Genomic DNA, 40,756 nt, shown 5'->3' with positions numbered 1-40,756 from the left:
GCCCGGGTGTCCAGGGCGCGCGCCATGGCCGCCGAGGCGCGCCGCGACCAGGCCGAGCGGCAGGCCCGCATGGCCGCCTCGCTCCACGACTCGGTGGGCCAGCGGCTCACCGCCATCGTGACGCTCTGCGAGGGGCTGGGCGGGGGCACCGGAGACGAGCGGGTCGACGCGGCGGTCGCCGTCATCAACGCGGAGGCGCGCGCGGGGCTCGCGCAGACCCGCGAGACGGTGCGCGAGCTCGCCGGCCTCGTCGCCGACGCGGAGGAAAGGACGGGCGGCGGGCCGATCGACGCGGGCTGGGACCCGCGGGGGCAAGCCCCCGGAGACGGCGGAGGGAGCCCGAGATGATACGCGTGATGCTCGTCGACGACCAGGCATCGGCGAGGATGGGCCTCTCCATGATGGTGGGGCGCGACCCGGGGCTCTCCGTGGTCGCCACCGCTGACGACGGAGGGGCGGCGCTCGCGGAGCTCGCGCGCCGGAAGGGTACCGGCGAGCCCCTGCCCGACGTCGTCGTCTCGGACGTGCGCATGCCCGGGACGGGCGGCGTGGCGCTCGCCCGCGAGGTTGCCTCGCGCTTCCCCTCCGTGCGGACGCTTTTGCTCACGACCTACGACAGGGACGACTACGCGCTGGGCGGGCTCGCCGCCGGCGCGGCCGGGTTCCTGCTCAAGGACGCCACCGCCCGCGAACTGTGCCGGGCCGTCCGCGCGCTCGCCGCCGGCGACGCCGTGCTCACACCCCGCGTGACGCGGGAGGTCGTGGCCCGCGCCGTCCCAGGCGCCGCCGAGGACCCCGAGCGGGTCCGCCTCCTGGAGGCGCTCTCCTCGCTATCGCCCCGCGAGCTCGAGACGGCGTCCCTCGTGGGCGAGGGGCTCTCGAACGAGGAGGTCGCCGCACGCATGGTGATGGAGCCCGCGAGCGTCCGAAGGAACGTGAGCCGCGTGCTCGCCAAGCTCGGGCTGCGCGACCGCACCCAGCTCGCCGTGGCGTGGTGGAGGAGCGGGATGGGGTCACGGGGGTCGCGCGAGGGGTAGGCGACGGTGACTCACTCGTGAAACCGCATATCAGGTGCCCGAGGACCAGCTCCAGGGCGGCGGTGAGGTGACGCTCTCGAACTAGGAGCGACGGCTCGAACCCCGCTAAAGAGAGTCGTCCATGACGAGGGGCGCCCGCGGCGATTGCCGCGGGCGTTCTTTCACGCCTGCACCGCCTTTCGCTTTCAAGCGCCACCTAACAGCCCGGCCTGGTACCACTTGACGGCTATCTGGGTGCGGTCGCGCAGGCCCAGTTTGGCGAGGATACGCGTGACGGCGCGCTTGGCGCTCGCGGGCTGGACGGTAAGGCGCTCGGCGATCTCGGCGTTGGAGAGGCCGTCGGCGACGAGGGCGCAGACCTCGCGCTCGCGGTCGGTCAGCCGGCGGAACGCGCTGCGCAGCTCGGCCGCGCGCTTATCCTGACCGGAGGCGCGCACGCTCCGGGCGAGGACCTCGCGCGTGACGCGGGGCGTGAGCACGGCGTCGCCGTCGGCCACCGAGCGGACGGCGCGGCAGAGCTCGCCCGCGCGGACGTCCTTGAGGAGGAAGCCGGAGGCGCCCGCCTCGAGCCCGCCGAAGGCGTAGTCGTCCTCGTCGTAGGTGGTGAGCATGAGCACATAGACGTTCGGCCAGCGGCGGGTGATGGCGGCGGTGGCGTCGATGCCGTCGAGGACGGGCATGCGCACGTCCATGAGGACGACGCGAGGCAGGTCGCGCCCGAGCTCCTCGGCCCGCTCGATGCGGTCGATGGCCTGACGGCCGTCCTCCGCCTCGAGCACGATGGCGAGGCCCGGGTCGCGCCGCACCATGAGCGCGAGGCCCAGGCGGGTCTCGGGCTGGTCGTCGACGATCATGACGGGGATGCGCACGGACGCGGCCGCTCCCGCGATGCCGCTATTCGTCGCCATCGGGCTCCCCCTCCCCTTCGCCGGCCCCCACCAATGACGGCAGATGCGCCTTGAGGCACCAGCCGCCCTCGCCGACCGGACCGGCGGAGAGGGTTCCGCCCGATTCCCCGACCTCTCTGCGCAGGCGGGAGAGGCCCATGCCGGTGCCCGGACCCCCGGCCCCCTCGCCAGGGGTTCCATCGTCGCGGATTGCGACGTCGGCAGAGCCATCCCCGCCGTGGTCCACCGAGACCGTGAGCCGCGAGAGCCCCGCGGCGTGGCGCAGCGCGTTCGTGACGCCCTCGCGGCAGACGCGGAAGGCGAGGCCGGCCTGGGAGGGGTCGTCCGGGCGCACGCCCGTCTCCGTGAGGGCGGCCGTGACGCCGGCGGCGCGGACGGACCCAAGAAGAGCGGCGATCTCGTCCCAGCGATGCCGCTCGGCCGGCTTCTCGGTGGGCGCGGAACCCGGCAGAGCGGATGGCGCCGCCGTGCTCCTCGCCTCGCCCGCCAGCGCCCGCACGGCGCGGCGCGTGTCGGCGAGCCCCGAGCGCGCCAGCTCGTTGATGCTCGCGATGGCCCGGTCGAGCTGCTCGTCCCCGGTCGAGCTGCTCGTCCCCGGTCGCGCCGGCGAGCCCCTCCGAGAGCGCGACGATGGCCGTGAGGTCGTGTCCCACGGAGTCGTGCAGCTCGGCGGCGATGCGGCTCTTGGCGAGCGCGCGGTCGCGCTCCGCCTCGGCGCGGGCGGCCGCCTCCGCCTCCCGGAGGCGCTGCAAGCGGAAGCGCGAGAGCAGCGCCGCCCCGAGCACCAGCATGAGCGGGTACCCGATGCCGGCGAGCGACATCGCAAGCGAGGGGGAGGGCGATGCGGAGGCACCCGCGAACCCGTCGACCACGGCGGAGAGCGCGACGGTCGCAACGGCGGCGACGCCGCCCGCGGCCGCCTCGCGCCGGGGCGCGCGGGCCACGCAGGCGTAGAGCGCGACGAGCGGGAGGAAGTACACGTACGCGAGCGCGCCCATCACCGAGGCCAGCAGGCCAACGACCGACTCGAAGAGCACGGAGACGACCGGAAGGCGGTAGCGCAGGAACAGCGCCGCGCAGCCGACGGCCATGAGGACGAACAGGGCGGCCTGGGACGAGGGCGCCGACAGCGAGGGGTCCGCCCCCGCGAACACCACGCGGGCGAACATCGCCGCCTCCCACGCCACGCAGAGCACGGGCGCGGCGAGCCGCAGAAGGGGCGCGTCGTCCCACGCGTCCAACGGCGCGGCGGCGCCGGAAAGGCCCGGCCCGCATGGCCTCACGTCCAATCCCATCACCTCACATCCCGACACCACATTGTACGAGCACGCCGGGCGCTACTTCGCCGCGACGACGTCGCGCGTGCGGAGCCAGGCCGAAGCGAAGGCGACCGAGCAGGCCACGTAGACGACGCTCAACACGGCGATCTGGGCGATGTGCGGCGCGTCGAGCACCACGAGGGCGTTGCTGTTCATCCCGGACTGCATGAGCGCGTACGGGAAGACGTAGCCAAGGCCGCCCATCGCCGCCATGATCCCCAAGATCCCGCCACCCAGCCCGACGCCCACCGGCACGGCGAAGTTGCGCACGAGCATGGAAACGACGAGCTGTATGCCGCAGATGGCGAGGCTCCCAATCCAGCCCAGCACCACCTGCTCGGCGAACGACGCCACCGGGAAGGCGCCGGGCACGTGCAGGACGATGCCGCTCGCGACGAAGAACGCCGTCATGGCCGCGAACGCGACGAGGTCCAGGAGGGCGAGGACCGCGAGCTTGGCGACGAACACGTCGCGCGCGGGCACCGGGGCGACCATGAGCTCGTTCCAGTTGGAGCCCATGTGCTCGAGCCGCCACAGGTAGCTCGCGCCCGCGCCGATGAGCGCCGGGAGGAAGAAGTAGCAGATGAACAGGGTGTGCTGGGTCCAGAGGTTCTCCCAGCCGGGCGTGAGGAGGTCGAGGTTGGCCACGTAGTTGGCGCTCCCGATGAGCGCGGAGACGGCGGGCAGCGCGGCGAAGGCGGCCCAGACGGGCGCCCGGCGCATCTTGATGAACTCGGCGGATATGCAGGATGCAAGCATGATCAAACCTCCCTACAGCTCGCGGGCGGCGAAGGCGCGCCTGGAGGCGATGAACGCGGCGACGGTCACGGCGACGCAGACGGCGAGCCCCGCGGCCGGGAACGGCGCCGCCCAGAACCTCATGTGCTGCGAGGCGTCGTAGGCGCCGTCGACGAGGCGACACACGAAGAAGTACGCGCTCGGCACGAACCAGCTGAACACCGGAGGCAGGTAGGCGATGAAGAGCCCGAGGAAGCACAGGCCCACGCCCACGATCATCGGCGCGAACTGGTTGGCGGTGGCGAGGCAGACCGCCTGCACGATGGTGATGAGCATGGCGCACACGACGAACGTGCTGAGCGCGTAGCGGGCGAGCAGGGCCGGCCCCGGCAGGTTCTGTTGGAACCCGATCCCGTACGCGACCGCCGCCACGCCCGCCGTCTGGACGCCCACGACCACGGCGAGGATCAGGAGGCACGCCGCCCACTTGGCCGCGACCACGCGCCGGGCGTCCTCCATGGTGAGCAGCAGCTTCCACATGTTCGCCCGGTTCTCCACGTCGGTGACGGTGGAGGCCACGATGGCGCAGAGCAGCGGCAGGACGATGGCGTTCAGCTGCGGCAGCATGTAGAGGATGCCGTCGAAGTCAGGGTTGTGGCGCACGGTGTTGGAGGCGCCCGCGACGAGCCAGGCGAACTGGAACGCGAGCAGGCCCAGGCTCGCCAGCCACAGGTGCTTGCGGCGCGCCTTGGCAAACTCGAGCGCGACGGATTGGACGAGGCCGGGCTGGCCGGTGTCCGATGCAACAACTTGAGATGGCATATGTCTTCCTCCAGTCGAAGAATGTGAACTGCGATGTTCCATGCGAAGGGTTTTCCTGGTGCCGCAGATTGCCCCGAAAGAGGAGCGACGCGTACTTTGGTACGCGAGCAACGGTTTGATGGGCAAGGTGCGGTACCAGGGGAAGCCGCAGCGAAGCCGCTACAGCGTAGCCTCCATCTCCGTGAGCTTAAGGAATATGTCCTCCAGCGACTCGACGCGCTCCTCCAGCCGCACGACGCCGATGCCTCGCTTCGCGAGCCCGAGCGTCACCTGCCCGGCGGTCGCGTCGTCCACGGCCTTGATGCGCAGCCACTCCCCGTCGGCCACCGCGCCCGGCAGCGCCCCCGCCGCCGCGGCGTTGTCCGTGGTGCGCAGCGCCAGCCATCGGCGCGCGCGGGCGTGCAGGTCGGCCATGCTCCCCTGCCAGACCATGCGGCCCCTGTTGATGATGCCCACGTGGTCGGCCATCTGGTCGATCTCGGAGAGCAGGTGGCTGGAGACGATGACCGTGCAGCCGAAGCGCCTCGGCATCTCGCGCACGAGCTGGCGGATCTCGTGGATGCCGGAGGGGTCGAGGCCGTTCGTCGGCTCATCCAGGAGCAGCAGCCTTGGGTGCCCCATGAGCGCGGCGGCGATGCCCAGGCGCTGCCTCATGCCGAGGGAGAAGTGTCCGGCGAGCTTCCGCTGCGTCTTCGCGTCGTCCAGGCGCACGACCGAAAGGACCTCGTCGATGCAGCTCTCGGGCAGCCCGCGCAGGCGCCGCACGATCTCGAGGTTCTCGCGCGCCGTGAGGTGCGGGTAGCAGCTGGGGGCCTCGATGAGCGAGCCCACTTCGCGCAGCACCTCGAGGCGGTTGTCCGGGGTCATCTCCCGCCCGAGCACGACGGCCTCGCCGCCTGATGCGTGCACGAGCCCGAGCAGCATCTTCATCGTGGTGGACTTGCCCGCCCCGTTGGGCCCGAGGAAGCCGTAGACCGCGCCCTCGGGCACCTCGAGGTCCATGTCGTCGACGACCGTCGTGTCGCCGTAGCGCTTGGTGAGCCCGCGGGTGGATACGGCGAGGGACTCGCCCGCTGCCGCAGCGCGCCGTGCCATCGTTGTCGTCCATCCGGTCTCCCCCGCCGTGGCCATCGGACGTTCCAATGTCTGAGAAGCCATATCATGTTCCCTTCTCGTGAATCTCCGCAGCCGCGCCGTATCTCACGACGCGATGACATTCTTTCGCAGAAGGGACACGGAACCGGTGCCGCTGAGCCGGTTGACACCTTTGGGTGACAGCGGATATAAAAGGCAAGTCGCTTCACCCTGAAGCCAGCAAAACCCGCCCGAGAAGCGTGGAGGCCCTGGCGACCAGCAGCGTCGCCACAGACTGGCTCATCATGAGTCGAAGCGTAGAGGACCCGGGCGGGAGCTAGATGACGAACACTCAGCCCATGTGCGATGGCCTGGACTCCGGGCAAATGCCACCCGAGGACCAGCTCCTGGGCGGCAGGGAGATGACATCCTCAAGCTAGACGCAAGAAAAACCCGCCCGGCCTCCACACCAGAGCGGGATTCTCTTCATCGCTCAGGCTATATAGCGTCTCCGTAAAACCCCTCATGGCTATACTCACGCCACTTGAGGTACATCTCTCGATAGTTCTTCTTTATTAAACTTCTGGATGATGGCGATTTCACGGTCGGATAACTAACCACGATGCTGAAGCTCGGTATCCCCCATTCGCCCTGACAAAAAACTACGCGGAACCCGTCTCCGTCAGTCGACCATCACTGGCGTGGACGTGCATGCACTCAACGACGCAAAACGAGGTGAAATATAGGTAGTATCCAGCAACCATGAATTGGAAGTACTTAGGCATGATTCGTCCCAAGGAACTCCCTGTTGTTGGAAAAATAGCCCCGCACAATGCCAAGCTCCATGTCGTCCATGCTCGTCTCGAGAACGTTGCCTTCGCTGTCGAGAACAGCTGCCGTGGTGGGCGAGTTGAGATTGAGAACCCGGATTCGGTCATCATCCTCCTGGGAGAAGGCGTAGCCGTTCACAATCATGTCGGATGTACTCGCGACCGTCTCGATGTCAGGCATGAGCCACCTCCACATTTTTAATGGGAAAGAGGAACGCATCCGGGTCTATGTACAGGTCCTTAAGAATCGGCACGAGATCGATGTATTCTTCCTCGTCGCCCGCATTGTGCGCATACTTGGCGTCGGCAACGAGATAGCCCGCATCCCATCGCTTCACGCGGGTGTAGTGCTCAAGTGAATACGGAGCACGAAACCGAATGAGAGCGTCTCTAAATCGGAACTCCGTAAAGCCATTTGAATTGCCAAGGGTTGCCGTGTTCTGAACGTTCGTCTTCACCGCCATGGTCCCACCTCCAACTCAGCCTTTATCAATTCTACCCTTGCCATCGATAGGGCAGCCGATGCTCGGACAACATTGACAGGGCAGCGCCCGCTCGTGGGATGACAAATGCGCCAGGCAAATGTCAGGTTCGGTCCCGCTCGTCCTCCCGCCAGGCGGCGATGATGTCGATGAGGGCCGCGTCCAGGCGATGCGTGGCGTCGAGGATGGCGCGGGCCTCGTCGGCCTGCTCGCCCCGGAGCCGCCCTTCCTCGAGATCTGCGGCGAGGAGCTCGGCGTTGCCCTGGACGAGGGTGAGCGGGGTCTTGAGCTCGTGGGCGAGCTTCTCCATGCGCTTGCGCCGGGCCTCCTCAGCCGTCATCTGCTCCTCGAGCGAGGCCTTGAGCGAGACTCGCATGCGCTCCATCGCGGCGAGCACGTCGTCGACCTCGGCCACGTCGCTCGTGCCGGCGGGCTTGTCGAGGTCGTCGGCGGCAACGGCATTTGCCGCCGCCACGAGCGGCTCCATCTTGCGCGTGAGCACGCGGGCGGCGCGCAGGGCAACGAGGACGACCATGAGAACCGTGCCGATGATGGTCGAGGCGAGCCAGAGGTCCTGGGGGTTCGGCCAGGACGCGTCCCGTGCGCGGTCGGCCCAGTGGGGCATCATGTCCCAGGAGATTGCCGCCCAGGTACCATCGGCGAGCTTCACGGCCGCCACCTGCTCGTACGAGCCGGACGAGACGTCGGGGCCGGGGCGGGCGGACGTCTCACCGGCGGCAGCTGCGGAGGAGACCGACGTCTGGGCGCTGGCGAGTGCCTCCTCCCCCATGTCCGAGAAGAGGACGCTGCCCACGGCCGAAAGCTGCGCCCCGCGGTATGCGGTGGAGAGCGAGTCGGGATCAAGATGACCCGCCGAAGCGATGTCGCCGACAGTCTCGTCCGCATGGGTCGAGCCCCAGTCCGCCGGGAGTACCTCGCCGCGCGCCATCGCGCCGAAGAACAGTGCCCAGGGCCCGCCCACGGTCAGCAGCGCCCCGAACAGGACGAGGGCGAAGTAGCGACCGACTACGAGGGCAAGCGGGACGCGAATGCGGCCGTCCAAACCGCGAAGACGGCTCATCTCCCCGCCTCCCACTTATATCCGACACCCCACACGGTGGCGATGGGGTCGACGCCCGCAGCCCGGAGCTTGGCACGCGCCTTGCCCACGTGGACCGAGACGGCCGCGTCATCCGTCTCGCTCTCCCAGCCCCGCACCGCCTCGCGAATCTGCGCCCGGCTATAGGCACGGCCGGGGTGCTTGGCGAGAAACTCGCAGATGCCATATTCGGTAGGCGTGAGGGGGACGGGCGCGCCGGTCGAGCCGTCGGGAGCTGTCACGTTGAGCTCGCGCGCCCCGAGGTCGAAGCGTGCACGTCCGAGGTCGAGCACGCTCCGGCGCACCCGGCGCTCGCGGCGGAGCGACGCAGCCACCTTCGCGCGCAGCTCCGCCACGCCGAAGGGCTTGCGCACGTAGTCGTCGGCGCCGAGGCCGAGGCCCAGCACCGCGTCGTCCTCGGTGACCTTGGCCGTGAGGAACATGATGGGCCCGTCGAAGCGCTCCCGGACGAGGCGGACCAGTTCGAAGCCATCGAGACCGGGCATCATCACGTCCGTGAGGATGAGGTCGTAACGAGAGAGATCCATCGCAGGGACCGTCGTTGGGTCGTCGGCGCACTCGACCTTGTGACCGTCGCGGGAGAGAGCCCGCTCGAGCAGCTGAAGTATGGAACGGTCATCGTCGACCGCAAGGATGCGGGCCATCACACTCCCCCTCAATAGCGGATTTGCTCGTTCCATCCTAGTTCATGTTACCCGTGCGAGATCGAACGATGGCAGGCGCGTGGCGAGCGGAACGGCAGGCACCCCCGCGAGCTCACTCGCCCTTCCTCCCCTCTTCGAAGAAGCCAATCCAGACGAGAAGGACGACAAGGCAAATCGCCGTGACCACCAAGGCAAGGACAGAAGTCACCTCAAGCTGCCATATCACCGCGCGCAAACCCGTATCCGTGGCCAGTCCAAGCTCCACGAGCAGCGATCCCAGCCGCTCCGCCCAGGCGAACGGCACGTAGCCGAGCGCGCCTGAAGAGGCCGCGGTGAGCTCGCCGGTGACAAGCCCGTGCGCGAGGCCGCCCACGGCGAAGAGGGCGCAGGCGAGGCCCGCCGCGCCGACCCCGATGGCGGCGTTTCTGCCGAGGGCGAGCGCGAGCCAGACCGACGCGACGTAGAGCACGAGCGAGCCCGCCGCCATGCCCGCGGCGGCGCGAGCGTAAACCCCCGCCGAGAACGCGTCGCGCCCAAAGGCACCGATCACGCCGGCGAACGACCCGAGCGCCACCGCCATCGCAATGATGCCGAGCAGCCACAGCACGAGCACGCGCGCGGCGAGGGCGATGCGCCTCGACGGCACCGCGAGCAGGTTGGCAAGGCCGGACGCCTCGCGCTCACCGTCGACATCCAGGCCGCACACGATCGCGACCATGAGGGGCATGAGCGCACCGATAAGCTGGACGAACGCGTCCGTGCCGAGTCGCGGATCCCACGGCGCCACGCCGAAGTAGGCCCCGCAGGCAACGCCGGCGATAAGGCCGCACGCCAGGTGCAGTGCGATCAACGGGGAGCGCTTGAGCCGCACGCACTCCGAGAGCACGGCGCGCCATAGGGTCATCCGGGACGTCTGGCCAACGCTCGAGCCAACATGCCTTCCGCTTCCCATCACAGTTCCTCCGATCCCCTGAACCAGACCGCGCCGACGACCGTGAGCAGCACGAACGCCGCCGCGCAAACCGCGAGCGCCGCCGCCTGAACAGGCCCGAAGGACCCGATCGCAGCCGCGAGCCCGGGCGACGCCGAGAGCGGCTCAGCCGTGGGCAGCACAGGCAAGAAGGCGCTCGGCATGATGACAGAGGCCGCCGGCGGAAGCGCCCACCACAGGCCTCCCACCGCGGACCACGCGAAGCCCCCGCCGATCTGCACCGCAAGCGGGCCCAGCACGCCAGCGAGCATGCCGACCCGGCAGACAAGGAAGAGCGTCACCGGAATCATCCACGACGTCGCGATGACGCTCGTCACCGCAGCGGCCGCCATCGCGGGAACCGATGGCCCACCCGGGTTCACGACGGCACCCACGAGGTACACGGCGAGTACGCAAGCGTTCGAGAGCGCCGAGAGCGCGAGGCACCAGAGCGCCTTCGCCCACCAGGCCTGTCCGAGCGGAGCCGGGCTGGAGAGCGGCACGTGGCCGCGCAGCCGCGCATCGTAGTTGGCCACGCACGCGGAGATGAGCGTGAGCGCCACGGGCAAGAGCAGCACGTAGTAGTAGTTCCATGCCGAGAACGAGAGCCCGGCACTCATGCCGAAGCGCCCCGAGAGCGGGCCGAAGAGCAACGGGAACGGCAACGCAAGCGCGATGGCGACCTTGACCGGTGCGCCATGGGCGCTCTTCAGCGCCTCGGAGCGCAGAGCGCGGAAGAGGCCGGGACGGCGCGCGGATCCCGCCTGCGGCACCGGCTTCTCGACGCGCTCGGACACAGCAGCAGACCGGCTCATGCGGCCACCCCCGTCCGTCGGCACACGTCCATGAACAGGGCCTCGAGGTCCTGGCCCCTCTGAAGCGGCGCCTGGTAGGCGAGCCGGCCGCCCGTAATGATGCCGATGTCATCGGCCGTCTGCTCCACCTCACCCAGGATATGGCTCGATACGATGACCGTGATGCCGCGCTTGGGGAAGCTGCGGATGAGCCCACGCAGTTCCTCGATGCCGATGGGGTCGAGCCCGTTGGTGGGCTCGTCCAGGATGAGAAGCCGCGGGCTCGCGAGCAGCGCGATCGCGATGCCGAGCCGCTGCTTCATCCCCAGGCTGAAGCGCCCGGCGCGCTTGGACCCGGTGTCTTTAAGGTCAACCGTCTCGAGCACCTCGGCGATGCGGCCCTCGGGGATGCCCAGCAGCGTGGTGCGCACGAGCAGGTTCTCGCGCGCCGTGAGGTTGGGGTAGAGCGGCGGCTGCTCGATGAGCGAGCCGATGGAGTATAGGTCGCCGCGGCTCCAAGGATGCCCGTCGACCAGGATCTGCCCCGAGGTGGGGCGCAGCATCCCCGTGACCATCTTGAGCGTGGTGGACTTGCCCGCGCCGTTGGGGCCGAGCAGGCCGTACACGCGCCCCTCCCCCACGTGCAGGCTCACGCCGTCGACCGCCATCTGCGCGCGGCTGCCGCGGCCGAACCGCTTCGTGAGCCCGCGCGTCTCCAATACGTATGCCATGAGAGCCTCCATCCCAAGGATTACTTACTTGCAATTCCTAGGGTGAAGGCCGTTTCTAAAGAAGCGTTAAAGGCCGGAAGATAAACTCACGATAGCTGCCCGGGACAAGGGTCAACTGCAATTGGGGCAGGCCGCACAGCGCCTGCGGGGGCCTGCCGCCGATGTCGCGCATCGTCGGCGTCAACAACGTCATGGCACACAACAACTAGTGCGGACGGCGATCGAAAGACGGTCGCCGTCCGTCTTTCGTCTTCTACCTTCTGCGTCGTAAACGACAATACTCAGCGGTATACGTGGGCAGCGCGGCTATCATAGTACTTTATCGATATCCGCACTGCCCACGTATACGCGCGGCAACCCATGCCAGACAAAGGAACGCCATGGATACTACCGATAGCGCCTATGGCGACAAACTCATCCGTCTCGACACGTTCGATACCGCCGTGGCGGTCAACCCCAGCGCCGAGGACGACGCCAAGCGTCGGTTTATGACGCTTATTCTTCAAACGACCCGTCGCAACAACGGCAACATCGGGCACGTACTGCGCGCGACCAACACGAGCGGCGAGGTCTTTGCCGTCAAGCTACTCAAGGACAACGCCCTCCTTTCCGGCCAAGCCCCCGACCGCTCCGCCGAGCAATCGGCCGCGCACCTGGCCAACACCGCCGCTCTGTTCGAGGAGTACCGTCATCTGTGTACCGTCTCGCACCTGCGCGGATTTCCGCGCGTCTATGGCTACGGATCGTGCGAGGATGACCCGCTCATCCTCATGGAGTGGGTCGAGGGCACCTCGCTCAAGCAGGCGCTGCCCCTGCTTCCGCGCGACGCCTCGGGCGGGCTGACCACCCAGATGGTCGCCGCTGTCGGAAACGCCGTGCTTCGCGCGCTCTTGATGACCCAGGGGCTCGTGAATCCGGTCGTCCATCGCGACCTGTCGCCTGCCAATATCATGTTCCGCACCACCAGCCGAACGCTTGAGCAGCAGATTGACGATTGCTCCTTTGACCCCTGCCTCATCGACATGGGCTCCGCGACCATGGCCCTCGGCGACGACACGATCACCCGGCTCGCCGACATCTGGCGCTTTGCCACGCCCGCATACGCCGCGCCCGAGATGCTCACGCAGGATATCGAAGGCATCGCGGCCCTTCGCCGCTCGCCCGCGATCGACGTCTATGCGCTTTCGAGCATTCTGTACCAGCTCTACAGCGGTCGCAAACCGTTCGATGTTAAGTCGACGGGTGCCGCGGCAACCGGCTCGTTCTACCTCATAAAGACCAAGACCAAGCCGGCACCGCTCGAGCCGCGATGCGAGGGCGACAAAGCGCTTGTCCAGATCATCATGAAAGGCATCTCGGTCGAACAGGGCGATCGCCCTACCGAGCAGCAGATGCTCGAGGTGCTCTCGACATACCTCCCCGCTGCAGAATCTGAGGACCGCGAGGGCGCGGGCAATGACGCCGTAATCGGCATCGACTCCGGTACGCACCTTAAGGTCGACGTCGCCGGCGAGCGCGCACGAGAGATCCTGGAGCAGGCCTGTCACGATGCCATGACCCGCCGTCGCTTTATTATCGGCGGCGTCGTTGCAGTCGTTGCGGGGCTCGGCGTCATTGGCGCGGCGACCCGTGGCTTTGGCATCCCCGACTACCTGGACGGCATCCGCAGCTCTCTTGACGACTACACCTGGGCTCAGCTGCAGGAGATTTCGCTTAAGATTAAGGCCGCCGGGACCCGTAGCGAGGCACGCGAGATTGCCAAGCGCTATCATCTGCTCGATGCCGATGGGCATATCCCCTATCCGTGCACCAAGCGCGTGAGGCTCACCAACGGTCTGCACGTCGGCGCGCAGCTTGTGGGCATCCGTCACGACGAGCTTCTGGACGGGACGGGCAAGGCCGGACTGACGTTTATGTTCGATGCCGGCATTGCCGAGCGCGATGCTGCGGCTGAACCGCCGAGCGCCGGCTGGGCAGATTGTGAGCTGCGGGAATGGCTCGACAGCGACGGCCTTAAGCTGCTGCCCAACGAATTGCGCGCGCTCATCAAGTCTGTCAAAAAGATCTCGAATAACGTTGGCGCCGCCAGAAGCGCATCGTGCCTGAGCGAGTTGTCCGCAACCCTTTGGCTGCCCGCCATGGTCGAGCTGTGTGGTACGCAACCGCCCGATTCGTTTGCCGAGGGCTATCACTTTTTGGCCGACATCTACAACGGCGAGGGCAAGGAGTACCAACTGTTCCGCGAGCTTAAAGTGAGTCCGTATTCCACGAACGAGACGATGGTTCGCCAGTGGAAGGGCAAAGACACCTGTTGGTGGGAGCGCACGGTGAGTCCCGACACATCGGAGAGCGAAGGCACGCTCTACATGAACCGTGTGGGCCACGACGGCGACGTCTTTACGTGCGCAACGCCTGCGGAAAAGCCAAACAAGCGAACCTGCGTGATCCCCGGGTTCTGCATCTAGGCGGCGGGTGTCTTGCCGTAACGGAACCCCTCCCCGGCAAATGTCTTGATCTGTAACACTAGCTCGGCAGATACAGGTCTAGATGTTACAGAACGAGACAAACCCCAACCCCGCGAGACAACATCTCAATCTGTAACAGTAAGGGGTTAAAAACCGGCCCAGATGTTACAGATCAAGACATTTGAGTTGACCGCGGACGGTTTGTCTCGATTTGTAACAGTTAGAGGTCATATTTGCTGCTACATGTTACAGATTGAGACATTGAGTTTCCCGCCAACTGTTTGTCTTGATCTGTAACAAATACTCGGTAAAACGGGGTCTAGTTGTTACAGATCGAGACGTTAGTTTTCGGCTGAAATGTTTGTCTAAATCTGTAACAGCTATGGTTCAAAAACCGGTCCAGACGTTACAGATTGAGATGTTTGGCAGAGGCGACCATTGATCGAGCCGCCACCCTCATCTGTAATGAAAAGTCATACATTCCAACTATTACTGGACACCCCCAGGGGGTATGGGTGTATAGTATCTGCGGGTTAACAATTCCAACACCGAACTACAGAAAGGAGAAGCCATGGCTCAAGATAAGTTTGACGTGGGCGGCATGACGTGCGCCGCCTGCCAGGCGCATGTGGACCGCGCCGTGAGCAAGCTCGACGGCGTCCAAAGCGTCGCGGTCAACCTGCTCGCCGGTTCCATGATGGTCGACTATGACCCCGCGCAGGTCTCCCCCGACGATATCTGCACCGCCGTCGACCGCGCGGGCTATTCGGCCTCGCCCGTCAGTACGGGCACCGATGCCGCCAACTCAAACGGCAGCGCGCAAGCCAGGTCCGGCGCCGCCCATATGGAGTCGCCCACCAAAAAGCTGGAGGCTGTCGCCTCCGCCATGCGCACCCGCCTCATCATCTCGATCATCTTCCTCATCCCGCTGTTCTACATCGGCATGGGGCACATGCTCGGCTGGCCGCTGCCCAGCGTCTTCACCGACCACACCCACAGCATGACGTTGGCGCTCACCGAGCTCGTCCTGCTCATCCCCATCGTCTACGTCAACGACGCGTACTTTATCAACGGCTTCAAGTCGCTCGTGCACGGCGCACCCACCATGGACGCGCTCATCGCCGTCGGTGCCACCGCTTCCATTGCCTGGTCGCTCTACGCCATGTTTATCATGGCCGACCAGCTGGCCGCCGGGCAGGTGCACGAGGCCATGATGACGGGCATGAGCAACCTGTACTTTGAGAGCGCCGGCACGATCCTGTCGCTCGTCACCGTGGGCAAATACCTCGAGACGCGCAGCAAATCCAAGACCGGCGGCGCCATCGAGGCGCTCATTGACCTGGCGCCCAAGACCGCGACCGTCGTGGCCGAGGACGGTACCGAGGCCACCGTCGACGTCGACAGTATCCTTCCCGGCCAGGTGCTGCGTGTGCGCCCCGGCGAGTCTATCCCCGTCGACGGCGTGGTACTCGAGGGTAGCTCGGCCGTGGACGAGAGCGCGCTCACCGGCGAGTCCATACCCGTGGAAAAGACCGCCGGCGACACTGTCAACGCGGCCACCGTCAACCGCACGGGCTCGTTTACCTTCCGCGCCACGCGCGTGGGCGCCGACACGTCGCTCGCCAAAATCATCCAGCTCGTCGAGGACGCCAATGCCACCAAGGCGCCCATCGCCCGCATGGCCGATAAGGTCGCCGGCGTGTTTGTGCCCGTGGTGTTTGCGATCTCGGCCGTGACCTTTGTTGCGTGGATGGCGCTGACCGGTAGCGTAAACGAGGCGCTCACCTCCGCCGTGGCCGTGCTGGTGATCAGCTGCCCGTGCGCGCTTGGCCTGGCCACGCCTGTCGCCATTATGGTTGGCACCGGCAAGGGCGCCGAGATGGGCATTCTGTTTAAGAGCGCCGAGGCGCTGGAGAATCTGCGCAACGTGGGCACCGTGGTGCTCGATAAGACCGGCACCGTCACCCGCGGCAAACCGGCTGTGACCGATATCGTGGTGGCCACGCGCACTGACGGCTCGCCCGCCATGAGCGAAAAGGCGCTGCTCAAGCTGGCCGCCGCGCTGGAACGCCAGAGCGAACACCCACTGGCCGAGGCGATTATGGCCGAGTGCGAGACGCGCGGAATCGTCGCACGCATGGTCGAGGACTTTGCCGCCGTGCCCGGGCGAGGCATTACGGCACGCGAGGGGCAGAATGTCATCGCAGCCGGCAACGTGCGCCTGATGAGCGAGCTGGGTATCACCGTGCCCGCAGGACTTGCGGGGCGATTTGCCGCCGATGGCAAGACGCCGCTGTTCTTTGCCAAAAACGGTGAGCTTGCCGGTATCGTCGCCGTGGCCGACGAGGTTAAGGAGACAAGTGCCGAGGCCGTTACCGCGCTGCGCTCGCTCGGCGTCGATGTGCGCATGCTCACCGGCGACAACCGCGTGACGGCCGAGGCCATCGCCCGCCGCGTGGGACTCACCAGTGAGCAGGTTATCGCCGACGTCCTGCCCGCCGACAAGGAACGCCACGTGCGCGAACTGCAGGATGCGGGCAGCAAGGTCGCCATGGTGGGCGACGGCATCAACGACTCCCCCGCCCTGGCGCGCGCCGACGTTGGCCTCGCTATCGGCACCGGCGCCGACATCGCCAAGGAGGGCGCCGACGTGGTGCTCATGCGCAGCGACCTCATGGACGTCGCCCACGCCATCGAGCTGTCGCGCGCCACGATTCGCAACATCAAGCAGGATCTGTTCTGGGCGCTGTTCTACAACGGCATCGGCATTCCACTCGCCGCGGGTGTGTTCTTCCCCCTCACCGGCTGGCAGCTCTCGCCGATGTTTGGCGCCGCGGCCATGAGCCTGTCGAGTGTCTGCGTCGTAAGCAATGCTCTGCGCCTGAAATCCTTTAAGCCTAAGACGGCGCACTGATGCACCCGACCTTGCCCCTCAAACCGTCGCTCGCGTACCCAAGTACGCTTCGCTCCTCTTTCGGGGCAATCTCAGGCACCTCAGCGCACCTTTAAGATGACGCTGTTCACGACTAAACTGTCAGATAATCTCAATCGATAAGGAGTACACCCATGCATTACACAATTAAGACTTCCGGCCTCATGTGCGGCCACTGCGACGCTACTGTCGAGACCGCGCTGCTCAACGTGGCCGGCGTGACCGATGCCGACGCCGATCACGAGACCCAGACCGTCCAGGTAGAGTGCGCCGACACCGTGACCGCCGAGCAGCTCGCCGACGCCGTCGAGGGCGCGGGCGAGAAGTTCCACGCCCTGTCCGTAACCGCCGCGTAGCAGCTACCAGAGGCATTCGACCCCATCGACCAGAAACGAGGACCCGCCATGATGGCAGACCACAAATCGGTGACCCGCATGCTCAAGACGGCGCGCGGCCAGATTGACGGCATCTTGCGGATGGTCGAGGAGGATCGCTATTGCGTCGATATCTCCACGCAACTCATGGCCACGCAGGCACTCATCGCCCGCATCAACGCCGATGTGCTGAAGGCACACATCGAGGGATGCGTCGCGTCGGCCATCGAATCGGGCGACGAGGAGCTCAAGGCCGCCAAGCTCGCCGAGATAGAGCGCGTCGTCGACAAGCTCGCCAAGTAATTGGTGCAAGGGGGGGGCAGGTGCGTTTGCACCAAAAGGGGTATAAAGGCGTGCAGCATATCGAACGAAAGGCAATTCGCATGAATGACTTTATGAAGGGTCGCAACGGCGCCGACGAGCTCACCATCGTGCTGGGCTTCATAGGAATTATTTTCGCGATGGTCGGATCGATGGCCCGTATCCAGTGGCTCAGCTGGATCGCCATCGCCGTAATCGCACTCGGCGTGCTGCGCGGCTTGTCCAAAAACATCGACGCGCGCCGCAAGGAAAATGATGCCTTCGTTGCCGCGACTGCCAACGTCCCCTGCCTGGGCAAGTTCGTCGCCAGCCTGGGCGGTGGAACTGCAGCGGCCAGCACCTCGCGCGCAGCCGGAACGAGCAAGGAAGACTTCGAGCGTGCCAAACGCACGGCTAAGAAGATGTGGAAGGGCCGCAAGACCACGGCCTACCTCAAGTGCCCCAGCTGCGGTCAGATGCTGTCCGTCCCCAAGGGCAAGGGCAAGATCCGCGTCACCTGCCCCAAGTGCCACGCCAAGATGGAAACGCGCTCCTAGCAGCTACACCATAGGAATACTAAAAGCCGAGGCCTCGTGTTGAGCCCTCGGCTTTTTTGAACGCGGCATAGGAACCGTCCCTTTGTCACACCTACGCTACGCCATCGCGAGCGAGCTCCTCTGCCAGGGCTTCTGCCGGCATGGCCATAATCGTGTCGAGCTCGGCGTCCACCTCGGGAATGCGCTTCACCTTGAGCTTGCGCACCAGATCGCCACGGCACATCACATGCATCGGCTCACGCAGAGCGCGCAGGTCATCGAGCGGGTTCTCGCGCGTCACCAAAATGTCGGCCGCCTTGCCACACTCGATCGTACCGGTCTCGCCGCCCAGCCCCAGTAGCTCAGCATTGACCTGCGTAGCCGTATGCAGTGCGAAGGCATTGCTCGCGCCCACGTACTTGGCAAAATAGACCACCTCGCGCCACATGTCGTACTGCGTCACGAACGGGCAGCTCGAGTCCGTGCCCAGGCCCACCTTGATACCGGCTTCCAGTGCTGCACGAGCGCTCTCGATAATGCCCGAGCACACGATGTCGCCGTTCTTCTTTTGCGTGTCGGTCGAATGGGTCTTTTCCGGATCGAGCAACACAAACGGCAGCGCTGGACTAATCGTGCAGGTCACGCTCGGCGCGCGTCCCTCGAGCTGTGTTCCCGCGGCGCCGCGGTACAGCTCCAGAATCTCAGGCGTCAGCGGAGCGCCGTGCTCGATTGTGTCGACGCCGGCCTGAAGCGCGGCCTTCACACCTTCGGTACTCTCGACATGGGCCATGACCGGAAGGCCAACCTCGTGCGCCGCCTTGCACGCCGCCGCGGCGACATCGAGCGGCATGCGCAGCACGCCCGGCTCGCCCACTTCGGTCGCATCGAACACGCCGCCCGTCACGAACAGCTTGATGACGTCGGCACCGCGCGCATACAGATCGCGCACCTGTTCGGCCGCCTCGCCGGGGGTATTGGCGACCTGCGCGAACAGCCCCGCGCCGTGACCACCCGGCACCGTGACACCCGTTCCCGGCGCCACCAGACGCGGACCCTGATACTTGCCGGCGTCGATAGCGTTGCGCACGGCAAGATCGGCAAACAGCGGGTCGCCCGCACCGCGCACCGTAGTCACGCCGCTTGCCAACTGTTGCTGGGCGCTGCCCTTAAGAATGTGGCGCACGATGGCGCGCCCCACGGGATTATCGAGCTTTTTCATCAACGCACCCGCATCGCCCGCCGAAACCGGCTTGCCCGAGCCGCACAGATGCACATGCATATTGATAAGACCCGGCATGAGAAACGCCCCTGCCAGGTCGATGACCTCGGCACCTGCAGGCGCCTGCGCCACAGCACTCGGCCCCATCCAGGTGATGATGCCACGCTCGACGGCCACGGCCATATCGGGCTGCGGCTCCATATGCTCCGAACCATCCAGAACGGTCGCATTGATAAACAACGTGGGACGATCAGCAGACGCCATATCGAGCTCCTCCCCCTCAGAAAACTTCAACATTTGTCCATTATTACCTAGCGCGGCGGAATTGCTGCGGACATATCGGTTAACGGAGGGAAGAGAGGGACCTGGGAAGCGAAACGCGCTGCAGACCCAACGCGGCGACACCAGCAAAACGTCTCGATCTGTAACAGGAAGACAGTCTTTGAGCCTCTAGTTGTTACAGATCGAGATTTTCAGTCGTGCGTCCAACCTTTGTCTCAATCTGTAACAGTTGGGTCGAATTTTAGCCGTTAGATGTTACAGATCGAGATATTCTCCAGCCCCGTCGTCAAACGTCTAAATCTGTAACAGGTAGACAGGTTTTCGGCCTCTAGCTGTTACAGATTGAGATCTTTTAGCGGTAGCCAACCTTCTGTCTCGATCTGTAACAGTTACGAGGCCAAACGGCCCCTTGTTGTTACAGATCGAGACAAACTCGGCAGGAACAACCACATCCGCGTCGGTTGCACCCCTCAGCGTCCATACCACTGGCGTCTCCATTCCTCAGCCAAATCGGCCCACTGCGGAATGCCCGCCAGTCTCATCTTTTCAGCCAGCTTCCCCGGATTCTTGAGCTCATCAAACGTAAACCTCAGCACCTTATGTCCGAGCATCGTCAGATGAGACTCTCGCTGACGTTCTGCCACGAATGGGTCGACCGACTCCCGACCCTCGTCGTTCTGTAAGGCATACTTTCCCTTTCCATCGAGCTCGCCAATCACGCACGTCCCGTCCTCGAGCCTCCAGAAATAATCAACGCGAAACACTTGGCTCGAATCAAGCGGGTCACGAAACTCCACTTGCAACTCTGGCACCGGAAAACCGTATGCAATAAAGAACGCCCGAAAACGAGACTCGCCACCGTTTTCGGACAGCCCGTCCGCATGCGACGCAATCACCTGAGCTCTGCGATACCCGCGTCTGCCCTCGCAATCGGCCTGGAGCCGTTCGCAGAGGTCGTCGCGCGATATGCCCTTCGCCCGCAGCGCAGAATCGGCGATCGCCAGACCATACGAAAACGGCGCACGCAGCAGACAATCCTCTACCGTGCGCCAAAACGGCGTCACTCGCACGCCGTCGACGCGCTCAAGCGCACCCGCCGCCTGCGGACGCAACAGCCGGCATCCTGCACTCAGCGGCACCGAGCAACCTGTCTTAACAAGAAATCGCGGCCCGAGCAGATCATTCGGCACCTCCAGACCCCACAAAAGGGCCACGTCGTAACCCCAAAACGCCCAATCTGGATGAAACTCCGCAAGCCCTCTGACGGTACGCAGCGCTCGCTCCGCCGGCGTCAGTACATCCCAATCATGTTGAAAACAGAACAAATACGGCTCGGGCTCCGCAATGTCATCGGTCCCCACATGACGCCGCAGCCACATGAGCTCGGCATTGTCGTGCGTCACAAGCAGCACGCCTAGTTCAGCCGCCTCCGTGAGCCTGGCAAGCATCCTATTCCGCGCCAACGTGTTGCGAGCCGTATGCTTGTGTTTGAAAACGGTATTAGACACTTCCATCACCACCACATCGGACAAATGGACCATTGTCACCGTTACCTCCGCTGATAAACGTCTTGATCTGTAACAGTTAGACGTTCTCCGGGCCCCTAAACGTTACAGATTTAGACAAACCAGCGGCGCCCAAGTATTCGTCTCGATCTGTAACAGGTAGACCGGTTTTTTGTCCCTAAACGTTACAGATCGAGACATAAAGGCAGAAGGCAAGGCAGGCGACAACCGTCCATCCCCTACTCCCATTCCTGTTCGTAGATGTTGAGCGACTTCACATACCGCCCCTGGGCGCCCATGATGTCGCGGACCAGGCGCAAAAAGAAGCTGATGCACGAGGTGTCGAAACCGTCCTCCAGGTCCTCGGGATGCACCGCGCCCGGCCCGTCGACCGCCGTGTCGCTCAGGCGCGCGATATCATACAGGTAGAGCTGCCCCGCCGTCAGCCAGACATCGTCGACGCACGCGAGTCGCACCGCAATCGCACCATCGTTCCAATGCTCCTTTTGCACGATATGTGGGTCGTAGACGTCAAAGCGACGGTCGGTGCGCGTGTCCTTCAGCACGACCATGCCAGTCGCGGGATCCTTGTCCAAAATGCCAAAGCGCGAGAAATACTGCGTGTCACGCACCTGCTTAAGTCGCCCGAGCGAAGCAGGAGAAATTGACGCTGGCGGCTCGTCCACATACAGCTCCAACAGCGTGCTGCCGTGGTAATAGGGGCGCTCAAACAGCAGCCAATCGGTAAACGCCATGTTGTAGGCCATGATTTCGTTTTGAGAAGGTTCCTCGCAATAGCTCAGCCACGGATCGACGATAATCTCGAACTGCTCGCGCGCCGGCTCCAGAAATTGAAACTTCCGCAGCATCCAAAAGTGAGCCATGTCGGCAATATCGTTGCCGACGGCCTCGGCCAGCTGCGCTCGATCAAAAACTTGGTCAGTCATGGCATCCTCCTCAAACTGATGGACCTCAATTTGAGCTTACGAGGAGGGTGGGCAACCGAGGCAAGCGCGGGCAAAATAGGCCTTCGACTGCAAACCAGATGCTAACCAAACACTTGACGGGACACTTGACCGAATGAGTCCACCGCAACAAAACCGCAGGTAGACATAGACAGCCAACCCGCCCTTTTGAGCCAGATGCCCGCAGCCACCACAGAAACAACAGGTGACCACAGCCCAAGAAGTCGACAAATGAACACCCGTACGTCGACAAACGAGCAAATCGCTCGCAAAGAGTGTCCCCAACGACTAGACAAAAATGACTAGTCATTGGGGACGTTCTTAAATGACTACTTTACAGCTCCAACGCCTCGGCGACTTCGGCGGCGCAGGCCAGGGCATCGGCCATAGCACTCACCACGAGCGAGCTGCCGTTGCGGGCGTCACCGGCCACGTACACCGGTGCGGCATCCGCGGCGACACCCTCCGTGCGAGTCGCGAGGTGCGAGCCCTCGGCAGCCATCACCGGCAGCGGACGACCAGCGGTGGCAACAGGCACGCCCACCGCATCGAACACGCCGTGCTCGGGACCCGTAAAGCCGCAGGCGATGAGCACCAGCTGCGCCGGCACCTCGTGCTCGGAGCCCGCAATGCGCTCGGGCTTTCCCGCCGACCAGTCCAGATCGACCACGCGCAGACCCGCAGCCGCACCCTTCTTGTCCAGCAGCACCTCGAGCGTATCCACGCCCCAGGCACGCATCTCGCCACCCATCGCAGCGATAGCCTCCTGCTGGCCATAGTCGGTCTTCTTAACGTTGGGCCACTGCGGCCAGGGGTTGCTCGCCGCGCGCTTATCGGGCGCAGCCGGCAAGAACTCAAACTGGCGCACGCTGTGCGCGCCCTGACGCACCGCGGTACCCACGCAGTCGTTTCCAGTATCGCCACCGCCAATGACCACAACGTCCAGGCCGCGCGCGTTCACCGCGGGCTCGCTACCATCGAGCACCGAGACGGTCGAAGCCGTCAGGTAGTCCACCGCGCACACCACGCCCGGAGCATCCACGTTCGCAGCCGAAAGACCGCGGGGTGCACGAGCGCCGGCAGCCACCACGACAGCGTCAAAGTCATCGAGCTCGGCCGCCACCGCAGGGTTCGTAACGTCGACACCCAGCTCAAACACAATGCCCAGTTCGCGCATGAGCGCCACGCGACGCTCGACCACGGACTTCTCGAGCTTCATGTTGGGAATGCCGTACATGAGCAGGCCGCCCGGGCGGTCGTCGCGCTCAAACACCGTCACGCGGGCGCCACGACGCGCAAGCTCCCATGCTGCCACCAGACCAGCAGGACCGGAGCCCACCACGGCAACCGTGGGCGCGCCCTCCCCTGCCGGCTCAAAGCGACGCGGGCCGCCGTTTGCCCATTCGCGGTCGCTGATCGCACGCTCGTTGTCATGGATCGTCGTGGGCTGGCCATCGACCGAACCCAGGTTGCACGCGGCCTCGCACAGCGCCGGGCACACGCGACTCGTGAACTCGGGCATGGGCGAGGTGAGCGACAGACGCTCGGCAGCCTCGTCCCAGCGGCCGCGGTACACCAGCTCATTCCACTCGGGAATCAGGTTGTGCAGCGGGCAGCCACTCGGGCGCGCCTTGCCAAAACTCGCGCCCATCTGGCAAAACGCCACGCCGCACATCATGCAGCGGCTCGCCTGGGCGCGACGCGCATCGTCATCGAGCTCCACGTACAGCGGATCAAAATCATGGCTGCGCTCCTCCACGGGGCGAAGCTCGTGAGTCACGCGATCGATATCAAGAAAAGCACCGGGCTTACCCATGGCACTTACGCCTCCTTCTTGGTCGAAGCAACAGAGCTGGCGTCCACGGACGCAGCACCCGCAGCACTGCCCGCAATATCGAAGCGAGCGACATCCGCGGCGCTCGTGCGACCGGTCACAATGTCAAACGCCAGCTCCTCTGCCTGCGCATGTGTCTTGCCGGCAGCCTCGCTCGCGGCGACAATCGCCAGCACACGCTCGTACTCGGTCGGAATGACCTTCACAAAGTGTTTGCTCATCGTCTCAAAGCTGTAGAGCAGCTTGATGCCGCGCGGGCTCTGCGTCGCGTCCACGTGCTCCTGGATGAGCTCGCGAATCTGCGCCAGCTCGCCGGCCGTCGGGGCCTTGAGCTCAACGCTCTCGTGGTTCACGCGGGCATCGAGCGTGCCGTACTGGTCAAAGACGTAGGCCACGCCACCCGTCATACCGGCGGCGAAGTTCTGCCCGACCTCGCCCAGGATGAGCGCCAGACCGCCCGTCATGTACTCGCAGCCATGGTTGCCGCAGCCCTCGACCACCACGGTGGCACCGGAGTTGCGTACGCCAAAGCGCTGGCCGGCCAGGCCGTTGATGAAGCCACGGCCGCTCGTGGCGCCAAAGAACGCAACGTTGCCCACGATGATGTTCTCGTCGAACTTATAGGTCGCATGCGGGTTGGGGCGCACCGACACCTCGCCGCCCGAAAGGCCCTTGCCAAAGTAGTCGTTGGCGTCGCCGCACACGTTGAGCGTAATGCCGCGCGGCAGGAAGGCGCCAAAGCTCTGACCAGCCGATCCATCGCAATCGATGGTGATGGAGCCGGCGGGCAGGCCCTCGGGATGTGCCTTGGTCACCGCGTTACCCAGGATGGTGCCCACGCAGCGGTTGACGTTGGCAATATCGGCGCGGAAGCGAATCGGACGCAGATGTGCGCGGGCGTCGGCCGTGTAGGGCACGAACAGCGTGGAGTCGAGCGTCTTGTCGAGCTCGCTGTCCGCGGCCATCTGCGGCAGGAAGTGACGACCGTCGGCACCCGGGATATGGGCACCAAACTCGCAGGTCGCGCTCGCCAGCACGGGCGTCAGATCGAGCAGGTTAGCCTTGCGGTTGCCCGGGATCTCGATCTGGCGCAAGCACTCGGGATGGCCGACCATCTCGTCGACGGTGCGGAAGCCCAGGCTCGCCATGGCCTCGCGCAGTTGCTCGGCAACAAAGAGCATAAAGTGCTCGACGTGCTCGGGCTTGCCGCGGAAGCCGCGACGCAGGCGGCAGTTTTGCGTGGCGATGCCGGCGGGGCAGGTATCCTGCTGGCAGTCGCGCTGCATGAGGCAGCCCATGGAGATGAGCGGCATGGTCGCAAAGCCAAACTCCTCGGCGCCCAGCAGGCAGGCAACGGCGACATCGGTACCGTCCATGAGCTTGCCATCGGCCTCGAGCACCACGCGCGAGCGCAGGCCGTTTTGCAGCAGCGTCTGTTGAGCCTCGGCAAGGCCAAGCTCCAGCGGCAGACCGGCGTGCCAGATCGAATCGCGAGCAGCGGCACCCGAGCCGCCATTGTGACCGCTGATCAAGATCTTGTCGGCAGCGCCCTTGGCCACACCGGTGGCGATGGTGCCGACGCCGGCCTCGCTGACCAGCTTGACCGACACGCGCGCGCCAGGATTGGCGTTCTTAAGGTCAAAGATGAGCTCGGCCAGGTCTTCGATGGAGTAGATGTCGTGATGCGGCGGAGGCGAGATCAGGCCGATGCCGGGCGTGGACTGACGGACCTCGGCAATCCAGGGGTAGACCTTCTTGCCGGGCAGGTGGCCACCCTCGCCGGGCTTGGCGCCCTGGGCCATCTTGATCTGAATCTCGAAGGTACTGCACAGGTAGCGGCTCGTCACGCCAAAGCGCGCACTTGCCACCTGCTTGATCGCGGAGTTCTTGGAATCACCGTTAGCCAGCGGGGTCTCGCGACGCGGATCCTCACCGCCCTCGCCGGAGTTGGAACGGCCGTGCAGGCGGTTCATGGCGATGGCCATGCACTCGTGTGCTTCCTTGCTGATGGAGCCGTACGACATGGCGCCGGTGTTAAAGCGGCGGACGATGTTGAGCGCGGGCTCGACCTCGTCGAGCGAAACCGGCGTGCGGCCGCTGGCATCAAAGTCGAGCAAGTCGCGCAGACGCACGGCACGGCCGGTGCGGTGCAGGCGGGCGCTGTACTCCTTAAAGGTGTCGTAGCTGTCCTCACGGCAGGCGGTCTGCAGCAGGTAGACGGTCTGGGGGTCGATGAGGTGTTCCTCGCCGCCGAGCGGGCGCCACTTGGTCAGGCCCAGCGTGGGCAGCTGATCGGGAGCCGGGCTCTTAAGGATAGCGAGCGCGGCGTCGTAGCGCTCGTTTTGCTCGCGTTCAACGTCCTCGACACCCATACCGCCCACACGGCTCACCGTGCCGGCAAAGTACGCGTTGACGAACTCCGGCGTAAAGCCCACGGCTTCGAAGATCTGCGCCGAATGGTAGCTCTGCACCGTGGAGATGCCCATCTTGGACATGATGGAGACGATGCCCGCCGTCGCGGCCTTGTTGTAGTTGGCGATGCCCTGCTCGGCCGTCACGTCCAGGTCGCCGTGTGCCGCCAGATCGCGGATGCACGCATGTGCGTTGTACGGATAGATGCCGCTCGCGGAGTAGCCCACCAGTGCCGCAAAGTCGTGCGGAGACACGGCGTCGCCGCTCTCCACCACGATGTCGGCAAAGGTACGCACGCCGGCGCGGATCAGGTGGTTATGCACGCAGCCCACAGCGAGCAGCGACGGCACGGGCACCTCGCCCGCAGCGGCACGATCGCTCAACACCACGATGTTCACGCCATCGCGGACCGCAGCCTCAACGTCCTCAGCAAGCTGCTTGAGCGCAGCCTGCAGCGCGCCCTCGCCGGCATCGCGGCGGTAGACGGCACGGAAACGGCGGGTCTTAAAGCCCACGCGGTCGATGGCGCAGATGCGGTCAAACTCTTCCTCGCTCAGCAGCGGACGCTCCAAGCGCACCAGCTGGCAGGCTGTACGGGAGTCCTCGAGCAGGTTGCCGTGGTTGCCCAGGTAGAGCGTGGTCGAAGTGACCATATGCTCGCGAAGGGCGTCGATGGGCGGGTTCGTGACCTGAGCGAACAGCTGATAGAAGTAGTCAAAGAACGAACGCGTCTTCTTGGACAGGCAGGCCAGCGGTGCGTCGATGCCCATCGAGGCGAGCGGGGCCTTGCCCTGCTGGGCCATGGGACGCACGACCTCGTCGACGTCATCCCAGTGGTAGCCGAGCTTGGCCATACGCACGGCGGCGGGCACCTCGGCGTCCTCGGCGGACGCGGGCGCGGCGGGCTCATCGAGCGCGTCGACGGTCAGCGTCTCCTCGGCAATCCAATCACGGTAGGGCTTTTCCTTGGCGTAACGGGCGCGCAGCTCGTCATTGTAGATGACGCGCCCGCGGGCAAAGTCGACCTCGAGCATCTGGCCCGGTCCCAAGCAGCCGCTCGTCAGGATGTTCTCGGGGCTCACCTCGATGGTGCCCACCTCGCTTGCCAGCATAAAGCGACCGTCGCGCGTCACGTAGTAACGAGCGGGGCGCAGGCCGTTGCGATCGAGGGCGGCGCCCAGCGTGCGACCGTCGGTAAAGGCGATGGCCGCCGGGCCATCCCACGGCTCCATGAGCATGGACTGGTAGGCGTCGTAGGCACGGCGCTCCTCGCTCAGGCTGTCGTTGTGGTCCCACGGTTCGGGCAGCAGCATGGACGCGGCACGCGTGAGCGGACGGCCGTTCATGACCAGGAACTCAAGCACATTGTCCAGAATCGCGGAGTCGGAACCCTCGCGGTTGATGATGGGCATCACGCGCTCAAGATCGTGCTGCAGCACGGGGCTGTACAGGTTGGGTTCGCGGGCGCGAATCCAGTTGACGTTGCCCTTGAGGGTGTTGATCTCGCCGTTATGGATGATAAAGCGGTTGGGGTGCGCACGCTCCCAGCTGGGCGTGGTGTTGGTGGAGTAGCGCGAGTGGACGAGCGCCACGGCCGTTTTGACGGCGGCGTCGTTGAGGTCGATGAAGAAGCGGCGCATCTGCGTGGCGACCAGCATGCCCTTGTACACGATGGTGCGCGAACTCATGGAACACACGTAGAAGATCTTGTCTCGCAGGGCAAACTCGGCATCGGCCTTCTTTTCGATGGTGCGGCGGCACACGTACAGGCGACGCTCAAAGGCATCGCCGGCGGGCGTGTCGTCCGGACGGCCCAGGAAGGCCTGCAGGATAGTGGGCATGCAGGCGCGGGCCGTCTCGCCCAGGTCGTGCGGGTCGACGGGCACCTCGCGCCAAAAGAGCAGCGGCACGCCGGCCTCGGCACAGCCCTCCTCAAACACGCGGCGGGCATCCTCTACGCCCTTGTCGTCCTGCGGGAAGAACAGCATGGCCACGCCATAGTCGCCCTCTGCCGGCAGAATCTGACCGCACTTTTGAGCCTCTTTACGGAAAAAGTGATGCGGAACCTGGAACAGGATGCCAGCGCCATCGCCGGTATTCTTCTCGAGTCCCGTGCCGCCGCGGTGCTCCAAGTTGACCAGAATGGACAGCGCATCGTCCAGAATCTGGTGATGGCGCTCACCGTTGATATCGGCAAGCGCGCCGATGCCACATGCATCGTGGTCGAATTCGGGGCGATAAAGGCCCTGCTGCTGAGCGGAATCTGCCTGCATCGCGATCCTCCCCTAGATATTAGTCAGTCAGTTGAATAGGCATACTAGGAGCATCGCCGGCCCGCTGTGTTTCCCGCCCGTTTCGAAACAATCGCGTAACGCACGCCGGCCATCAACGTCTTGCTATCAAACGTGTACGTCAGCGCCCAAGTTCGACCTGTAAACTCACCGCTTCAAACATCTCAATCTGTAACAGGAGGAGCCGATTTTGGCGCCTAGATGTTACAGATTGAGATTATCTGCGGGACGGTTTTGGTTTGTCTCGATCTGTAACACGAAGGGCCGGTTTTGGCGGTCAGCTGTTACAAATCGAGATTTTCCATAGGACCATTTCTTCCTGTCTCGATCTGTAACAGCTAGGCCCAATTTCCATCCCCAGTTGTTACAGATCGAGACATTTCGGCAGTCCCCTTGCGCCATCCTATTCAAATACAACTATTTTGTTAGTCTTGGTTAACTTTTGAACCTAAAACGGGTATCCTTTGCGGCGTCAAGCAAACGGCACGCACACTGTGCCAGATCAAGGAGGCCCCTATGGCGCACCGAGCAGACCAACAGACGATGCAACTCGTCCTTATCCGTCACGGAGAATCCGAGTGGAACAAACTCAACCTGTTCACCGGCTGGACCGATGTTGAGCTCACGGACACGGGCCGCGAAGAAGCCGCCGCAGGCGGTCGAGCCCTCAAAGAAGCCGGTTTCGACTTTGACGTCTGCTACACTTCGCGCCTCAAGCGCGCGATCCACACCCTCAACATCGTGCTCGGCCAAATGGATCGCGAGTGGCTGCCCGTCATCAAATCCTGGAAGCTCAACGAGCGCCACTACGGAGCGTTGCAGGGTCTCAACAAGGCCGATGCCGCGGCAGAGCACGGCGACGAGCAGGTGCTCATCTGGCGCCGTTCCTTCGATGTCTGCCCGCCGGCGCTCGAGCCGGGCGACAGTCGCGACCCCCACACCCAGGAGCAATACCGCGACGTCGCGCCCGATCAACTGCCCTATACCGAGTGCCTCAAGGACACGATCGCCCGCGCCTGGCCCTATTTCGAAGACGAGATTCGCCCCCAGATGCTCGCCGGCAAGCGCGTACTCATCGCCGCGCACGGCAACTCCCTGCGCTCACTCGTCATGAAGCTCGAGCACCTCACGCCCGAGGAGATCCTCAAGGTCAACATCCCCACCGGCGTGCCGCTCGTCTACACCTTCGATACCGATTTCAATGTCCTCGACAAGCGCTACATCGGCGACCCGGCGACCATCGCCGCCAAGATCGACGCCGTGGCCAATCAGGGCAAGGCGCGCAAGTAGCCCAAACCTAAACCCAGAGCGTGGCGCCGCGCAACCCAAGTGCAGCGCCACGCCACCCCAACGTAGGAACCAGCCATGCTCAACCATCTCAAACAACACTTTGGCTCGCACCGCACCGGAGGCCACGGAGGTCTAGACATTGCGCGGCATATCGGCCCCGGGCTGCTCGTGACCGTCGGCTTTATCGACCCGGGCAACTGGGCCTCCAATATGGCCGCGGGCTCGCAGTTTGGCTACGCGCTGCTGTGGATCGTCACGCTGTCCACGATTATGCTCATTGCGCTGCAGCACAACGCGGCACACCTGGGTATCGCCACGGGCGCCTGTCTTGCCGAGGCCACGACCCGCTTTCTCCCCCGCATCGTGGGACGCGCGGTGCTCGGCAGCGCCTATCTCGCGACCATCGCCACCACCATGGCCGAAGTCCTGGGCGGCGCGATTGCCCTTCAAATGCTCTTTGGGCTACCCGTGCGCGCGGGCTGCGTCATCGTGGCGGCAGTATCGATGGCGATGCTCATGACCAACTCCTACAAGCGTGCCGAACGCTGGATCATCGCCTTCGTAGGCGTGGTAGGACTCTCGTTTTTGGCCGAGCTTGCGCTGGTCAAGGTCGACTGGCCGCAGGCCGCCGCAAGCTGGATCACACCCAGTATGCCCACTGGCTCTGCCGCGATTATCGTGAGTGTCCTGGGTGCGGTCGTTATGCCCCACAACCTCTTCCTGCACTCCGAGGTCATCCAATCCATGCACTTCGAAGGCCAAGGCGAGCGGGTTATCGAAGAACGCCTTCGCTACGAGCTCTTCGACACGCTCTTTTCGATGGGCGTGGGCTGGGCAATCAACTCGGCCATGGTCATCCTGGCCGCAACGACCTTCTTTGTGCACGGCATGGTCGTAGACGACCTCACCGTCGCAGCGGCCACGCTCTCCCCCATCTTGGGCCCGGCGAGCTCGGCCATCTTTGCGGTAGCGCTGCTGTTCGCGGGATTATCGAGCAGCGTGACAGCGGGCATGGCGGCGGAAACCATCACTGCAGGCATGTTCGACGAGGAATACGACATCCACGACCGACATTCCTCGGTCGGGGTGGCGGCCTGTTTCGCCGGCGCAGTGGCGGCGTGCCTGGTCGTCCCAAATCCTTTTGAAGGTCTCATCTGGAGCCAGGCACTGCTGTCGCTTCAGCTGCCGATTACGGTCTTTGTGCTCATACGACTCACCAGTTCACGCCGCGTCATGGGCAAATATGCCAATTCGCGCCCGCTCAACGCGCTGCTCGTAGGGATCGGTGCCATCGTGACGATTCTCGATGTCGTGTTGTTGACAGGGATGTAATGGGGCGGGGCACCTACTCAGGCAAACGTCTCGATCTGTAACATCTAGACCCGCTTTCGATGTCTAGATGTTACAGATTGAGATCTTCTGCCGGACGGTTTTGGTTTGTCTCGATATGTAACAAGTGGGCCCAATTTCCACCGTTAGATGTTACAGATTGAGACAAAAGGTCGGCCGGACTCACAACAGGCAGGATCGGCTAACAGCAGCCGTGATCCCTTAGGGACGGAAGAAAAGGGCCCCGGCCGAGAATTCGACCGGGGCCCTTGGACAGAGCTATGTGTTGCTGCAAGTCGTGTGCCTGCGAGCTACTCCTCGACGAGCTCAAACTGATCGGGACCGACGCCGCACACCGGGCACACATAATCCTCGGGCAGCTCGGGCGTATCGACCTCAACCTCGTAACCGCAAACGACGCACACGAACTTATACGTCTTCTTCTCCTCAGCCATGATGTTCTCCTCTCGAACGTGACTGGTGATGTACTTCATTTATCAGTATAGATTCTCAATAATATAATGCAAGTATTTTTAAAACATTTCTAGCCTTGATACGAGGACGCCTTCGGAGGCGTCTTGCCCTTCAGGACCTTATGGTAGTAATCGTAGGTGAGCGGCGCCTCGTTGCTCAAGCGCTCGGCATCCTCGACCTCGCCGATAAAGAGCAGGTGCGTGCCCACGTCAACAGTGTCGATCAGACGGCAGCTAAACAGGGCCGCCGCGTGCTCGGGAACATAGGGCATGCCCAGAGCCGTCTCGTGGGTCTCGTATTTGGCAAACTTGTCGTAATCGCTGCTGGTGCGGAACCCAAAGTTACCGATGTAGAGCATGTCGGCGGTCTGATCGATCACGGTCAGCGCGAACGCTTTGGCCGATACGATGACGCCCGAGGTGACGTTGTCCTTGTTCACGGCAACCGAAATGCGCGGCGGCATGGACGTCACCTGCACCGCAGTGTTGATGACGCAGCCGGCGCGCAGCCCGTCTGCCGCGGCGCTCACCACGTACAGACCGCTCGGCATGGTAAAGAACGCAGTTTTGTCCATAACAATCACTCCCCTAACCCGGGTTGGAACCTCATGGATGTATGTACCCACAAAAAAGGCAGCGCCCATAACGGACGCTGCCTTTGAAACATATGTGTCAGAACAGTAAGAAAGATGAGACACCCGCAGTTGCGGTGAAATAGGGACTGAATAGCCCCCTCAAACAGGCAAACCAGTCCGTATTCCACCGCAACTTATGAAGGACGGTCAGCGGTTGCGTTCCTTGAGGGCGCGGTCGATCTCGCGTTGGACATCACGCTTGGCCATGTCCTCGCGCTTGTCGTAGAGCTTCTTGCCGCGACCCAGGCCCAGCAGCAGTTTTACGCGACCGTCGGTATTAAAGTAGAGCTCCAACGGAACCAGCGCATAACCACGGTTGCGAAGTTTGCCGTCAAGAAAGTCGATCTCCTTGCGGTGCAGCAGCAGACGGCGCCGACGGTCGGGATCGCGATTCCACACGCCACCATGGCTATAAGGGTGGATATGCAGGCCGACGAGCCAGCACTCCCCACCACGAATCAGTGCGAAGGTATCGGTAATCTGGCACGCGCGCTCGCGAATCGACTTGACCTCGGTACCGCTCAGCTCAATACCACACTCAAACGTCTCATCGATAAAGTACTCGCGATGTGCCGAGCGATTCTTGGAAATGAGCTTGCGCTCGCGCTTACTGGGCATCGCCGGCCTCCTTGGCGCCATCGGCGTTTGAGCCCGCAGCCTCGCGCTTTGCCCTGCGCTCGGCATTAAGCTCGGCATCGCTCTCGCGCACCAGCTTGATAATCGCCGCGCATGCCTCCTCGCCCACCAGGTCGCGGGCACGGACCGTCAGACGCGTAGCCTCCTGCTTGTCGCCGTCGCTTGCAGCATCGGTCGCGCACATGATCAGGCAGATGGCGATCTCGGCCGAAGGCGAGGTCGGCACGCCCTGCAGGGCGAGCTCACCCATCACATGGTCGTCACTCTCGTCCGCGGCATCCGGATAGGTGGTATGGATCTTGTTGAGCAGGCGCGTCGTATGCGCATCATTGGGCGCCAGGCGCAGCGCCAGACGCGCGCAGCCCACGGCAGCCGAAATGTTCTCGGTCTCGGGCTCCAAGAAGTACTGACCCAAGTTGGTGTAGGCGCGTGCGGCGCACTTACCGTCGCTCGCGCGCTCCAGCACCGAGAACGAGAGCGATGCCCACTCCTGCTTGTCCTCAAGCGCGCGGAACAGCTCGGCCAAGTCCAAGCGATAGTTGCAGTTCATGGGATCCCAACGCACGGCCTGCATCAGGGCATTCCGAGCACTCACATAATCCTGCTGGCGAATGTAGGCAAACGCCATGTCGGAGTACAGGCGGTCAAAGGGAACCTCGACCTGCACCAGCTCGCGCGGATCCTTCTCCACACGGCGATAGGCCAGGCGCTCAAACTTGCTGTCGAAGCTAAAGTACTGGCGCTTCTCCTCCGTCTTGCACTCAGCGTCGATATACTCCTCGGCGAGCTCCACCAGACGCTCAAGCAGCGGCGTCGCCGTAGCCAGGTCGCCCTGCGCCAGATAGTTCTCGGCATACGTGATGTCTTCCAAGCTGATAGGCAGGTCCATGACAACTCCTCGGTCCGGGCGGCAGACTCAACGCGCGCCTTAAATATCGGTCAATACACAAAACCCGGGTCTCTTACGAGGCCCGGGCGTTCAATTTTGGTAGCCCGTACCAGATTCGAACTGGTGATCTCCGCCTTGAGAGGGCGGCGTCCTAAACCGCTAGACGAACGGGCCATATGTAGCAAATGCAATGGCTGGGATGGAGGGAGTCGAACCCCCATTGACGGAACCAGAATCCGCTGTCCTGCCATTAGACGACATCCCAATGACTGCATCGCTGCGCTCGGCTGTGCCTTTGCGCAAGAAAGAAATATACGGGAAGTCCGACCGTGACGCAAGCCCCAATTTTGACTTTTTTGAAATTCAGTCAAATACGGCCAACACGTGAAGGACCTGTGAAGCGCCAGCGACACGTACGGCGCCAAAGCCCGTAAAACATCCCGCATCTACCGCTGGTAGATTACAACAATGCAGCACTCACGGCTGATGGCACAATCGAACCGTCATCATTGCACGGATATCGAGGCGCCATGGACGAAGAGCTTGATTACCTATGGGAGACCCTGGGCCTCGAGATCACTGCTGACCTTTGGCCCGAACGGGACAAAATCCATCCCACTCTGCGCCCCGCCATCACGGTGATGCAGGCAAAATACCGCCGTGCATCCTTTTTGATCATGCGGATGTCATGGCACGCGGGACTCCCCGACCTTAAGCGAATCCAGGCAAGCCTCGTCGAGCTGTCCGGTATGCCGACCGTCATATCCGAGGCGCACCTGGAGCAGCGCCAGCGCGAGCGACTGCAACAGCAGCGGATCCCCTTTATCTGCCCCGGCGTTCAGGCATATCTGCCCTTTATGGACGAGGAGTACTGGAGCGGCAAGCCCAACAAGCACGTAAAGGTCTACGATCCGCACGAATGGGCGCAGTTGGAGGACTGACTGGGGCAAGCCTGCCGGCGGAAAGTGCGTCCCAGATTTCAAGCTCAAACTGGTCCCCACTTTCCCATCGAGCCCTCAACCGGAAACCGTATCCCGTAATCGAAGCTCAAAACGGGTCGCACTTTCCGCAGCCGCTACAGCAACGCCTCGGCCCAGGCCGCTTCCCTAAAGCCGGGGATCGCAAAGTCGTCGCCCACCAGCAGCGGGCGCTTAACCAGCATGCCGTCAGTCGCCAGCAGCTCATAGCATTCCTGGTCCGTCATACCCGCATCCAGGCGCGCCTTCAGGCCCAGCTCTCGATATTTCATGCCCGACGAGTTAAAGAAGCGTCGCACCGGCAGCCCCGAACGAGCAATCCAAGTCGCAAGTTCATCGGCCGCGGGATTGTCCGTAACGATATCGCGGTCGATATACTCAACCCCATGTTCATCCAGCCATGCCTTGGCCTTTTTACAGGTCGAGCACTTGGGATATTCAACAAACAGTACGGTCATGGGAATCCTCCGAATATAGATCGGCCAACGCAGGTACACACCATACGAGGCGCCTTCGCATGATGGGGCAATTGTAGCCCACGGGCCACACGCTAAACGAACCGTACCCCAAATCCGCGTTTGATGAACGGCAGCAGCTCCATTGCCTCGGACGTGATATGGCCCGCAACGTTCATGCGCTCGTCGCCGGGAAGATCGACCCGCGAAATCTCAAGCTCGCCTTCGTAGCGCCCATAGCCGCTATTGCTCACAGCGATCGACCCCGCCTTTCGCGGCCGGCCGGCACCGGTATCCGCCGGCACGGAATCTGGCTTAAGCGTCGTGCGCGACTCCTGAGACCTAAAGATGAGGGTGCTCGAATCGGGCCGGTCATGATGAATCTGCCCACGTACATAGGCATAGCCGGACTCAAGCTCGCATTGCAAATCCACGTATCCGGCAGAAACTTGAGCAAACTGTGCCCAACCCGCATCGGAAAGATCGGGGTCGCCGACCAAAACAATGTCGCAATCGGCGCCATGTGCGAGCTCAAGCATGTTGAGGGCAACCTTTGACGCGCGACCGCGCTGCGCCTCAACCGTCGGCAGTCCCTCGAACACCGGCCCGCGAACGTTGGCATCGCCCGGCACAAAAGCCATGATTTCGAAGCCGAGCGCCGCAAGACGAAGATTCGTCCGAGCAACATCTTCAAGAGCTAAACCGGTATAAGGCTTGGGATAAAAATTGTGGCAGGCGGCAAAACGAGTCACATCGGCACCGGCTTCTCGCCACGATGCGATTTCATCAGAACTCACTGTCGATGCATTGACCACAATGCGAAATACACCGGACAGCTCCGCGACCCGCTGGGCACTAAAGCCATAGTCCAAACGAAGGTATTCCAGTCCCAAATCGCGCAAGTCCTCGATGCGCTCAAGCCCGAGCAAATCGCACGTTCGCGGCCCCACATCGGCAATGAGCGCAATACCGCGAGCGGAAAGCAGCGACAGCGCCTGGCGAACCTTATCGGCATACGCCGCTCCCCCATCCTCGGGAATATGCAGCGAGGTAAACGCATAGCGCGCACCCGCCGCGGCACCACGCTCAATTGTCCGCTCAATATCCTGCAGAGGGCTGGAAAGATAAATCGAAATACCCGTTTTCACGCTTCAACGCTCCTTTAAAAAAGGCCGGCGGAGCAGTTAGCCCCGCCGGCACAACCATAGCATCAAGAGATCTGCGGCACGTCAAGACGTTCGAATGACATAGCGCGCAGTATCAGGCTACTCGCCAAAAAACTCGTTGATCTTCTGCTCGTCCACGCCAAAGAACCACGTCAGGACAAAGCCGGCGACATAGGCAAGCAGCATAGCGGCAACGTAGCCGAGCTGCTGACCAGGAACGACGATCAACAGGCCAAACAGACCGGAAACACCCTGGGAAACCGTGCCGATGTGAAGCAGCGCTGCAAGCGCGCCGCCAAATCCGGCACCCAGGCAGGCCGTCACAAACGGACGAACGAGCGGCAGCGTAACGGCATACATCAGAGGCTCGCCCACGCCCAGGATGCCAACGGGGATGGACTCGGCGACATACTTCTTGAGCTTGGCGTTCTTGGTCTTAAAGTACAGCGCCAAACCGGCACCGACCTGGCCGCCGCCAGCCATCATAAGGATGGGCAGCAGGTAATTGATGCCCTTGGTAGCGCCGTCGGGATCGTTGAGCATAGCGTGGATCGGCGTGAGCGCCTGATGCAGGCCGACGGACACCAGCGGCAAGAAGCCTGCCGACAGGATATAGCCGCCCAGGACGCCCAGCTTCTCGAAGATAAAGGTGAGGACGCTAAAGATCGCGGCCGTCAGCCAAGCGCCAACCGGCTGGATGACAAGCATCAGAGCAAAGGCGCCGATGATGAGCACCAGCAGCGGGGACAGGAACGTATCGAGCGCGTTGGGCATGACCTTGCGAATCTGACGCTCCATCCAGGCGAAAAACGCACCAGCGATGAGAGCCGCGATCATACCGCCCGCTGCGGGGTTGTACTGCGCATTGGTGAGCGGCAGCAGAATGGCAGTGGCAGGATCAGCAGCGCCAGGCGCAAGCAGGGGCATGGCGCTGTTGGCGATGCACATCATGCCGGCGATACCGCCCAGTGCAGCGGAGCCACCAAACTCGCGCGCTGCGTTATAGCCCACCAAAATGGGCAGATAGGCGAAGAGGGCCCAACCCATGGAGCGAATGCCCTGATACCACCACTCGCCCGCAAGCGCACCCGCCGTCGAGACATTGATGACGTTGCAGATACCGTTAATGAGGCCAGCCGCAATGATGCCGGGAAGCAGGGCGACGAAGACGTTGGAAATCTTCTTAAGGAAGGCCTGAACCGGTTTGGACTCGTACTTGGCCTTCTGCGCGGCCTTGTTTGTGGCCGCAGCGTCAACTACGCTCTCGTCAGCAACGCCTTTCGCAAGGCCGGTGAGCTTGGAGAATTCCTCGAGCACCTTATTCACCTTGCCCGGACCCAGCACGATCTGCATCGTGTCGTCCTCGACCAGGCCCATCACGCCGTCGAGTGCCTTAATACCCTCCGTGTCAACGTTGCTCGTGTCTTTGACGGTCACGCGCAGGCGCGTCATGCACGCCGCGTTTGCGAGCACGTTGTCTTTACCGCCCAAAAGATCCAGCAGCTTTTGAGCCAGCTCTTTGTTCGTCATAACTCCTCCTTGTATTGGGTATCTCTTCTTGATGTCATATCTACTCACGCCGTGCACCTATTGGGCATCGGCATTGCTCTTCTCATGGCCCCTCACCGCAGCACGGACATGGCCGCGCGCCCGCTCAAGAGCTACCGCAGCCTGCTCGGCATCGCAGTCCAGCAGCACCGAGACAATAGCGGTTTTTACGTGGCCGCCGGCATCTGCAAGCGCCTGAACAGCGCGCTCGCGCGTGCAGCCGGTCGCCTCCATCACGATGTTCTGGCCGCGCACCACCAACTTCTCGTTCGTCTGCTGTACATCGACCATCAGGTTTTGGTACACCTTGCCAATCTTGACCATGGCACCGGTCGAAATCATATTGAGAATGAGCTTTTGGACCGTTCCCGCTTTGAGCCTCGTTGAGCCGGTCAGCACCTCGGGACCGGGCACGGGCTCAATGGCAAGATCCGCGCTCTCCCCGATCTTCGACCCTTGGTTACAGGCAATTGCGATGGTCTTGCACCCAGTTGCTTTGGCGTACACAAGGCCGCCCACCACATAGGGAGTACGACCGCTTGCCGCCAGGCCAACGACAAGATCCTTATCCGAGAGTCCACGCTCCCGCAGGTCGCTCACGCCAAGCTCCTCGCTGTCTTCGGCGCCTTCGACGGCCTTGATAAACGCCGTCTCGCCTCCGGCAATGAGCCCGACGATCAGATCGGGTGACACGCCAAACGTGGGCGGACACTCCGAAGCGTCGAGTACGCCCAGACGACCGCTGGTGCCTGCGCCCATGTAAAAGACGCGCCCGCCGCGCTCGAGTGCCTCAGCAGCCCAGTCGATTGCTGTGGCAACCTGGGGCAACACTTTCGTGACCGACTGGACGGCACGAAGATCCTCATCATTCATCGTCGTGACGATTTGCAGCGATGTCATCGTATCGAGGTCCATTGACCTTTGATTACGCTGTTCGGTCGTGAATTTTGTTAAATCGAGCATTTCATTCACCTCATCTTTCCTGTTTCTCGATGTAGTTTTGCTTAATGACATGCGTCGCCCGCTCGTAGTCGCTGGCAACGTAAGCAGCGTACAGGGCATCGACAACCATAAGCTGGGCCATACGCGAGGCCATGGCACCGCTGCGGACCAAGGGCTCGCTTGCAGCAACGCCGAGCACGGCATCGGCCATGGTGGCAAGCTTGGATGATCCATCTACTTTGGTAACGGCCACAACAGGACAGTTGTGACGTTGAGCCTCGGCGGTGCAGTCCAGCACCTCTTGCGTCAAGCCCGAGTAGCTAAAGGCAATGCCGATATCGCCTTCGTGCATGTTCTTGGCACACAGGAGCTGATCATGCCAGTCGTCGTACAGATGGCACTCTTTGTCGACACGCATGAGCTTTTGCGCCAGATCGTGCGCGACCAAACGAGAGGCACCGATACCGAACAGATTGACCGCGCGTGCCCGCTTAAGATGGGCCGCGCATCGCTCCAAGACGGTGTAATCGAGGGTTCGCGCCGTCGCCTCGATCGTGCGCACGTTGCTTTTCATCACCTTCCCCACGATACGTTCGACGCTGTCATCCATGGAGATGTCCTCGAGGGCAACGTCTTTCTTGTCACCCAAGAGCGCCAGTTCGGCAATCAGTTCGCGCTGGAACTCCTTGTAGCCCGCAAAACCCAAGCGCTTGCAAAAACGCAAAATGCTCGAGGGCGAGGAGAACGTGGCATCAGCAAGACTGCGGACGGACAGCCCGATCACCTCATGCGGATGAGCGCTCACGTATGCGATGACATTGCGTTCCGCCGGACTCGCGCTGAGCTCACGCTCGCGAAGCCGCAAAAGCAATCCGTTTGCCATCTCAAACACCTCCGTTGAGAAGAATTAAAGACCAACGAACGATTCGTACCGGATATAAACAGCTTTTACGGTACATTGTGCCGCATCGTGGCGCACAAAGGGCGAGCGTTCTACCGCTCGCCCCTCAAATCCGACCGCTCGGAAATACGCGCGACACAAAATAATTCAACAAGGTCGCATTATCAGAAACGGGTTTGTTACCGGCTAGCGCCTCGCATGGGCGCCAATCGGACGTGCCGCAAACCCCTACCCCGCCTCGCGCATCCAGCGATCGAACGTCCCCACGCACACGCCCAGGCACTTTGCTGCCTGGCTGCGGGTAATATTGCCCGCCTCATAGCTATCGCGTACCAGATCAAACTGAGGAGGGCACGGCTTGCGAGGTCGACCGAAACGGACCCCTCGCGCCCGCGCCGCTGCAATTCCCTCCGCTTGGCGCCGATGGATATTCTCGCGCTCCACCTGCGCCACGTAGCTCAGCAGTTGCAGCACAATATCGGCAATCAGGGTGTTGGTCACATCCGGCGCGCCGCTGGCCCTGGCGCGCGTGTCAAGCAATGGCATGTCCAACACCACAATGGCAACCCCGAGCTCCTTGGTAATGCGTCGCCATTCCTCAAGAATCTCGGAGTAATTACGACCAAGTCGGTCGATAGAAAGCACCACCAGCACGTCCCCGTCTCCCAGGACGTGCAGCAGATCGCGATACCGCGGGCGATCGAAGTCCTTGCCGCTCGCATGGTCGGCATAAATATTCGCCGAGCCCACGCCATAGGCGCCCAGCGCATCCAACTGCCGATTAAGATTCTGATCGCGCGAACTCACCCGCGCATAACCGTACACCGTCGCCATCTCATCCCCGCTTTCTTGTAAACCTGCCAAAAAGGGACAGGTTTATTTTGGTAGGATGGGACTGCGGACGATTTCTTGGACCGCTACGCGGCCCTTC

General features: G+C 63.2%; 37 protein-coding genes, 2 tRNA genes and 1 pseudogene. 10 read left to right on the top strand and 30 right to left on the bottom strand.

Annotated elements, in window-relative coordinates; translation table 11 throughout:
* On the top strand, window positions 1–348 hold a 348-nt coding region (locus DW151_RS08705; RefSeq protein WP_233543380.1), incomplete at its 5' end, for a histidine kinase.
* Entirely contained in the window at window positions 345–1,037 is a 693-nt protein-coding gene (locus DW151_RS08700; protein ID WP_118335425.1) for a response regulator transcription factor, read from the top strand. The genes DW151_RS08705 and DW151_RS08700, both read left to right, overlap by 4 nt.
* A gap of 185 nt (window positions 1,038–1,222) precedes the next feature.
* Here the strand turns inward: DW151_RS08700 and DW151_RS08695 are convergent, their stop codons facing one another.
* The 13 genes and pseudogenes from DW151_RS08695 to DW151_RS08635 all read right to left on the bottom strand — a co-directional run bounded on the left by DW151_RS08695 (window position 1,223) and on the right by DW151_RS08635 (window position 11,469).
* The gene (locus tag DW151_RS08695; protein WP_233543379.1) at window positions 1,223–1,945 is read right to left on the bottom strand and encodes a response regulator transcription factor; all 723 of its coding nucleotides are present in this window, start codon (window positions 1,943–1,945) and stop codon (window positions 1,223–1,225) included.
* Window positions 1,932–2,444: a hypothetical protein gene (locus DW151_RS10775; protein ID WP_233543378.1), complete on the bottom strand. Its 513-nt coding sequence runs from the start codon at window positions 2,442–2,444 to the stop codon at window positions 1,932–1,934. The genes DW151_RS08695 and DW151_RS10775 overlap by 14 nt, the downstream gene beginning before the upstream one ends.
* A 100-nt stretch (window positions 2,445–2,544) precedes the next feature.
* Window positions 2,545–2,736: pseudogene (locus tag DW151_RS10920) on the bottom strand (histidine kinase); the annotation flags it as partial.
* A gap of 546 nt (window positions 2,737–3,282) precedes the next feature.
* Window positions 3,283–4,023 carry an ABC transporter permease gene (locus DW151_RS08685; RefSeq protein ID WP_118335422.1) on the bottom strand — a complete coding sequence of 247 codons (741 nt, stop codon included), beginning with the start codon at window positions 4,021–4,023 and terminating at the stop codon, window positions 3,283–3,285.
* Window positions 4,024–4,035: 12 nt separating this feature from the next.
* Entirely contained in the window at window positions 4,036–4,824 is a 789-nt protein-coding gene (locus DW151_RS08680) for an ABC transporter permease (protein ID WP_158571683.1), read from the bottom strand.
* Window positions 4,825–4,983: 159 nt separating this feature from the next.
* Complete coding sequence (locus DW151_RS08675) at window positions 4,984–5,982, bottom strand: ATP-binding cassette domain-containing protein (protein ID WP_118335419.1); 999 nt, start codon at window positions 5,980–5,982, stop codon at window positions 4,984–4,986.
* 693 nt (window positions 5,983–6,675) lie between these two features.
* Window positions 6,676–6,909: a hypothetical protein gene (locus DW151_RS08665; RefSeq protein ID WP_118335417.1), complete on the bottom strand. Its 234-nt coding sequence runs from the start codon at window positions 6,907–6,909 to the stop codon at window positions 6,676–6,678.
* The gene (locus DW151_RS08660; protein WP_118335416.1) at window positions 6,902–7,192 is read right to left on the bottom strand and encodes a hypothetical protein; all 291 of its coding nucleotides are present in this window, start codon (window positions 7,190–7,192) and stop codon (window positions 6,902–6,904) included. Before DW151_RS08660 ends, DW151_RS08665 begins: the two co-directional genes overlap by 8 nt.
* A 121-nt stretch (window positions 7,193–7,313) precedes the next feature.
* Complete coding sequence (locus DW151_RS08655; protein WP_118335414.1) at window positions 7,314–8,291, bottom strand: histidine kinase dimerization/phospho-acceptor domain-containing protein; 978 nt, start codon at window positions 8,289–8,291, stop codon at window positions 7,314–7,316.
* Entirely contained in the window at window positions 8,288–8,974 is a 687-nt protein-coding gene (locus DW151_RS08650; RefSeq protein WP_118335412.1) for a response regulator transcription factor, read from the bottom strand. The genes DW151_RS08655 and DW151_RS08650 overlap by 4 nt, the downstream gene beginning before the upstream one ends.
* A 112-nt stretch (window positions 8,975–9,086) precedes the next feature.
* Window positions 9,087–9,926, bottom strand: coding sequence for an ABC transporter permease (locus tag DW151_RS08645; RefSeq protein ID WP_118335410.1), 840 nt, complete (start codon window positions 9,924–9,926; stop codon window positions 9,087–9,089).
* Window positions 9,926–10,759 carry a bacteriocin ABC transporter permease gene (locus DW151_RS08640; protein WP_233543377.1) on the bottom strand — a complete coding sequence of 278 codons (834 nt, stop codon included), beginning with the start codon at window positions 10,757–10,759 and terminating at the stop codon, window positions 9,926–9,928. The genes DW151_RS08645 and DW151_RS08640 overlap by 1 nt, the downstream gene beginning before the upstream one ends.
* Window positions 10,756–11,469, bottom strand: coding sequence for a lantibiotic protection ABC transporter ATP-binding protein (locus tag DW151_RS08635; protein WP_118335408.1), 714 nt, complete (start codon window positions 11,467–11,469; stop codon window positions 10,756–10,758). The genes DW151_RS08640 and DW151_RS08635 overlap by 4 nt, the downstream gene beginning before the upstream one ends.
* Before the next feature lie 380 nt (window positions 11,470–11,849).
* Here DW151_RS08635 and DW151_RS08630 point away from each other — a divergent pair, with 380 nt between their 5' ends.
* The 5 genes from DW151_RS08630 (at window position 11,850) to DW151_RS08610 (ending at window position 18,097) form a co-directional block, all read left to right on the top strand.
* Window positions 11,850–13,934: a DUF6273 domain-containing protein gene (locus DW151_RS08630; protein ID WP_118335407.1), complete on the top strand. Its 2,085-nt coding sequence runs from the start codon at window positions 11,850–11,852 to the stop codon at window positions 13,932–13,934.
* A gap of 571 nt (window positions 13,935–14,505) precedes the next feature.
* Window positions 14,506–16,848 carry a cation-translocating P-type ATPase gene (locus DW151_RS08625; RefSeq protein WP_118335405.1) on the top strand — a complete coding sequence of 781 codons (2,343 nt, stop codon included), beginning with the start codon at window positions 14,506–14,508 and terminating at the stop codon, window positions 16,846–16,848.
* A gap of 152 nt (window positions 16,849–17,000) precedes the next feature.
* Window positions 17,001–17,222 carry a heavy-metal-associated domain-containing protein gene (locus DW151_RS08620; protein ID WP_118335404.1) on the top strand — a complete coding sequence of 74 codons (222 nt, stop codon included), beginning with the start codon at window positions 17,001–17,003 and terminating at the stop codon, window positions 17,220–17,222.
* Window positions 17,223–17,270: 48 nt separating this feature from the next.
* Window positions 17,271–17,543, top strand: coding sequence for a metal-sensing transcriptional repressor (locus tag DW151_RS08615; protein WP_118335402.1), 273 nt, complete (start codon window positions 17,271–17,273; stop codon window positions 17,541–17,543).
* A gap of 80 nt (window positions 17,544–17,623) precedes the next feature.
* Entirely contained in the window at window positions 17,624–18,097 is a 474-nt protein-coding gene (locus DW151_RS08610) for a hypothetical protein (protein WP_118335401.1), read from the top strand.
* A gap of 91 nt (window positions 18,098–18,188) precedes the next feature.
* Here the strand turns inward: DW151_RS08610 and DW151_RS08605 are convergent, their stop codons facing one another.
* From DW151_RS08605 to gltB, 5 genes are all read right to left on the bottom strand, one after another.
* A complete protein-coding gene (locus DW151_RS08605; protein ID WP_118335399.1) occupies window positions 18,189–19,559 on the bottom strand; it encodes an amidohydrolase family protein in 1,371 nt (456 codons plus the stop codon).
* Between the two features lie 488 nt (window positions 19,560–20,047).
* Complete coding sequence (locus tag DW151_RS08600; RefSeq protein WP_118335398.1) at window positions 20,048–21,118, bottom strand: hypothetical protein; 1,071 nt, start codon at window positions 21,116–21,118, stop codon at window positions 20,048–20,050.
* 203 nt (window positions 21,119–21,321) lie between these two features.
* Window positions 21,322–22,029: a hypothetical protein gene (locus DW151_RS08595; RefSeq protein WP_118335396.1), complete on the bottom strand. Its 708-nt coding sequence runs from the start codon at window positions 22,027–22,029 to the stop codon at window positions 21,322–21,324.
* A 352-nt stretch (window positions 22,030–22,381) separates the two neighbouring features.
* Complete coding sequence (locus DW151_RS08590; protein WP_118335395.1) at window positions 22,382–23,863, bottom strand: glutamate synthase subunit beta; 1,482 nt, start codon at window positions 23,861–23,863, stop codon at window positions 22,382–22,384.
* 5 nt (window positions 23,864–23,868) lie between these two features.
* Window positions 23,869–28,566 carry a glutamate synthase large subunit gene (gltB, locus tag DW151_RS08585; protein ID WP_118335393.1) on the bottom strand — a complete coding sequence of 1,566 codons (4,698 nt, stop codon included), beginning with the start codon at window positions 28,564–28,566 and terminating at the stop codon, window positions 23,869–23,871.
* A 561-nt stretch (window positions 28,567–29,127) separates the two neighbouring features.
* On the opposite strand from gltB, the gene gpmA reads away from it, so the two are divergent.
* The gene (gene gpmA, locus DW151_RS08580; protein ID WP_199579931.1) at window positions 29,128–29,874 is read left to right on the top strand and encodes a 2,3-diphosphoglycerate-dependent phosphoglycerate mutase; all 747 of its coding nucleotides are present in this window, start codon (window positions 29,128–29,130) and stop codon (window positions 29,872–29,874) included.
* Between the two features lie 75 nt (window positions 29,875–29,949).
* Window positions 29,950–31,206, top strand: coding sequence for an Nramp family divalent metal transporter (locus tag DW151_RS08575; protein ID WP_118335390.1), 1,257 nt, complete (start codon window positions 29,950–29,952; stop codon window positions 31,204–31,206).
* A 308-nt stretch (window positions 31,207–31,514) separates the two neighbouring features.
* Here DW151_RS08575 and DW151_RS08570 read toward each other — a convergent pair whose 3' ends face one another.
* The 6 genes from DW151_RS08570 to DW151_RS08545 all read right to left on the bottom strand — a co-directional run bounded on the left by DW151_RS08570 (window position 31,515) and on the right by DW151_RS08545 (window position 34,101).
* On the bottom strand, window positions 31,515–31,658 hold the full coding sequence (locus tag DW151_RS08570; protein ID WP_055251878.1) for a rubredoxin-like domain-containing protein: 144 nt from the start codon (window positions 31,656–31,658) through the stop codon (window positions 31,515–31,517).
* Window positions 31,659–31,747: 89 nt separating this feature from the next.
* Window positions 31,748–32,251 (bottom strand): flavin reductase family protein, encoded by a 504-nt coding sequence (locus DW151_RS08565; protein ID WP_118335389.1) that lies wholly within the window; start codon window positions 32,249–32,251, stop codon window positions 31,748–31,750.
* Between the two features lie 207 nt (window positions 32,252–32,458).
* Complete coding sequence (gene smpB / locus DW151_RS08560; protein WP_118335387.1) at window positions 32,459–32,929, bottom strand: SsrA-binding protein SmpB; 471 nt, start codon at window positions 32,927–32,929, stop codon at window positions 32,459–32,461.
* Window positions 32,919–33,836, bottom strand: coding sequence for a hypothetical protein (locus tag DW151_RS08555; protein ID WP_117564212.1), 918 nt, complete (start codon window positions 33,834–33,836; stop codon window positions 32,919–32,921). Before DW151_RS08555 ends, smpB begins: the two co-directional genes overlap by 11 nt.
* 97 nt (window positions 33,837–33,933) lie before the next feature.
* Window positions 33,934–34,010, bottom strand: a tRNA-Glu gene (locus DW151_RS08550).
* 17 nt (window positions 34,011–34,027) lie between these two features.
* Window positions 34,028–34,101: transfer RNA gene (locus DW151_RS08545), tRNA-Gln, on the bottom strand.
* 265 nt (window positions 34,102–34,366) lie between these two features.
* Here DW151_RS08545 and DW151_RS08540 point away from each other — a divergent pair.
* Window positions 34,367–34,777: a hypothetical protein gene (locus DW151_RS08540; protein WP_117564211.1), complete on the top strand. Its 411-nt coding sequence runs from the start codon at window positions 34,367–34,369 to the stop codon at window positions 34,775–34,777.
* Between the two features lie 134 nt (window positions 34,778–34,911).
* On the opposite strand, the gene DW151_RS08535 is transcribed toward DW151_RS08540, so the two are convergent.
* From DW151_RS08535 to DW151_RS08510, 6 genes are all read right to left on the bottom strand, one after another.
* Window positions 34,912–35,271, bottom strand: a complete 360-nt coding sequence (locus DW151_RS08535) for an arsenate reductase family protein (RefSeq protein ID WP_118335385.1) — start codon at window positions 35,269–35,271, stop codon at window positions 34,912–34,914.
* A gap of 92 nt (window positions 35,272–35,363) precedes the next feature.
* A complete protein-coding gene (locus DW151_RS08530) occupies window positions 35,364–36,416 on the bottom strand; it encodes a MupG family TIM beta-alpha barrel fold protein (protein ID WP_118335383.1) in 1,053 nt (350 codons plus the stop codon).
* A 117-nt stretch (window positions 36,417–36,533) separates the two neighbouring features.
* The gene (locus DW151_RS08525) at window positions 36,534–37,964 is read right to left on the bottom strand and encodes a PTS transporter subunit EIIC (protein ID WP_118335381.1); all 1,431 of its coding nucleotides are present in this window, start codon (window positions 37,962–37,964) and stop codon (window positions 36,534–36,536) included.
* Window positions 37,965–38,021: 57 nt separating this feature from the next.
* Window positions 38,022–38,945, bottom strand: coding sequence for an N-acetylmuramic acid 6-phosphate etherase (gene murQ / locus DW151_RS08520; RefSeq protein ID WP_118335428.1), 924 nt, complete (start codon window positions 38,943–38,945; stop codon window positions 38,022–38,024).
* Window positions 38,946–38,955: 10 nt separating this feature from the next.
* A complete protein-coding gene (locus DW151_RS08515) occupies window positions 38,956–39,807 on the bottom strand; it encodes a MurR/RpiR family transcriptional regulator (protein ID WP_118335380.1) in 852 nt (283 codons plus the stop codon).
* 246 nt (window positions 39,808–40,053) lie between these two features.
* Window positions 40,054–40,659, bottom strand: a complete 606-nt coding sequence (locus DW151_RS08510; RefSeq protein WP_117775816.1) for a recombinase family protein — start codon at window positions 40,657–40,659, stop codon at window positions 40,054–40,056.
* Between the last annotated feature and the right edge of the window lie 97 nt (window positions 40,660–40,756).

This window comes from Collinsella sp. AM13-34, assembly GCF_003473055.1.
Taxonomy (GTDB): Bacteria; Actinomycetota; Coriobacteriia; order Coriobacteriales; family Coriobacteriaceae; genus Collinsella.
This window is presented reverse-complemented; position numbering and strand designations above follow the sequence as displayed.

What these genes read in the sequence shown, in the direction of transcription:
- DW151_RS08700 (WP_118335425.1), top strand. Translation starts at nt 345, where the DNA reads ATGATACGCGTGATGCTCGTCGACGACCAGGCATCGGCGAGGATGGGC.
- DW151_RS08695 (WP_233543379.1), bottom strand. Translation starts at nt 1,945, where the DNA reads ATGGCGACGAATAGCGGCATCGCGGGAGCGGCCGCGTCCGTGCGCATC.
- DW151_RS08685 (WP_118335422.1), bottom strand. Translation starts at nt 4,023, where the DNA reads ATGCTTGCATCCTGCATATCCGCCGAGTTCATCAAGATGCGCCGGGCG.
- DW151_RS08680 (WP_158571683.1), bottom strand. Translation starts at nt 4,824, where the DNA reads ATGCCATCTCAAGTTGTTGCATCGGACACCGGCCAGCCCGGCCTCGTC.
- DW151_RS08675 (WP_118335419.1), bottom strand. Translation starts at nt 5,982, where the DNA reads ATGGCTTCTCAGACATTGGAACGTCCGATGGCCACGGCGGGGGAGACC.
- DW151_RS08665 (WP_118335417.1), bottom strand. Translation starts at nt 6,909, where the DNA reads ATGCCTGACATCGAGACGGTCGCGAGTACATCCGACATGATTGTGAAC.
- DW151_RS08660 (WP_118335416.1), bottom strand. Translation starts at nt 7,192, where the DNA reads ATGGCGGTGAAGACGAACGTTCAGAACACGGCAACCCTTGGCAATTCA.
- DW151_RS08655 (WP_118335414.1), bottom strand. Translation starts at nt 8,291, where the DNA reads ATGAGCCGTCTTCGCGGTTTGGACGGCCGCATTCGCGTCCCGCTTGCC.
- DW151_RS08650 (WP_118335412.1), bottom strand. Translation starts at nt 8,974, where the DNA reads ATGGCCCGCATCCTTGCGGTCGACGATGACCGTTCCATACTTCAGCTG.
- DW151_RS08645 (WP_118335410.1), bottom strand. Translation starts at nt 9,926, where the DNA reads ATGGGAAGCGGAAGGCATGTTGGCTCGAGCGTTGGCCAGACGTCCCGG.
- DW151_RS08640 (WP_233543377.1), bottom strand. Translation starts at nt 10,759, where the DNA reads ATGAGCCGGTCTGCTGCTGTGTCCGAGCGCGTCGAGAAGCCGGTGCCG.
- DW151_RS08635 (WP_118335408.1), bottom strand. Translation starts at nt 11,469, where the DNA reads ATGGCATACGTATTGGAGACGCGCGGGCTCACGAAGCGGTTCGGCCGC.
- DW151_RS08630 (WP_118335407.1), top strand. Translation starts at nt 11,850, where the DNA reads ATGGATACTACCGATAGCGCCTATGGCGACAAACTCATCCGTCTCGAC.
- DW151_RS08625 (WP_118335405.1), top strand. Translation starts at nt 14,506, where the DNA reads ATGGCTCAAGATAAGTTTGACGTGGGCGGCATGACGTGCGCCGCCTGC.
- DW151_RS08620 (WP_118335404.1), top strand. Translation starts at nt 17,001, where the DNA reads ATGCATTACACAATTAAGACTTCCGGCCTCATGTGCGGCCACTGCGAC.
- DW151_RS08615 (WP_118335402.1), top strand. Translation starts at nt 17,271, where the DNA reads ATGATGGCAGACCACAAATCGGTGACCCGCATGCTCAAGACGGCGCGC.
- DW151_RS08610 (WP_118335401.1), top strand. Translation starts at nt 17,624, where the DNA reads ATGAATGACTTTATGAAGGGTCGCAACGGCGCCGACGAGCTCACCATC.
- DW151_RS08605 (WP_118335399.1), bottom strand. Translation starts at nt 19,559, where the DNA reads ATGGCGTCTGCTGATCGTCCCACGTTGTTTATCAATGCGACCGTTCTG.
- DW151_RS08600 (WP_118335398.1), bottom strand. Translation starts at nt 21,118, where the DNA reads ATGGTCCATTTGTCCGATGTGGTGGTGATGGAAGTGTCTAATACCGTT.
- DW151_RS08595 (WP_118335396.1), bottom strand. Translation starts at nt 22,029, where the DNA reads ATGACTGACCAAGTTTTTGATCGAGCGCAGCTGGCCGAGGCCGTCGGC.
- DW151_RS08590 (WP_118335395.1), bottom strand. Translation starts at nt 23,863, where the DNA reads ATGGGTAAGCCCGGTGCTTTTCTTGATATCGATCGCGTGACTCACGAG.
- gltB (WP_118335393.1), bottom strand. Translation starts at nt 28,566, where the DNA reads ATGCAGGCAGATTCCGCTCAGCAGCAGGGCCTTTATCGCCCCGAATTC.
- gpmA (WP_199579931.1), top strand. Translation starts at nt 29,128, where the DNA reads ATGCAACTCGTCCTTATCCGTCACGGAGAATCCGAGTGGAACAAACTC.
- DW151_RS08575 (WP_118335390.1), top strand. Translation starts at nt 29,950, where the DNA reads ATGCTCAACCATCTCAAACAACACTTTGGCTCGCACCGCACCGGAGGC.
- DW151_RS08570 (WP_055251878.1), bottom strand. Translation starts at nt 31,658, where the DNA reads ATGGCTGAGGAGAAGAAGACGTATAAGTTCGTGTGCGTCGTTTGCGGT.
- DW151_RS08565 (WP_118335389.1), bottom strand. Translation starts at nt 32,251, where the DNA reads ATGGACAAAACTGCGTTCTTTACCATGCCGAGCGGTCTGTACGTGGTG.
- smpB (WP_118335387.1), bottom strand. Translation starts at nt 32,929, where the DNA reads ATGCCCAGTAAGCGCGAGCGCAAGCTCATTTCCAAGAATCGCTCGGCA.
- DW151_RS08555 (WP_117564212.1), bottom strand. Translation starts at nt 33,836, where the DNA reads ATGGACCTGCCTATCAGCTTGGAAGACATCACGTATGCCGAGAACTAT.
- DW151_RS08540 (WP_117564211.1), top strand. Translation starts at nt 34,367, where the DNA reads ATGGACGAAGAGCTTGATTACCTATGGGAGACCCTGGGCCTCGAGATC.
- DW151_RS08535 (WP_118335385.1), bottom strand. Translation starts at nt 35,271, where the DNA reads ATGACCGTACTGTTTGTTGAATATCCCAAGTGCTCGACCTGTAAAAAG.
- DW151_RS08525 (WP_118335381.1), bottom strand. Translation starts at nt 37,964, where the DNA reads ATGACGAACAAAGAGCTGGCTCAAAAGCTGCTGGATCTTTTGGGCGGT.
- murQ (WP_118335428.1), bottom strand. Translation starts at nt 38,945, where the DNA reads ATGCTCGATTTAACAAAATTCACGACCGAACAGCGTAATCAAAGGTCA.
- DW151_RS08515 (WP_118335380.1), bottom strand. Translation starts at nt 39,807, where the DNA reads ATGGCAAACGGATTGCTTTTGCGGCTTCGCGAGCGTGAGCTCAGCGCG.
- DW151_RS08510 (WP_117775816.1), bottom strand. Translation starts at nt 40,659, where the DNA reads ATGGCGACGGTGTACGGTTATGCGCGGGTGAGTTCGCGCGATCAGAAT.